The organism is Pseudogemmobacter sonorensis (assembly GCF_042762395.1).
Taxonomy (GTDB): Bacteria; Pseudomonadota; Alphaproteobacteria; order Rhodobacterales; family Rhodobacteraceae; genus Pseudogemmobacter; species Pseudogemmobacter sonorensis.
The window spans coordinates 1-48525 of record NZ_JBEFZE010000032.1 but is presented as its reverse complement, the minus strand read 5'-3'; the positions used below and the strand labels follow the sequence as shown (position 1 = coordinate 48525).

General features: G+C 63.3%; 68 protein-coding genes, 1 tRNA gene and 2 pseudogenes. 7 read left to right on the top strand and 64 right to left on the bottom strand.

Annotated features, from left to right (window positions below; genetic code table 11):
- The coding region (locus tag ABNX41_RS17885) for an IS3 family transposase (RefSeq protein ID WP_438670816.1) at nucleotides 1-108 on the top strand (108 nt) is incomplete at its 5' end.
- Nucleotides 109-244: 136 nt separating this feature from the next.
- Here ABNX41_RS17885 and ABNX41_RS17880 read toward each other — a convergent pair.
- The 5 genes and pseudogenes from ABNX41_RS17880 to ABNX41_RS17860 all read right to left on the bottom strand — a co-directional run.
- Nucleotides 245-403 (bottom strand): annotated as a pseudogene (locus ABNX41_RS17880) (Arm DNA-binding domain-containing protein); the annotation flags it as partial.
- Nucleotides 327-1727, bottom strand: coding sequence for a tyrosine-type recombinase/integrase (locus ABNX41_RS17875; RefSeq protein WP_438671063.1), 1401 nt, complete (start codon nucleotides 1725-1727; stop codon nucleotides 327-329). The pseudogene ABNX41_RS17880 and the gene ABNX41_RS17875, both read right to left, overlap by 77 nt.
- A gap of 733 nt (nucleotides 1728-2460) precedes the next feature.
- Nucleotides 2461-3147 (bottom strand): hypothetical protein, encoded by a 687-nt coding sequence (locus ABNX41_RS17870; RefSeq protein ID WP_438671062.1) that lies wholly within the window; start codon nucleotides 3145-3147, stop codon nucleotides 2461-2463.
- 195 nt (nucleotides 3148-3342) lie between these two features.
- Entirely contained in the window at nucleotides 3343-4086 is a 744-nt protein-coding gene (locus ABNX41_RS17865; protein ID WP_438671061.1) for a hypothetical protein, read from the bottom strand.
- A gap of 47 nt (nucleotides 4087-4133) precedes the next feature.
- Nucleotides 4134-4439, bottom strand: coding sequence for a hypothetical protein (locus tag ABNX41_RS17860; RefSeq protein WP_438671060.1), 306 nt, complete (start codon nucleotides 4437-4439; stop codon nucleotides 4134-4136).
- A gap of 178 nt (nucleotides 4440-4617) precedes the next feature.
- On the opposite strand from ABNX41_RS17860, the gene ABNX41_RS17855 reads away from it, so the two are divergent.
- The gene (locus ABNX41_RS17855; RefSeq protein WP_438671059.1) at nucleotides 4618-5706 is read left to right on the top strand and encodes an IS110 family RNA-guided transposase; all 1089 of its coding nucleotides are present in this window, start codon (nucleotides 4618-4620) and stop codon (nucleotides 5704-5706) included.
- An 88-nt stretch (nucleotides 5707-5794) separates the two neighbouring features.
- Nucleotides 5795-6115, top strand: coding sequence for a hypothetical protein (locus ABNX41_RS17850; protein ID WP_438671058.1), 321 nt, complete (start codon nucleotides 5795-5797; stop codon nucleotides 6113-6115).
- 313 nt (nucleotides 6116-6428) lie between these two features.
- On the opposite strand, the gene ABNX41_RS17845 is transcribed toward ABNX41_RS17850, so the two are convergent.
- The 10 genes and pseudogenes from ABNX41_RS17845 to ABNX41_RS17800 form a co-directional block, all read right to left on the bottom strand.
- A complete protein-coding gene (locus ABNX41_RS17845; RefSeq protein WP_438671057.1) occupies nucleotides 6429-7220 on the bottom strand; it encodes a DNA methyltransferase in 792 nt (263 codons plus the stop codon).
- A 144-nt stretch (nucleotides 7221-7364) separates the two neighbouring features.
- Nucleotides 7365-7808, bottom strand: a pseudogene (locus ABNX41_RS17840) (DNA methyltransferase); the annotation flags it as partial.
- A gap of 26 nt (nucleotides 7809-7834) precedes the next feature.
- Nucleotides 7835-8185, bottom strand: coding sequence for a hypothetical protein (locus ABNX41_RS17835; protein ID WP_438671056.1), 351 nt, complete (start codon nucleotides 8183-8185; stop codon nucleotides 7835-7837).
- A 306-nt stretch (nucleotides 8186-8491) separates the two neighbouring features.
- On the bottom strand, nucleotides 8492-8758 hold the full coding sequence (locus ABNX41_RS17830) for a BrnA antitoxin family protein (RefSeq protein ID WP_438671055.1): 267 nt from the start codon (nucleotides 8756-8758) through the stop codon (nucleotides 8492-8494).
- On the bottom strand, nucleotides 8742-9044 hold the full coding sequence (locus tag ABNX41_RS17825) for a BrnT family toxin (protein WP_438671054.1): 303 nt from the start codon (nucleotides 9042-9044) through the stop codon (nucleotides 8742-8744). Before ABNX41_RS17825 ends, ABNX41_RS17830 begins: the two co-directional genes overlap by 17 nt.
- Nucleotides 9041-9376, bottom strand: coding sequence for a tyrosine-type recombinase/integrase (locus tag ABNX41_RS17820; protein ID WP_438671053.1), 336 nt, complete (start codon nucleotides 9374-9376; stop codon nucleotides 9041-9043). Before ABNX41_RS17820 ends, ABNX41_RS17825 begins: the two co-directional genes overlap by 4 nt.
- 15 nt (nucleotides 9377-9391) lie before the next feature.
- Entirely contained in the window at nucleotides 9392-9742 is a 351-nt protein-coding gene (locus tag ABNX41_RS17815; protein WP_438671052.1) for a site-specific integrase, read from the bottom strand.
- A gap of 43 nt (nucleotides 9743-9785) precedes the next feature.
- Nucleotides 9786-10028, bottom strand: a complete 243-nt coding sequence (locus ABNX41_RS17810; RefSeq protein ID WP_438671051.1) for a glutaredoxin domain-containing protein — start codon at nucleotides 10026-10028, stop codon at nucleotides 9786-9788.
- Nucleotides 10028-10540, bottom strand: a complete 513-nt coding sequence (locus tag ABNX41_RS17805) for a phage protein Gp27 family protein (protein ID WP_438671050.1) — start codon at nucleotides 10538-10540, stop codon at nucleotides 10028-10030. Before ABNX41_RS17805 ends, ABNX41_RS17810 begins: the two co-directional genes overlap by 1 nt.
- Entirely contained in the window at nucleotides 10456-11619 is a 1164-nt protein-coding gene (locus tag ABNX41_RS17800) for a VpaChn25_0724 family phage protein (RefSeq protein ID WP_438671049.1), read from the bottom strand. Before ABNX41_RS17800 ends, ABNX41_RS17805 begins: the two co-directional genes overlap by 85 nt.
- 142 nt (nucleotides 11620-11761) lie before the next feature.
- Between ABNX41_RS17800 and ABNX41_RS17795 the strand changes: the two genes are divergently transcribed.
- Nucleotides 11762-11851 (top strand) — tRNA-Ser (locus ABNX41_RS17795).
- A gap of 308 nt (nucleotides 11852-12159) precedes the next feature.
- On the opposite strand, the gene ABNX41_RS17790 is transcribed toward ABNX41_RS17795, so the two are convergent.
- From ABNX41_RS17790 to ABNX41_RS17550, 49 genes are all read right to left on the bottom strand, one after another.
- A complete protein-coding gene (locus tag ABNX41_RS17790) occupies nucleotides 12160-13833 on the bottom strand; it encodes a hypothetical protein (protein ID WP_438671048.1) in 1674 nt (557 codons plus the stop codon).
- 9 nt (nucleotides 13834-13842) lie between these two features.
- Nucleotides 13843-17238, bottom strand: coding sequence for a TipJ family phage tail tip protein (gene gpJ, locus ABNX41_RS17785; RefSeq protein WP_438671047.1), 3396 nt, complete (start codon nucleotides 17236-17238; stop codon nucleotides 13843-13845).
- Nucleotides 17235-17639: a C40 family peptidase gene (locus ABNX41_RS17780; RefSeq protein ID WP_438671064.1), complete on the bottom strand. Its 405-nt coding sequence runs from the start codon at nucleotides 17637-17639 to the stop codon at nucleotides 17235-17237. The genes gpJ and ABNX41_RS17780 overlap by 4 nt, the downstream gene beginning before the upstream one ends.
- Complete coding sequence (locus ABNX41_RS17775) at nucleotides 17639-18166, bottom strand: hypothetical protein (RefSeq protein WP_438671046.1); 528 nt, start codon at nucleotides 18164-18166, stop codon at nucleotides 17639-17641. The genes ABNX41_RS17780 and ABNX41_RS17775 overlap by 1 nt, the downstream gene beginning before the upstream one ends.
- Nucleotides 18163-18588: a hypothetical protein gene (locus ABNX41_RS17770; protein ID WP_438671045.1), complete on the bottom strand. Its 426-nt coding sequence runs from the start codon at nucleotides 18586-18588 to the stop codon at nucleotides 18163-18165. The genes ABNX41_RS17775 and ABNX41_RS17770 overlap by 4 nt, the downstream gene beginning before the upstream one ends.
- A complete protein-coding gene (locus ABNX41_RS17765) occupies nucleotides 18585-22007 on the bottom strand; it encodes a phage tail tape measure C-terminal domain-containing protein (protein WP_438671044.1) in 3423 nt (1140 codons plus the stop codon). Before ABNX41_RS17765 ends, ABNX41_RS17770 begins: the two co-directional genes overlap by 4 nt.
- The gene (locus ABNX41_RS17760; RefSeq protein ID WP_438671043.1) at nucleotides 22004-22306 is read right to left on the bottom strand and encodes a hypothetical protein; all 303 of its coding nucleotides are present in this window, start codon (nucleotides 22304-22306) and stop codon (nucleotides 22004-22006) included. Before ABNX41_RS17760 ends, ABNX41_RS17765 begins: the two co-directional genes overlap by 4 nt.
- A gap of 62 nt (nucleotides 22307-22368) precedes the next feature.
- Nucleotides 22369-22707 (bottom strand): hypothetical protein, encoded by a 339-nt coding sequence (locus tag ABNX41_RS17755; RefSeq protein WP_438671042.1) that lies wholly within the window; start codon nucleotides 22705-22707, stop codon nucleotides 22369-22371.
- A 49-nt stretch (nucleotides 22708-22756) separates the two neighbouring features.
- Nucleotides 22757-23692, bottom strand: a complete 936-nt coding sequence (locus ABNX41_RS17750) for a hypothetical protein (RefSeq protein ID WP_438671041.1) — start codon at nucleotides 23690-23692, stop codon at nucleotides 22757-22759.
- 10 nt (nucleotides 23693-23702) lie between these two features.
- A complete protein-coding gene (locus ABNX41_RS17745) occupies nucleotides 23703-24149 on the bottom strand; it encodes a phage tail terminator protein (RefSeq protein ID WP_438671040.1) in 447 nt (148 codons plus the stop codon).
- On the bottom strand, nucleotides 24149-24676 hold the full coding sequence (locus ABNX41_RS17740; protein WP_438671039.1) for a phage virion morphogenesis protein: 528 nt from the start codon (nucleotides 24674-24676) through the stop codon (nucleotides 24149-24151). The genes ABNX41_RS17745 and ABNX41_RS17740 overlap by 1 nt, the downstream gene beginning before the upstream one ends.
- Nucleotides 24676-25101, bottom strand: a complete 426-nt coding sequence (locus ABNX41_RS17735) for a gp436 family protein (protein ID WP_438671038.1) — start codon at nucleotides 25099-25101, stop codon at nucleotides 24676-24678. The genes ABNX41_RS17740 and ABNX41_RS17735 overlap by 1 nt, the downstream gene beginning before the upstream one ends.
- A 25-nt stretch (nucleotides 25102-25126) precedes the next feature.
- On the bottom strand, nucleotides 25127-25864 hold the full coding sequence (locus ABNX41_RS17730) for a hypothetical protein (RefSeq protein WP_438671037.1): 738 nt from the start codon (nucleotides 25862-25864) through the stop codon (nucleotides 25127-25129).
- Nucleotides 25865-25941: 77 nt separating this feature from the next.
- Nucleotides 25942-26838 (bottom strand): Mu-like prophage major head subunit gpT family protein, encoded by an 897-nt coding sequence (locus ABNX41_RS17725; protein WP_438671036.1) that lies wholly within the window; start codon nucleotides 26836-26838, stop codon nucleotides 25942-25944.
- A gap of 11 nt (nucleotides 26839-26849) precedes the next feature.
- On the bottom strand, nucleotides 26850-27254 hold the full coding sequence (locus ABNX41_RS17720) for a hypothetical protein (RefSeq protein WP_438671035.1): 405 nt from the start codon (nucleotides 27252-27254) through the stop codon (nucleotides 26850-26852).
- Between the two features lies 1 nt (nucleotide 27255).
- A complete protein-coding gene (locus ABNX41_RS17715) occupies nucleotides 27256-28278 on the bottom strand; it encodes a phage protease (protein ID WP_438671034.1) in 1023 nt (340 codons plus the stop codon).
- A gap of 175 nt (nucleotides 28279-28453) precedes the next feature.
- Entirely contained in the window at nucleotides 28454-28630 is a 177-nt protein-coding gene (locus tag ABNX41_RS17710) for a hypothetical protein (RefSeq protein ID WP_438671033.1), read from the bottom strand.
- Nucleotides 28605-29927: a phage head morphogenesis protein gene (locus ABNX41_RS17705; protein WP_438671032.1), complete on the bottom strand. Its 1323-nt coding sequence runs from the start codon at nucleotides 29925-29927 to the stop codon at nucleotides 28605-28607. The genes ABNX41_RS17710 and ABNX41_RS17705 overlap by 26 nt, the downstream gene beginning before the upstream one ends.
- A 2-nt stretch (nucleotides 29928-29929) precedes the next feature.
- Nucleotides 29930-31507, bottom strand: a complete 1578-nt coding sequence (locus ABNX41_RS17700) for a DUF935 domain-containing protein (protein ID WP_438671031.1) — start codon at nucleotides 31505-31507, stop codon at nucleotides 29930-29932.
- Complete coding sequence (locus ABNX41_RS17695; protein ID WP_438671030.1) at nucleotides 31501-32958, bottom strand: phage terminase large subunit family protein; 1458 nt, start codon at nucleotides 32956-32958, stop codon at nucleotides 31501-31503. The genes ABNX41_RS17700 and ABNX41_RS17695 overlap by 7 nt, the downstream gene beginning before the upstream one ends.
- 12 nt (nucleotides 32959-32970) lie before the next feature.
- On the bottom strand, nucleotides 32971-33144 hold the full coding sequence (locus ABNX41_RS17690) for a hypothetical protein (protein ID WP_438671029.1): 174 nt from the start codon (nucleotides 33142-33144) through the stop codon (nucleotides 32971-32973).
- 7 nt (nucleotides 33145-33151) lie between these two features.
- Nucleotides 33152-33346 carry a hypothetical protein gene (locus ABNX41_RS17685; protein ID WP_438671028.1) on the bottom strand — a complete coding sequence of 65 codons (195 nt, stop codon included), beginning with the start codon at nucleotides 33344-33346 and terminating at the stop codon, nucleotides 33152-33154.
- The gene (locus tag ABNX41_RS17680; protein ID WP_438671027.1) at nucleotides 33333-33575 is read right to left on the bottom strand and encodes a glutaredoxin family protein; all 243 of its coding nucleotides are present in this window, start codon (nucleotides 33573-33575) and stop codon (nucleotides 33333-33335) included. The genes ABNX41_RS17685 and ABNX41_RS17680 overlap by 14 nt, the downstream gene beginning before the upstream one ends.
- On the bottom strand, nucleotides 33575-34114 hold the full coding sequence (locus ABNX41_RS17675) for a phage protein Gp27 family protein (protein WP_438671026.1): 540 nt from the start codon (nucleotides 34112-34114) through the stop codon (nucleotides 33575-33577). Before ABNX41_RS17675 ends, ABNX41_RS17680 begins: the two co-directional genes overlap by 1 nt.
- Before the next feature lie 4 nt (nucleotides 34115-34118).
- Entirely contained in the window at nucleotides 34119-34418 is a 300-nt protein-coding gene (locus ABNX41_RS17670; RefSeq protein ID WP_438671025.1) for a VpaChn25_0724 family phage protein, read from the bottom strand.
- Nucleotides 34415-34771, bottom strand: coding sequence for a DUF2730 family protein (locus ABNX41_RS17665; RefSeq protein WP_438671024.1), 357 nt, complete (start codon nucleotides 34769-34771; stop codon nucleotides 34415-34417). The genes ABNX41_RS17670 and ABNX41_RS17665 overlap by 4 nt, the downstream gene beginning before the upstream one ends.
- Complete coding sequence (locus tag ABNX41_RS17660; RefSeq protein WP_438671023.1) at nucleotides 34768-35175, bottom strand: hypothetical protein; 408 nt, start codon at nucleotides 35173-35175, stop codon at nucleotides 34768-34770. Before ABNX41_RS17660 ends, ABNX41_RS17665 begins: the two co-directional genes overlap by 4 nt.
- A gap of 2 nt (nucleotides 35176-35177) precedes the next feature.
- A complete protein-coding gene (locus ABNX41_RS17655; protein WP_438671022.1) occupies nucleotides 35178-35810 on the bottom strand; it encodes an NlpC/P60 family protein in 633 nt (210 codons plus the stop codon).
- 96 nt (nucleotides 35811-35906) lie between these two features.
- Nucleotides 35907-36305 (bottom strand): hypothetical protein, encoded by a 399-nt coding sequence (locus tag ABNX41_RS17650; RefSeq protein WP_438671021.1) that lies wholly within the window; start codon nucleotides 36303-36305, stop codon nucleotides 35907-35909.
- Nucleotides 36302-36907 carry an MT-A70 family methyltransferase gene (locus ABNX41_RS17645; protein WP_438671020.1) on the bottom strand — a complete coding sequence of 202 codons (606 nt, stop codon included), beginning with the start codon at nucleotides 36905-36907 and terminating at the stop codon, nucleotides 36302-36304. Before ABNX41_RS17645 ends, ABNX41_RS17650 begins: the two co-directional genes overlap by 4 nt.
- A gap of 32 nt (nucleotides 36908-36939) precedes the next feature.
- Nucleotides 36940-37191, bottom strand: coding sequence for a hypothetical protein (locus ABNX41_RS17640; protein WP_438671019.1), 252 nt, complete (start codon nucleotides 37189-37191; stop codon nucleotides 36940-36942).
- A complete protein-coding gene (locus ABNX41_RS17635) occupies nucleotides 37188-37658 on the bottom strand; it encodes a phage protein GemA/Gp16 family protein (protein WP_438671018.1) in 471 nt (156 codons plus the stop codon). The genes ABNX41_RS17640 and ABNX41_RS17635 overlap by 4 nt, the downstream gene beginning before the upstream one ends.
- Nucleotides 37645-38004, bottom strand: coding sequence for a hypothetical protein (locus ABNX41_RS17630; RefSeq protein WP_438671017.1), 360 nt, complete (start codon nucleotides 38002-38004; stop codon nucleotides 37645-37647). The genes ABNX41_RS17635 and ABNX41_RS17630 overlap by 14 nt, the downstream gene beginning before the upstream one ends.
- Before the next feature lie 2 nt (nucleotides 38005-38006).
- Entirely contained in the window at nucleotides 38007-38219 is a 213-nt protein-coding gene (locus ABNX41_RS17625; protein WP_438671016.1) for a hypothetical protein, read from the bottom strand.
- Between the two features lie 3 nt (nucleotides 38220-38222).
- The gene (locus tag ABNX41_RS17620) at nucleotides 38223-38474 is read right to left on the bottom strand and encodes a hypothetical protein (RefSeq protein ID WP_438671015.1); all 252 of its coding nucleotides are present in this window, start codon (nucleotides 38472-38474) and stop codon (nucleotides 38223-38225) included.
- A 187-nt stretch (nucleotides 38475-38661) separates the two neighbouring features.
- Nucleotides 38662-38862, bottom strand: a complete 201-nt coding sequence (locus ABNX41_RS17615) for a hypothetical protein (protein ID WP_438671014.1) — start codon at nucleotides 38860-38862, stop codon at nucleotides 38662-38664.
- The gene (locus ABNX41_RS17610; protein ID WP_438671013.1) at nucleotides 38862-39047 is read right to left on the bottom strand and encodes a hypothetical protein; all 186 of its coding nucleotides are present in this window, start codon (nucleotides 39045-39047) and stop codon (nucleotides 38862-38864) included. Before ABNX41_RS17610 ends, ABNX41_RS17615 begins: the two co-directional genes overlap by 1 nt.
- Complete coding sequence (locus tag ABNX41_RS17605) at nucleotides 39047-39670, bottom strand: DUF3164 family protein (protein ID WP_438671012.1); 624 nt, start codon at nucleotides 39668-39670, stop codon at nucleotides 39047-39049. The genes ABNX41_RS17610 and ABNX41_RS17605 overlap by 1 nt, the downstream gene beginning before the upstream one ends.
- Before the next feature lies 1 nt (nucleotide 39671).
- Nucleotides 39672-40172, bottom strand: a complete 501-nt coding sequence (locus tag ABNX41_RS17600) for a hypothetical protein (RefSeq protein ID WP_438671011.1) — start codon at nucleotides 40170-40172, stop codon at nucleotides 39672-39674.
- Nucleotides 40169-40546 (bottom strand): hypothetical protein, encoded by a 378-nt coding sequence (locus ABNX41_RS17595; protein ID WP_438671010.1) that lies wholly within the window; start codon nucleotides 40544-40546, stop codon nucleotides 40169-40171. Before ABNX41_RS17595 ends, ABNX41_RS17600 begins: the two co-directional genes overlap by 4 nt.
- Nucleotides 40543-41133 (bottom strand): helix-turn-helix domain-containing protein, encoded by a 591-nt coding sequence (locus ABNX41_RS17590; protein ID WP_438671009.1) that lies wholly within the window; start codon nucleotides 41131-41133, stop codon nucleotides 40543-40545. Before ABNX41_RS17590 ends, ABNX41_RS17595 begins: the two co-directional genes overlap by 4 nt.
- Nucleotides 41133-41873, bottom strand: coding sequence for an AAA family ATPase (locus tag ABNX41_RS17585; RefSeq protein WP_438671008.1), 741 nt, complete (start codon nucleotides 41871-41873; stop codon nucleotides 41133-41135). Before ABNX41_RS17585 ends, ABNX41_RS17590 begins: the two co-directional genes overlap by 1 nt.
- Before the next feature lie 68 nt (nucleotides 41874-41941).
- On the bottom strand, nucleotides 41942-44074 hold the full coding sequence (locus ABNX41_RS17580; RefSeq protein ID WP_438671007.1) for a transposase domain-containing protein: 2133 nt from the start codon (nucleotides 44072-44074) through the stop codon (nucleotides 41942-41944).
- Entirely contained in the window at nucleotides 44071-44910 is an 840-nt protein-coding gene (locus ABNX41_RS17575; protein WP_438671006.1) for a ParB/RepB/Spo0J family partition protein, read from the bottom strand. Before ABNX41_RS17575 ends, ABNX41_RS17580 begins: the two co-directional genes overlap by 4 nt.
- Nucleotides 44911-44918: 8 nt before the next feature.
- The gene (locus tag ABNX41_RS17570) at nucleotides 44919-45242 is read right to left on the bottom strand and encodes a hypothetical protein (RefSeq protein ID WP_438671005.1); all 324 of its coding nucleotides are present in this window, start codon (nucleotides 45240-45242) and stop codon (nucleotides 44919-44921) included.
- The gene (locus ABNX41_RS17565; protein WP_438671004.1) at nucleotides 45242-45514 is read right to left on the bottom strand and encodes a hypothetical protein; all 273 of its coding nucleotides are present in this window, start codon (nucleotides 45512-45514) and stop codon (nucleotides 45242-45244) included. Before ABNX41_RS17565 ends, ABNX41_RS17570 begins: the two co-directional genes overlap by 1 nt.
- A gap of 4 nt (nucleotides 45515-45518) precedes the next feature.
- Entirely contained in the window at nucleotides 45519-45695 is a 177-nt protein-coding gene (locus ABNX41_RS17560) for a hypothetical protein (protein WP_438671003.1), read from the bottom strand.
- A complete protein-coding gene (locus ABNX41_RS17555) occupies nucleotides 45692-46105 on the bottom strand; it encodes a hypothetical protein (protein ID WP_438671002.1) in 414 nt (137 codons plus the stop codon). The genes ABNX41_RS17560 and ABNX41_RS17555 overlap by 4 nt, the downstream gene beginning before the upstream one ends.
- Nucleotides 46102-46419: a hypothetical protein gene (locus ABNX41_RS17550; protein WP_438671001.1), complete on the bottom strand. Its 318-nt coding sequence runs from the start codon at nucleotides 46417-46419 to the stop codon at nucleotides 46102-46104. The genes ABNX41_RS17555 and ABNX41_RS17550 overlap by 4 nt, the downstream gene beginning before the upstream one ends.
- Before the next feature lie 14 nt (nucleotides 46420-46433).
- Between ABNX41_RS17550 and ABNX41_RS17545 the strand changes: the two genes are divergently transcribed.
- The 3 genes from ABNX41_RS17545 to ABNX41_RS17535 all read left to right on the top strand — a co-directional run bounded on the left by ABNX41_RS17545 (nucleotide 46434) and on the right by ABNX41_RS17535 (nucleotide 47992).
- Entirely contained in the window at nucleotides 46434-47177 is a 744-nt protein-coding gene (locus tag ABNX41_RS17545) for an XRE family transcriptional regulator (protein ID WP_438671000.1), read from the top strand.
- 8 nt (nucleotides 47178-47185) lie between these two features.
- Complete coding sequence (locus tag ABNX41_RS17540) at nucleotides 47186-47752, top strand: hypothetical protein (RefSeq protein WP_438670999.1); 567 nt, start codon at nucleotides 47186-47188, stop codon at nucleotides 47750-47752.
- A gap of 105 nt (nucleotides 47753-47857) precedes the next feature.
- A complete protein-coding gene (locus ABNX41_RS17535) occupies nucleotides 47858-47992 on the top strand; it encodes a hypothetical protein (RefSeq protein WP_438670998.1) in 135 nt (44 codons plus the stop codon).
- The last annotated feature ends 533 nt before the right edge of the window (nucleotides 47993-48525 follow it).

Sequence of the window (48525 nt, the reverse complement as noted above, 5' to 3'; positions counted from 1 at the left end):
GATTATATCGAGATGTGCTATAACCCGAAGCGCAAGCATGCGAGAAATGGGATGCTGTCACCCGCCGAGTTCGAACGGCAGCAGATGATGAGACGCGAAGGCGTCTAAGAAACTCGGTGCTATTCACGTCGAAGGTCAGGGAGGTTGCCGAGAGGGGCAGGGGAGGCGGAGCCTCCCCTGCGATCAGCGCCAGAGCATTCTTGCGGGCGGCGTCGAGGTCGAGGCGATCCACCGGGCCGAGCGTCAGTTTCCGGGTGCCGAGGCGCAGCACCCAAGCCTTCGCGCCGGTAGGACGAACCCGCAGGCCGAGGCCCGGCACCTTGCCGTCATGCAGGGTGTATTCCCGCTTGCCCGGTCGGGCGGCGCGGATCGTGTTCGGGGTGAAGAGCGTGACTGTGTTCATTTGCCAGCTTCCCTCCTGTTGCGCTCGAAATCGGCCTGCACCGCTTCCAGAACAGCTTACGGTCCAGCCCGTGCTTTTCGCAGAAGGCAGGGATCAACAGGCGGGAGCGTCTGTAATCCCGCAACAGGTGCGGCGGGATGGCGGACGGGCGGGATGGTGGCGTGGCGGGCTGCCGGTTACGCTTTGTTATGTCACTGGGGGCGGCGAGCGTCCTGTTCAGATGGGCACCGACACTGATCGCCGCGTCGCGCAGGGTCTCGTCCGCCAGATGGATATAGGCTTCGGTGGTCGCGAACTCGCTGTGCCCGAGCAGCCTGGCGACCGTGCGCGGGCTTTCCCCGGCGCTGATCGCGGTCGTGGCGAAGCTGTGGCGCAGATCATGCAGGCGCAGGGTGCCAAGGCGCGCGGCCTTCCGGGTCTCGTGCCAGAACCTGTCCAGCCGGATCGCGCGCAGGGGTCGTTCCTCTTCGGCAAAGACCAGATCGCTGATCCGGGGCAGGGCGGCCAACAGGTCCAGCACCGGCTTGCCGAGCCAAATTGCGCGCGGCCCGGCTTTGGCATCAGGCAGGGCTGCGCGATTGCCGTCGATCCAGTCCCACCGCAAGGCGAGTGCTTCCCCTCTGCGACAGCCGGTCATGGCAATGAACCGCACCAGCGCCACCAGCAGCGGCTCTCGCTCCTGTCGCACGCGCAGGGCTCTGCCGAGGCGGGCAAAGTCGCCGGGCTTCAATGCCCGGGCAACGATGGTGACACCATGCCGCCGCATCCCTGCACAGGGATTGCTGCCGGGCTTGCGCATACCGATCAGTTCGGCATGACGCATCATGCCCGAGAGCACGGCCAGCGACCTGTTGCGCCCGGCCAGCGCGCGGTTCATGCCATCGAACCAGCCCCGGACATCCTCCGCCTCGATTTCCGAGACCATCTTGCGCCCAAGCAGTGGCAGGATGTGATGGCTCGCATCGTAGCGATGGCTCTTGATGGTCGCGGGTTTCCACTGTCCGGCGCAGTCTGCCAGCCAGTTCTCGCAGAACTCGGCCAGCGGCGCGTCCTTTGGTGCGGTATCCGGGTCGGGTTCCCGCAAAGCACCGATCACCGCTTCGGCGGCCAGCCGAGCGGCTTCGCGGGTCAGCTGCCGCTCCGGGGCGAGAGTACGCTTGACGCTCCGCCCCTCGATCCGCGTCTGGACGATCCAGCTGCGCTTTCCGCCCCTTTCGCGCAGCCCGAGGCCGGACACTTCCGTGTCCCATGTGACGGTTTCCGCCGCCGTGTTGCCATAGGCGCACAGGCGCTGTTCAGGGTGTTTCGACCGGGATTGTGCCATCCGAATTCTCCATGCTTCCCGCCAGGACAAAATCCACGCAGTTTCCCGGGAAGCGCCGGGGACATGCGGGGAAGCAGTCGTCGATGGAGAACTACGTGCCGGGGACATGGGCCTCGGATCGGCCAAGCCCTTGCTGCGGCGGGTCTATTTCGAATCAGCCCACAAGGTGTGTCTGTGCCACGACATGGCTATTTCCGGCACACCCTAGCGCAGCAGTGCTGCAAAAGGTCAGGACGGAGGTCACGAGAAAGCCCTGTGAACAAGGCGCGTAGGCACATGAAAGCATCCCTAGAACATGCTGAGTATGGATGCCTCCACAGACGACTCTAACCTGCTGCCGCATCGGCTTGCAACGCAGAAGATCGGGCACACTGACGGTTGGCGAGCGTTGACTGACGTGAATGATGCCGCAGTCTTTGGACGCCCTTTGCCGGACAGGTCAGAAATCGCTTGCTTTACGAACGGCGCTGGAAGTGATCCAGAAGCACCATATTTGATTTGTAAACTATAGAGAAAATGGGGTCTTCAAACTCATGGCCAGTATACAAATTTCTTGAAATTTGGACCAGAAAAGTGGCCCAAATTTCCTATTTTGCAAACGACCTTACGACCGATTCCATATCGTCATGTGGAATTGCACGCAGTTCTCGGCCGCTGCCACGTTCCCAGACAGAAAAGCCACCCTTGCCATCCGGTGTTCCATCTGATTTCCATGACCCTTCGACTATAAATTTCACCTGGACTGTCGTTGACACATCTTTGTGCGGCTGAATAGAAAGCAATTTTCGTCTCGCATCTGCTTCAACCATGTGGTTGCCCTTGGTGTCGACACAGATAACTGTTTGTAACTGTTTGTAACTGTTTGACCCACCCAAACAAGGAAGTCAGGGAAGAACCAAACAGTTTGCCCTAGGGTGACCAATGGTATCTTATATCCGGTTTGTGATCTGTTCCGTGCCCAAGTATGGCCGACCTCATCCAGAGATCTGGCAAACCGTTGTTCAAATTGATTAAGTCCATCGTAGCCTTCATGGATGGAGTTCTTAAAATTCTCCATGGTGCCACGGCGAACAAGTATACTGCCGACCTCGTACGGCTTGGGCTTAAGCTGCTTGATGATCGCATGCTGAAGGTATCTATCGACGGCCTCGGCGGCGTTATCCGCTAAGCTAGCATATGCGCTGCTGCCCACACCCACCTTGGCATCAAACTTCTCCGTGTCAGTATTCATCACCATCAATGCGTGGCGATAACGACGAGCAACCTCCCGTCGAAATATCCAGCGTGCATTAACACGATTTGATTGCTCAAATTCAACCCATTCCGAATCTAACGATCCGCTTGTGCCAATAGCTTGCTGCACCGTGCGACGGCGGCCAACGCCACGTGTGTTCACACTATCGTGTGAGTAATCATGCACTTTCGCTAGAACTTTTTCTACCGGTTCGATTGTTGGCTTGTTGTCTATTGCAGTTCTTGGTATTGAGCGCGCCTCTTTAGGGACCAGGTTTTCCGGCTTCTCAGTGCCTGGGGAGACGTCAAGATGCGTACTTCCGGGGCCTCTCCGCCCAAGCCTTTACGCACATCTTCTACGACCTGAGCGAATGCGTCGTTTCTATCCACTCGTACGTAAAAAATGCGCAGTGTTCAGCCGATCCGATTCATAGTGCGCGGCACCTGGCTGTCTCAAAAAGCGGCCTACAATCTGGGTTATTTGTACTGAAGATTCCATCGTATTATCGATGTACGCAAAGTAGACGCTGGGATCGTCCCAACCCTCCTGAAGGGTTTGATTGAAGATAATGTGGCGATAATCACCTGCGACGAAATCGTTGTAATCATTCTCGCCACTGTTAAACAGTACAAAGTCCGAGGGTAGAGGAAAGTCACGATGAGTTTTGAGGTCGGCATATACAGCGATCTCCGCTGCGGGTATATCACGTTGTTCAGTGAGATAACGCCAAATTAATATCGGCGGGGCTTGTCGCTGTTTGAATGCTTGTTTCGGGTCGTCTGTTTGCCCAGTGTCGTCAGCGAGGATGTTAGTGTTGCAGACATAAATCGCTTTAATTGGAAATGAAAGATTCTCAGAATTTGCCGCAGTCTCTGCTTCGCGCATATCGCTGATCATTTGAGAAACGGTTTCCTGCATTGGGGCATTTAAGCCGTCAAGTGAGATCATACCCTTTACCAGGCCGGATGCGACAACGGTTGAAGACTTCACAGATGTGACCAATTCCTCATCTGTGTAATCGCCTTGCGTTCGCAGGGGCTGTATGACCTCCGCATCGAATTGAGCGGGAAAGCGCAGAGTAGCGCTCGCGAGAAGGAATACGGAGGGTTGCTGCTCGAGAAGCAATGTTGTCTGCTGATCGCTCAGATTCCGAGCTTCATCGTAAACGACAATTATGGCCGACGTTTGCCGTCAGCGGTCTCGCGTATCTTAAGCGCTTCCCAACGAGTTGACTCAATCTGATCCGTATCGATGGCAAATATTTTAAGGTTGCTCTTTTCGCGGTCCCTTTGATTGAAGGTGCCCACAGTTGCAAAGTATAGCAAATCTTCTTTTGCGTTGGCGACATCTTCGGGATCATATTCGCTGAGTAACCGCACCGAGATATCTGAAAGGAGGTGATTGTACTTTCCTCCAATAGCGAGATTCGCATAGCTTTGCTGGACAACGACCTTGCCCTTGGAGAGCCAAAGGATCACCGGAGGAATCTCAGATAATGCAACTATTTCACTGACTGCCTGTGCGAGAATGGCGGTCTTCCCGGAGCCAGTGATGGAAGAAAGCGCCGCCCGTAATTGGCTTGGCGTCCCATCTGCGGGCGCGGAGCCTGTGCCAGCCGTTACACTGCCGACCCCGAAACCACGCAGGAGGCGACTGATGGAATTCTTTTGTGGACTGGACGTTGCGATCGAGGAGACGGCGGTGTGCGTTGTCGACGATCGCGGCGAGGTGCATCTGACGGTGAAGGTTGCGACCGAACCGGACGCGCTATTTGCGGCGCTGAAACCGTTTGTGGCGCGGCTCAGGCGCGTCGGTCATGAAGCGGGATCGCTGTCACCCTGGCTGCATCCGGAGTTGCTGAAGCTCGGCCTGCCCGTGATCTGCCTGGAGACGCAGCATGTGCGTGCGGCGATGTCGGCGCAACGCAACAAGACCGACGAAAAGGATGCGCTCGGCATCGCCCACATCATGCGCACCGGCTGGTTCCGGGCCGCGCATGTGAAGACGGAAAGTTGCTACCGGATGCGGCTTCTTCTGACGCACCGGCGCAACCTGAAGCGCAAGTTCCTCGACCTGGAGAATGCGATCCGTCATTCGCTGAAGAGTTTCGGCATCAAACTCGGCGGCACCTCGCGCGGCAAGTTCGATCAGGCTGTGCGCGAGGCGGCGGCGGACGATCCGCTCACCGCCGAGCTGATGGACGCCATGCTGATGGCGCGCGCCGCGCTGTGGAAGGAGTATTGCCGGCTGCACGATCTGGTCGTGAAGATGGTGGCGCAGAGCGAGCTTTGCCGGCGCTTCCTGGCGATCCCCGGTGTCGGGCCGGTGACGGCGCTCTCCTTCATGACCGCGATCGACGATCCGTCGCGCTTCCGCCGCTCGCGCGACGTCGCGGCCTACTTCGGGCTGACCTCGCGACGATGGCAGTCGGGCACATCCATTGACGTGAAGGGGCGCATCTCGAAAGCAGGCGATGCCGATGTCAGGCGCGCGCTCTATGAGGCGGCGTCCGGGCTGATGACCCGCTTCAAGGGCAAGGACAAGGTGAAAACCTGGGGCCAGCAGATCGCCAAACGCTCCTGCCACCGCAAGGCAGTGGTCGCGGTGGCGCGCAAGCTGGCGGTGATCATGCACGCCATGTGGAGCGATGGAACCTTCTATGTCGGAGATTCGACGGAGGCTGAAACCGACGCGGCCCGGCGCGCGCAGATCAAGGCGCGCAAGCACCTGGGAGCCCACGCATGACCGATCATCGGTAATTGAAACACGGCGCGGCCGCACGGTGACGGACGCCATTTGAACACACGAGTTCCGCTCCGGCGGATGAGGACCGATGCAGACCATCAACGACGGAACGCACGCTATCTTGCCTGCGGCCACGCCGATCGAAAGACGGCCGGACCGCGCCCGAGTGCCTGTGACGATGCTCCGTCAGTCCGATGGAAAAGTGCGCCGCGACGGTTCGGGCGCTGCCAAAGTGCAGCCGAAAAACCCCGTCGCAGAGCGCGGACGAGTGCAAGGCGCATCGGAACTCGAAAACTGGAGGCAGCAGCGTGATACCGAGAACAAAAGCGTATATCTTCGCAGCCAGAAGGAGAAACGACGATGGCGAAAAGATCAGCGAAAGAGGTGTCAATTACGAGGGCAAGATTAAAGGGTACATCGCGACGCTTGGAACCACGGCCGTATCCGATGGGGTCAGCAGCGTATGCTATGTAGCGATCAGCCATCTGCGATGCAGCATCTTGCTGGAATTGGAAAAGATCAATCCCCATACTTATCCCTCTTCGGTAAAAGACTCGGTGCGTACGTCCAAGCCGAGGTCTGATAGTATCCGATCTGGTATCTGATACCAGATAACATCGTCGGTGACGATCAAATTCCGTTTGCTGTACACGTGATATACACCTGACAAACCGGCTGAGGCTGCTTCTTCTGTAATTGTTTCGTACACTTCTTCGGTGAGGTCAGTATTTGACCCGGAACCGGACCGGACGAAGATAGACACCTTCGTTGCTGGCATTTTTCGCAACGAAGTAAGAATACGGATCTCGCTCATCGCCGACGGTAATGAGCACTGTTGACCGACGGCTGCCTGAGCCGGAGTGAGACGCCATGACCGTGTCGATCATTTCGTCACGTTCCATCAATAGAAGTGTTTTTGCGTCGACTTTCTTCTCTAGTGTCTTAAAGGTAAAGCCGGCGCCGAGCGGTTTTTCCTTCCTTTTCGCCCAACTTCCTTCTACGATACGGCGGAGTCGATCAACTGTAAGTGTTTTTGCATATGAGTCGCCATTTTCTGGACGACCTTGTTCAATCAAAATAAATCTCCTGTTCGCCGCTTGCTCATAATTTAACTTAAGGATTGCATGGCCGGTGGTGCCGGAGCCCGCAAACAGATCAAGAATCGTACCACCAGTTGGGCGCCATATCTGAATAAGTTTCATAATTAGTTTCAAAGGATTAACAGTTTCAAAGCCGTGTCCGGTGCCAACAACTGAGCTCAGCTCGTTTACGCCAGTTTGACTGTGGCCGGATTCTTCATGATCCCATGAAACATCGCCGAGAACCTCGGGCGTTTCGATCTCCTCGTCCGCCCAATAGGTCATGGGGACACGACCTTTTTTTACGTCCTCGAGATAACGCTTTTGTTGTGGTCGTCCTGTTCCCTTTGTCCCAAAGAATACTTTTGGCCACGAACCAGATTTTAGTTTCTCTGTTGCGCGTGACTTCGCTGCATCGAGAGGTGTCTTAAGCATGAGCGCTTTGACCGCTCGTACATCTGCGACATCTATTCCGACAACATCAGCGCGAATTTTCGCATCATCAATTAAGCGTAGCTCGTACGCTACGCCCCAGCCCTCAACGAACCGTTTAGTATCTCCTTGGGGAAAGACCCAGCATCACCCGGATGGCGGGTAGTGGATCTTTCCAGTAAAAGGAGATTGGATGCCATAGACCATCCCCTGATGCGTAAGCGCTTTTGGTCCAGAGAAATCGCCCGCTTTCCAAACTTTGTTGTCGCCGTCACGATTCAGGTAGCGTGCATTCATAGATTCTGTGCGCGTCTCAAGCCCCGTCTTCGCAATTCGCTCATCTTTTGCATAGACTAGTACATATTTGGTTGCGGTTGAGACGTGCCTATTATCTGATCGAGGGGAATATGATTTTTTCCAGTTGATGATGGCAAGCCTATTCTCCTCCCCGAAAAGTTTGTCAAGCATCTGCCCGAGGTGAAAAATCTCGCGGCTGTCGATGCAAATAGCGAGTACACCTGATGATTTCAGCATTGCCCGCATCATCTGGAGGCGGGGATACATAAACTTCATCCATTTTGTGTGCTTCGCTGGATCATCGCTGCCGACAAAATCACCTAAATCTGGGTCATTAGGTCAGTGTCCCATTTGTCATTATATCGAAAGTCCCCGCCTGTATTGTAAGGCGGATCAGTTAAGATCATATCGATTTGACCGCGCTCGCGGTATAGAGACGCGAGTGCTTGAAAATTGTCCCCCTCGATTATAAGGTTTCGTGAGCGGCTAACCTCATCACCTGCGCTGAGAGATTTGATGGTGCGCTGGTTGCGCGGGCGTACTCGACGGCCGATTTGACGTGCGAGAACCTTACCCGGAAAAGAAAGGTTCACTCCAGCCCCGGTCTTTTCACGGATTAATTCTATGAGCTGCTCGACAGGCAGCGTCTCCAAGTCAACGACGTGATCCATTAATTATCCTTGGAATGGGAACTGATCCGGCTCCCGCTGATCTCGGATCATGTCGAGTGTGCGCGTGCTTCAGATTGGTAGTAGGGATGAACGCTCTGGGCAAGAGCGTGGCTGTGATTCTTGGGTGGGGTTTAGATGCGTCAAGTATGGCGCTAGCTTGAGGAATGCTTGGGCATTGCATGCCTGTTCCAGCTACAGGGGCGTTGCCTTCCACGCCGTAATGAATTTCTCCCTGACGAATAGGAGGTGCTCAATGTGCTCGTCGCCGCTGTGTCAGGATACTTATGATGGTTGTCCGTCCGGCCTTCACCCTTTCCCGACGCTCTCGGACAGCCATGCCTTGATGAGCGACTGATAGGGCATATCGCGCTTGTTGGCGGCAACCTTGATCCGGTCGAGCAGGGCGACCGGCAGGCGCAGCGAGATCGAGGTCGAGGTGGGCTTGAGATTGGGCATGGTCACCCGCTTGGCCTCGCTCCAGTCCAGATGCTCCGCCGAGTCATGGCTTTCCCAAAAGGCACGTTCTTCCGCCTCGGTCTCGAAAACGGGGATCGGCTCATGTTTCCTTGCCATAGGCGTCTCGCTCCTTTCGGCTCATGTCGCGGGCGGAGATCACCCGCAAGAGGCTATTCCCGTCGCGCAGGGTGAAGGTGATGTGCAGCCTTCGCCCGTCATCGGTATGTCCAAGGGCGTGGAACCGTGCCTCGCCCTCGCTGTGCTTTCTGTCGGCCAGCACCAGAAGCGGATCGTTGAAGAAGACCTGTTCCGCTTCCGACTGGCTGACCTCGTGCTTGTCGGCGTTCTTCCGGGCGTTGCCTTCATCCCAGTCGAAGCCCTTGATCCGGGTCCAGTCGATCATGACTGTATATTGGAGGAATATACGATTTTGTCCAGCCCTTCCGCTTTGCCCGCGATCATGCTGGCGACGTTGATCGCGACCCGTTCCGCCGCTGCCGCAAGATATTTGCCGTCGAGATGCGCATAGCGTTCGGTGCTGGCTGGGTTGGCATGGCCGAGCAGCTTCCCGGCCATTGTCAGGCTCTGGCCCTGCATGATGGCGTGGCTGGCATAGGTATGCCGCAGATCATGCAGCCGGATGTCTGAGGGCAGGCCCGCCCGCCAACGGAGGATGGCCCATTGGTGGTGGATGCTGCGGGTCGGCTCTTCCGGCTCTCTGGATGAAGGGAACAAGAAGGGCGATGCGGCCTACTTCTTGCGCTTGGCGAGCAGCCGGATAGCGGGCGAGGACAGCAGCACCTCGCGAGGGCCGGTCTTGGTCGAGGTGAGCTTGAGCCGATCCGGCAGAACCTCGGACCAGCGCAAGCGCAGGATCTCCCCCGAGCGGCAGCCGGTCAGCAGGATCAGGCGGATGGCGTCGGCGGCTTCACGATGCGAGGCGGGGCAGGACTTGAGGGCTTTGCCAAGAGCGGTGATCTGGGCGCTGGACAGCAACCGCCCGCGCGCCTTGCGCCGGTTCTTGCGGATCGGGGCGCAGGGATTGGGGGCCTCCTTCGGGATCAGCTTCGCCTCGCGGGCGAAGTTCAGGATCGTGACCATAAGGCCAAGTGCCTGATTTGCGCCGCCGGGCCGGGTGCGGGAATCACCGTCTTGCACGAGCCGCCCCCAACCGATCGAGAAGATCAGGCCGGAACCCCGTCCATTCATCGGTCTGGGTGCTGACCAGCGGCAACGTCCTGTGCCCGGCGGCGATAAGCTGGGCCGAAGCCGCGATGTCGGTATCCACGTTGACATAGTCGAAGTCGAGCCCCAGCTCCTTCGCCTTGCGGATGGTCAGGGCGCATGCCTGGCAGCCCGGTCGGCCGTAAATGGTCAGATCCGCCATCACGCAAACCCCATGATTTCACGCGCCTTCTGGCGGAAGTCATCCGTGACCTCTCCGGCCTCGACGGCGGCATCGAGCTTGGCCGACTGGGCCTTGCGGTCCTTTTCCTGCATCGCCTGGGCGATGCCCGACGACGACATGACATCCTTCATCATCCGGGCGAGGAAATGCAGGTTCTGCGGGCTGATCTCGGCGCCTTGCTTTGAAACCTCGGCCTGCATGACCTTGAACGCGAGAGTGGTCAGCATCTGGAACAGCACGTTCTGCCGCTGGGCCTGATCCTCCATCCCCATGTCGCCCAGCCAATCCCTGGCCCAGTCCGATGCTTGCTCCTGCAAGCGCACGAACTCCTGGTATTCCGATCCCCAGGCATGGATGGCCGACTTGCGGATGCGCAGATCGAGCCCGGCCTCCTCCAGGCGGAAGTTCAGCGCCTCGGCCACATCCTCATACTGGCTGAAGCCGCGCGTGCGCAGCTCCTCCTGAAGCCATGCCCGGATCTCGGCCGGCAAGAGATCGATCTTGCGGGGCGGCGGCATGTCAGACCTTCGGCCCCGGGGCGCTGGATCTCCGGATGGGTGGCGCGGCCAAGCGCGATATCCACCCCGCGCGCGGTCACGGTTGCCGCCCGGAACTCCTCGCAGCCGACAAGCTGGACCAAGCCCATCTCCGCCAGCCAGGCCAACTCGGTCTTGGTCTGGTCGCGCGAGGTGTCGATGCCGATCTCGTTGGAGTTTAGCATGTCCGTCAGGATCGATTCATTCGAGGTATAGCTGGGGCTTTCGCCGAGAAAGCGCAGAATGGCGAGGCGGCGATGCCGACGCAGGGTCACCGGCTTGCGGGTGCGGGCCGGCGCCAGCTCGACCACCTTCGTCTCGACAAGCGGTGTCTCGGGCCGCCTGGCCTCGCGCAGCTCCGCCGCCCACTGGTCGATGCTGATCGGGCGATGCAGGTCGAGCAGCTTCTTCTCGGCCGCCCGGCGCTGCCGCTTGAGGCGCGCGGCGGTCTTGGCGCCGACCAGGTCGAAGAACCCGACCTTCTCGCGGCACTCCGCAGGGCCGAGGAACTCGCCCGAGAGCGAATAAATGAACAGCCCGGCGTGCAGATCCTCGGGGTCGAACCGTGCCACCACCTTCTGGCCGACATATTCGTTCATCCAGTCGGCCCAGTAACTGTTCTCGAACAGCTTGAAGGCGCCGTGATGCTTCTGGAGCTTACGCACCTCCTGACCCATCAGCCAGAGCCGGTGCTGTTCCGCTGTCGCCTTGACGATGCGGGACTTCGCATAGCTTTCGGCAAAGGTGTCATCGAAGCTGCGGCCCCTGGCATTGTCGGTCAGACGCCCAGGGCGGGCATTATGGGCGGCAATCACCTCTTCGGTGACCTCCAGCAAATCGGCCAGAGGCACGGCGCGGCTGCCGTAATCCTCGGGCTTGGCATCGGGTCGGTTGCCGACATAAGCACCGGCAAAGGCGGGATGACGCGCCAGATCGTCGGCCAGATCGCGGAACGACCGCTCAATCGGCTTTGCCTGACCGTGGCCCGGCGTGGCCCAATGGACCTTGATGCCCATCTGCGGCAGAACGCCCATCCGGCGTCTTCCGCCTTCACCCGGCCTCTTCCGGGTTCCTGCACTTATTGGTGTCCCTCAACAATGGCAATCCCGGACCTTGTCACCTCTCCGTCCGAAAAGCCCCTTGTTTATCTTATCTTGCCTCAATATACGGGGCGGTGGAGACGTGGCCGAGTGGTCGAAGGCACACCCCTGCTAAGGGTGCAGGCCCGAAAGGGTCTCGAGGGTTCGAATCCCTTCGTCTCCGCCATATTTCATGTCATATTGATACTTAAGTCATTGATTTAAAAGGATTTTTTCCTTCTCGTTCCGTCAGGGCGGCTTATTTTGCTGCACAATAGTCTGCACATGTTGCGCCACTGACTGCTTGCCCGAGTCACCTGTCAGCGGTAACGTCCCGCCATGAGCATCACCCGCCGTGGCACTACCCTGTACCTTCGCAAACGCGTCCCCCGCCGCTGTAGCGTGACACGGAAAATTGCAGGGCGTGACAGCAAAGTTTGCAGCAGTGCGGTTTTGAGATCGGCGGGCGTTTAAGGCGCATTGAAGGCCGCGTTACTACCGTGAGACGAAGGCGGCGCTGAAGGTCACAGTGTTGTCCATGACCAGTTGGCCGACCTCCAGCTCGAAGCTCACGGTGTCACCTTCAGCTAGGTAGAAGCGGACCGCCACGGGCTCAAAATTATCGCGATCATAGACCGTCGCGCCGGAAAGCCTCAGGTGGCGCCAGCGCCGTAGGGTGTCCGATCCATTGCGCCTCAGGACCATGATGGCGTCCGATCCTACTGGCGCGCGGCCCCGAGCGAAGATGTCATAAAAACCTGACACCGGCGCAGTGAACGTTCCTGCCCCATTGTAGCAGGTGCTGGTCTGGTGATCGAGGGGAACAGGCAGCGGGCCCGCATCGTAGATCACCGTGCTACCGAAGCCTCTGGCCCAGAAGGCCGGGGCGATATTCAGCCCATCGAAAGACGTGATATGCGGGATCACGGCGCTGGATGTGACCGGGCGCCCGCGCGCATCGACCAGGCCCGCGCCGGGCGAGGTGCGGTCGAGGAAGCGACCGACACGATACCCCCGCCCCGCGCCGAAAGAGAAAAGCACGTCCGGGCCGGGCCAATAATCACTGGCCAACTCGAAGAAGCCCAGGTCGAGATATCCATCATCAATGGTGTTGATGATGCCGGTGGTGGCGGTGACCCCCGCCGTATGGCCGGAATCGAGCCGATAAAGCGTCATCGCGCCAATATTGGCATAGCCCGACGTGAGCTTGATGACGGACGCATAGTTGGCCGCGAGCGCGACTTTCTCCAGATGCATCACCCCGATATCGACGCCCCAGGAATTGTCGATATGCAACAGGCAGTTCGTCGCCGCGACCGTCTCGATGTTGAGCTTGTCGATCCGCAGCCCCCGGCAATAATTGATCCATACCGGCCGATCGATGCCCTGCTGCAGTTTCACCGGCCCGCCGCCAGCATCCCCCGTCCCGGTCTGCCAACTGTCATCGCCCGTCACCCACGGCGCAACGAGGTAGATCGAGCGGATGAGGTTTGGGGTATTCCCTTCGTTTCGAGGATGCAGCACGACCGCCCGGCGGCTGAAACGGTGCGCGCGCAGACCCTGAATATCGTTGTCGAAGAAATAGTCGCTGTCAGGCCCCTCCCAGTCCTGGCTGAACGAGGTCTGGGCGTTGCGGCTGTCGATGAATCCGAGTTGCGAAAAGCTCAGATCCTTGAACAGCACCCCGATGGCCCTGGTGGCCGAGGCGGGCTGAAAGCTCGAATACTCCACCTGCACATCCGTCATGCGGATCCCCCGGCCATGCAGGATCAGGCCCGGGGTATTGTCGGCCGCCACGACGATCCGCGTGCCGCGCGCCCATTCGACGTGGGCGGCCTCGGGCAACCCCGCATCCCCCGCATTGCCCCGGCCAGAACTGGTGCGCACGGTGACACTCGAGCCGACCCGGATTGTCCCCGAGGCGGAGAGGATTTTGCGGTTGTTGATGGCAAAGGAGAGGGCCCCATTGAGCGCCGCAGCATTGTCCACGGCGCTATCCGGCAACACGCCCATGGTGCGCGCCTCTAGACGGCTGAGCAGCGGCGACGCAAAGACCTGCCGCGTCAGCGCATCGAACGACTGCTGCGCCGTTCCGTCGGGCGTGTTGACCAGCACGCCATCGGCCAGAGCGGTGGAGGTCAGATTATCGGTGGTGACGCCATTGGGCATTTCAATCTCCTACACGATGGTGACGACGAACGGGCCGGAAACAGGCCCTGGAAGGCCGTCCGCAGTCTGCGGCTCCAGCCAGATGTAATGAATGCCTTGCGCGAGGCAGGCGGCGGTCTCGGCGTAGATCACCACCGATTCCAGCACGGCATCGCTGTCCGCGCTGGCCGTGACGGCCAGACCGCCGCTGCCGCTCCCGGCCTGCAGCCGGTTGAGCAGCAGCCCGGCCGTGCTGGCGGTGGCGCCGGGCACGGTGGCGCCGCCGGTCAGGGCGGGGGTGATCGTGCCTGCCGTCATGGCCACCACTTCGATGCCGATACGATAATACCGCGCGGCGATCAGCGGCGCGGCCTGCGACAGCGCCCCCGCCGCCCCGGGCGCATGCACGGCCTGGCCCTCCGCGATCGTCCAGCCCGGGCCCGCCGTCCACGGCCCCGGGTCATTCAGACCGCCGCCGCCGATCAGATTGGACCGCGAGGTGTCGCCGAGCGCGGCCGAATAGGTCTGGGCCGGTGCGACATCCAGAGGCGGCCCCGCCGCATCCGCCTCGCGGTCCAGCGTGGCGGTGGTGGCGCGGTAGACCTGGACGCGGGCGAGCTTGTCGTCGGGCCCGGTGCCGAACTGGATCAGGACGCCGCCATAAAGCGTGGTCAGGCTGATCGCCTCGGCGTCGAGGCTGTCGGGCAGATCGAGGACGCCGCCGTTGATCGTGATCGAGAGGGTCGCCGTATATGGCCCGGGCACCGCATGGATCGAGATCGCGCGGGCCCGGAACTCGACCTGATCACCGCCGTCGAATCCGGAGATCGGAATGCCGCCGCTGGCGGCAGGTATATCGAGCCTGGTCCATTCGGGCTGGCCAACCAGCCGGTGGTAAAGCTCGAATCGCGCGATCGACACCGGCCCGGGTCCCGGCTGCATGAGGACCGTCAACGTCCCGCTCGCGGCTCCGGCCACGCCGGGGGCGGTGGTCGCGACCGAAGTGATGACCGGCGCGGGGGGCTCAAGCAGGTTGTCATCGATCTCGGCCCCGACACGGCCCGACCACGCCGGGATCTCTGCCGCATCAACCAGCGCGTCGATTTGCGGGGCAGCATCGACTGCCCGCAACAGGCTCGACAGGCCTTCGCCCGCCTCGACCCCGGTCACGAGAAGCCGATAGCTCTCCTCGCCCGCCGGGCCGAAATGGATGATTTCGCCCGGCGTCGGCATATCCTCATCTGATCCGGCAAGGGTGAGGAGCGAGGTCTCGCCGTCACCGCCCGCGCGGAGCACCGTCCGGACAACCGAGCGGCCGAAATCATCATCCGCATCATAGGCGCGGTATCGAATCGCATAAGTCTGGCCATCGTCAAAGACCACCGTGTCGTCGAGCTCGACGAGCCGCCCGGTGATCGTCCGAACCCGCGCCGCTGTCAGGACCCGGTCCAGCACCGGGGTGCTCAGCGCGATGTGATCGCCGCGTGTGGCCACGCGCAAGGGCGCGGCCTGCGTGACTTCGTAGGTGTCGGGACGCAGCATGATCTCATACCAGCGGCGCAGACCCTCGCGCCAGACCTCTGCCGGATCGGTCTTGCCCGACATCGGCAATTCCTCCGTCAGCTCCACATCACCGGTAAAGCCGGGGCGTTTCACGAAGCGCTCGGCTGGCTTATAATCGTTCGTCGCATCCAAAAACGGGATCCGGAAGGCATCGGGATAGCGGATATAGGTGCGGCGCGAGCGGTGGACGGAACTGTTGCGCGGGCTCAGGTGGTCGATGATCGGCAAATCTGGCCGGTCCACGACAACGCTCCAGCGCAACCCATCATGTCGCGGTGCCGCGCGACCGGCGCTGGCGATCCCGGCCAACACGTCCCGCTGAAGGCTACCGCTGTCTACGAGTTCACGGTCATATTTCAGGTCCTTGAGGCGGCAGAAATCATGCCAGTCCTGAAGCGCCTCAAGATCGATTCCGCCGTCCGATGTGGGCCGGGAGCTGGCGGGGCCCTGCAATGCGAGGCGGAAGAGGCTTGCGGGGTTCGAGGTCACGCGCGCAACCCATGTGGCGGAAGTGTGATCCCAGTCGAGGCATCGCCGCCGCACCAGGGCGTTGAAATTGTCGAGCGCCCCCGAAAGCTGATAGGTGGCCTTCACGCGCAGCGCGACCAGGGCGAGGGGCTTTGAGAAGGCCAGCGGATATTCCGGGCGAAGCGTTTGCAGCGCGACCCAGCTTGCGCGGCGCTGGCGCTTGGTATCGGTCGTTTCGTCGGTAAGCATGGTCAGGCGGACCTGCCACCGGCCCCGGCCCGGGAACGTCCATGTATGCTGGCGGTAGAAGCTTTCGAGCTTCTTCGCCGTGATATCGAGGTCCGCCACCGGCAACCAGTCTTCAGCCTGGACGTGGCGATGCTCGATCCGGATCTTCACGGTCTCGGCCCGGCTGCGGCCCTCATCGTCAAAGCGCACCATGCCACCCGGAAAGGCGATGATGACAGACGCGCCTTCGGCGTCCGCGCCCGTGGTCCTGACGACCGGGGTATCAATACCGGAGCCGCCATCAATCACCTCGCCCAGCTCGTCTCGCGGCAAGGGGCGCACCAGATCGACGCCGATGGCTTCCTCTGCAATCTGGCGCGGGAAGAGGCTCACCGGCAAATCGCCCGGCTCGCCATTGCGGATCTCGATGTCGATATCGCTGAACTCCGAGATCGAGGTCTCGCCGATGCGAAGATCATCGATCTCCAGTGGACCGTAGCCGAGGCAAAAGAGCGCCCGGATGTACTGAAAATCCCCAACGATCTCGGTGTGAGGCAAGGCCGCGAAGGGGGGCGCCACCCGCAATTGCCCCATGATATCGGGCACGGCGCCATTCGGGTCGATCACATTTTTCCAGCCGGATATGCTGTATCGGTTTTCGGCGGTGCGGCTCTCGGGCTTGACCGGGGGAACCAGCGCGTTGATCAGCAGGGTGCCTATCACCGACACACCCATGCCGACGATTGCTGTGCCGATCGCGACCCGTGTGGCGACCGAGACTCCGGGCAGCAGCATGGTGCCGAACTTTGCACCCCAAATCTGACCGGCCGCGAAGGCCGCGATGGTAACGACGATCGACAGGATCGAGCGCAGCGCGTTCTTGCCAGCCAGCGCCCGGATCACCACCCGGACCCCCGGCCTGGGGCGGACCCGATCCCAGTTTTCCGGCGGCACTATCCACTGGCCCTGATCCGTCACCAGCGCGACCCGGCATTGCCGGATTTCGTCGGCGCGCGCTCCGGGAATTGCGGCCGTAACGATCTCACGGAGGGTCATACCCCCGGGCAGATCCAGCGCCAGCCGATCAGTGCCGGGATCGATGTGGCGCGCGGCGATCACATGAACAGGTGCCGGAATCGAACTTTCAACAAGGTTTTCATGGGTCATTTAGCGGGCCCTTCAATATGCCTGTAATGGCCGGTCAGACGGCCGCCCCAGACACCGCCACGCCAGGATTCGATCTTGGCGCAATCCTCGTCCTGCATATGCAGCATGAGACCCGGGCGAATGACGATGCCGAGATGGGTGGAGAGCCGTCCGCGCCGAAAGACCGCGATGTCGAAGGGAGCGGGGGCATCCACCGCCTGCCAGAAGGGCGAGAGTCGCGCACCCTCGATCAGGGCGGCGATTTCGGCGTGTTCCTCGACAGATCCATAGCCGAGATATGGCGGCAGCGTGATCCCGAGCTCACCAGCATAGACCAGCCGCACAAGACCATAGCAGTCGCAACCATCGCGTGTCCGACCGAGGTCGGCATAGGGGATCCCGACATAGCGATCCGACCACATCACAGATGCAACCCCGGAAAGCGGTTCCGGGTCATGCGCCCGGCAGGGTAGTATTCGAGCTCGATCTCCTCGCGCGAAAACGCGATGGCGATCTCGCCCGCGTCCATATCGGCCGAGACGAGCTGAAGACCCGCATATTCCTGCTCGATCAGATTCGGCGTATCGGCCAGCACCACGGCCATGTGAATAGTGGCTGGCGTGGTGAAGCTGCGCAAAAGCCGGGCTAGCTCGCGGTCGAGGTTTTCCAAAACGACCTTGGCGGCGGCGGGTGTATCCTCCAGATCCGAGGGCAGAACTGCCGAAGCGATGATCCACAGAAATGGCTCTAGGCCAGGATCAGCGCCACGCCAACTGGACCTCGTGCCATAGATCAGGTCCGGATCCGAAGAAATGCGTTCGGTATTGTCCGTCGAGAGCCGAATCGGTGCTGCCATATCCTCGTGTTCGATATGGAACAGCACCACATAGATTTCCGGGCCGGTTTCGGCGTCCTGCGCCAGCCGAGCGTTGAGGGAAAGGCGTCTCATGGCATCACCACGACGTCGAAGGTTATTCTGAACTTCACCTGTTCGATGATCGTATCGACCGGGACCTGTTCGCCGAAACCACACAGCCAGCGCGCGGCGAGCAGGATCGGCACCCCCTCGCTGGTCAGGAGCGGGCGCCCGTCCGAGGCCAGCAGCGGCCAACCATCTGTCGTGGGATCCGGCATCCAGAACAGCAGCGAGCCCTGTTTGCAGGCCTCGTCATAGAAGCGGTCGAAAACCGCCTTTTCATTTCGGGAGAGGACAATGGAGAGGCTGACGAATTTCGCCGGATTGGAAAACCGCCTGCGCCATCCCGGCGGACCGGCGTCCGTCTGGCGGCGCTGTCGAGACTCCTGTCTCTGCACCTGCCATGCGTCGCGCTCGAAACGGGTCAGCGCTTCTGGCCAGACCGGATGGCTCATCTCTTGATTCCCGCCTGCCGGACATTGAAATCGCGATCCAGGGTCTGGCGCGCGGCGCCGCCCCGGGTGCGCAGCCCCGATGCTACAGCTTCTGATAGAACGAACTGCTGCTGGCGCCCGCCCTGCGGCGAAGACGCCTCACGCTCCTCGACCTCGAGCGGCACCCGAGTATTGGTAATGATCTGCACCGGTGGCGCGGAAACCTGCACCGGCTGGGCGGATTTGGAGGCCAGCGCCGACAGCGAGGAGATCAGCGCGCCCGCGTTTTCCAGCGCCCGCGAGGTCATGATCTCTTCCCCGCGCTTCGTCATGGTCAGCCGCTCGTCTGGGCGCATGGTGTCGCCATAGCCCGCGATCGCATAGGAGCGCATCACACCGGGCGAGCCTGTGTGATTGGTAGAGAGAGACGAGCCGATGGCGGGCGCGAGGCCTGGAGCGATGGAGCCGATGATCGCGTTCAGCCCAGTGGTGAGGCCGGGCATGATCATCTGCTGGTAAGACAGCCGTGCGAAAGCATCGGCGACGAAATCCACAAGATCGCCGATCGAGGCCTTGCCCGAGGTGGCAAATTTGGCGAATGCGTCTTCGCCACCTTGCGCGAACCGGGTGATGACGTCTTCGGCGAAATCTGCCCAACTGGTCATATCCTCGGCCAACTGAAGGGTGGCGCGCTCGACGCCCGCGACCCAATCGTCGCGCCGCCGGAGATCGGCCTCATAGGCCGCCGCAACGCGCTCCTGGAAGATCGCCTCGACATCGGCGGCATATTCCGCGTAGCCTTCTTTACCCGTCTTCAGGGCGGCCAGAGCCTTGTCGCGCCAAGCCTCCGCCGCTGCGATATCGGCCTCGTAGGAGGGTTTCAGCCGGGCGATTTCATCCTTGATCGACGAGATCGCCGACAGGCCGCTGGAGCCGCCGCCACCACCACCGCCGCGGCGGGCAGCGCCCTCCCGGCGCCGGGCATCCGCGCGCGCCTCGGCCAGCGCCGCATCCTGCGCATCGCCGCCGGCGCTCCACCAGCTTTCGACCCCGGCGACGGCGCGGCCGAACATCCCGCCGCCAAGCGCGGCCGACCGCTGATCGAATTGCGCCTGCCTGCGGACCTCGGCGCCGCGGGCGGCGGCGTCTGCGATGGTCGCACCCCCCTGGAGTGCCTGCAGTTCGGCGGATTTGGCGGCGCGGTCAATCAGACCTCCGCCGATGCTTGTGATCGCCGCGATGATGCCCTCGATCTCGCCGCGCACCCCGGCCATCGTGTCGGCCCAGCGGGCGGTTGCATCGGTGACACTGTTGTGGCGGTCGAAAATCTCCAGGAGCCGGTCGCGGTGGAGGCCATAAATCTCGGCGCGGGCCAACTCGATCTCATAATTTTCGCGAGCGATTCGGTCGCGCTCGACCTCGGCCTGGACACTCTCGTCGCCGTGTCGGGCGATGACTTGAGCGAGGGCGAGTTCGTTCGAGGCGATCCGGAGCCGCTCCTCGCCTTCGGCGTTCAGGGCCTTCGCGCGCTCTACACCCTGATCCCAGATCCCGGCGGCATTTTCGCTGATATTGCTCCAGATCTGCGCGGCCTGGGCGGATAGATTGAGCTGCGCCTCAACCTCGGCCGTCTTGATCGCGAGTTTGCCCATGGAGGCAAGCATAGATGTGAATTTTTCGTCCAGATCGGTCAGCGGGCCTTCGACGGCAAAATCCATGATCAGCCGGTCGATCTCGTCGATCACGGCCTTGACCTGACCGGCTTTCGCCAGCGCGTCGATCTCGCCGCGGCGCGACTCGAAATCCTCATAGGATGGGCCGCGACCAAGGGTCATCGCGTCATATCGCTGCCCACTGAAATACGCTGCGCTGAAATCTTCGGCTCCGTAAACCTCGGACTGAACCCTCAACGCGGTCACGCGCTCCAGGAACGACGGCGCGAAGCTATCCGCCATCAGACCGTCAAGCGTCTCGCGCAGGGCCTTCAGTTCGCTTGCGCGTTCCAATTGCAGCATCTCTTGTGCAAGAGAGCGAACCGCGCTCGACATGTTCCCGAACGTCGCGGTGTGATCCTGATCACGCAGGATCTTGAGGTTTTCGGAGACGCCGCCCAGGGAGGTATCAAGCCGCTTGAGGCGATCATCCAGCCCGTCAGCCGCGTCGCCCGCATCCAAGAGGAACTTCACCAGAGGGACGCCCAGCGCGACGACCAGGCCCGCAACGGCCCCCACGGCGCCGAAGCCGCCGAGCAGCTGGGGCAGCTGCTGCGCCAGGGCAAGCGATGCCGCCTGTCCGGCCTGCACCTGCACCACGAAGTCGGTGATCTGGTAGGACGCGTTCTGGATGCCCGCACCCATGGCGAAACCGCCCGCGCCAACCTGCCGCTGACGGGCCTCCAGCAGGCCCATGGTGCGGGTCGCCTCCTCCTGGGTGATGAGGCCGGCGCGAACCGCCCGCGTGACTCGCTCCTGTGCCTGTTCGAATTCGAGTTGCGCCCGCGCCGCCGGATCGAGGGCCAGCATCAGCTGACGTACTGCGCGTTCCTCCTCCTCCAGTGCGCGCTCCAGCGCGGCGGCACTGGCGGCAGCCGGGCTTTGCGCCCGCACTACGGCCTCGTAGCGGTTCTCCAGCTCGGCCATCGTGCGGGCAGCCTGGGTATTGGTCGCCTGCCCCTGCTGGACGGCGCGATTGACCACCGCCTGCGCCGCCGCCAGCTCGCGTTCGGCCCGGATCACCGGATTGATACTGGCCTCAAGCGCTCGGAAGGATTGCGCCGCCTCTCGCGCCAGATCGGCCTCGAATTCGCGGAAAATCCGCGCCGACTCGTCGGACCGGGCCCGGTCTGCGAAACCGGCCTCGAACACCCCGGCGCTGGCACGGGCGGAACCGGCATCCGGGTTGCGGCGCTGGCTGGCGATGAAGGCGTCATATCGCTGGGTCAACTGCTCCAGCATGCGCGCGGCCTCGGCCTGCTCGGTCACGCCGGATGCGACGGCGAAGGCGATGCGGAGTTGCGCCGCCTCGAATTCCTCCATCGCCCGCATCGCCGGATCGAGGCTCGCCGCCAGATCACGCATCGACTGCTCGTCGCGATCGAGCGCGGCCGAAAAAACCTGCGCCGAATCCTCGGCAGATCTGGAGATCTGATCGAGCGCCGTCTCGACCAGACCGCCCGACGATGCGGTCTGGCGGAAGGATCTGTCGAGCGCCTCATTCTCCTGAACAAGCGCCCGGTTGGCGCGCGCCGTCTGAAGCGCGGCCTCCTGGCGCATCGCGACGCTCGGATCGACCGCTGTCGGCGCATTTGGGCGGTTGACCGGCGCGCCCATCTCGCGGCGGAATTCGCGCCAGGCATCGGTGGCGCGGCGGCCTTCCATAACGACACTTTCAGCGTCGGCCGTGACGACCAGGGATGCGCGCATTTCCGAGCCGTTGCTCACCGGGACCTCCTCATCGTCTTCAGGGCCTCACGCTCCATTATGGCCAGCCCGTCGAAGATGTGGGTCGAGGGCTGGATGCCGAGCCACCTGGCGGCGACATCGACGGCGGTCAAATCGAGGGCGACGGGCCGCGCGCCGCCGAGCCCGTAAGGGGCGATGCGCCACTGTCCGGCGCTGGCGAGCGCGAGGCGGATCGTGTCGCGCTCGCTCACCGGCAGGATGACGGTCTGCTCGTCAGCGCCGAGCATGGCCCGCGCGATCCTGACGGCCTGGTCCCGGTCAACGTCGGCTTCGGCCATCACATCCGCGACGAGCTCATCCGATACCGCCACGCCGCCCCAGAGGGCCTGCGCGGCGCGGGTCAGTTTTTTTCGCGGCCCCCGACGATGCCCTCGCAGAGGGCATTGTAAGCCGCGAGACGGATGGCGCGGATTTTCAGCAGTCGGTCACGGTTCTCCTCGGTGAAGGGCAGCTCACCACCGCCCTTCACCCTGATCTCGCGCCATCCGACCAGACACCGCGCGGTGCGGTCCCGCATCTCGCCAATGATATCAGCGAGGTTCTCCCCCTCCGCGCGCTCGAACAGATCCTTCTCATCCTCCGGCTGACGGAAGATGCCGATGAACTGCTGCTTCTCACCGCCAGGGTGATCGACCTTCACGGGCCATTCAAAGGTATAGTCGGGGTCGAAATCGAACATGGTATGATCCTCAGGTCAGTGATTTGGGCAGGAAAGCGCGGCCGGAAAATTACGGCTCGGGCTGAATGAAGCGCATCCCGATCTCGTCGTTTCCGGCCAGAGGCTCGAAAACGAGGTCGAGGTTGATACCGAGATCGCCCTCGATATCCTGCTCGCCCGCCCATTTGATCTGCACCTTCGGCCCGGTGATCGCGAGGGACGCGGCCGCGCTGCCAAGCGTCCAGGTCACCGCCTCGGTGACGCCGGTGCGGATCTGGGTCAGCAGATCCTTGGCAGCGAGCGTCGGCCATTTCACCGTCATGCGCCCCGTCATCCGACGCGGCCCCAGCGTGGTGCCCTCGCAGTTCATGTATTTGTCCACCACGGGCGAGCGGCCATCGGTGAAGTTGAAGCTGCGGCAGCACAGTTTGGTGCCGCCAAGGGTGAAGGCGAACATGTTTTCCGGGATGCAGTCCAGTGCGCGCGGCCAGCCCGAGAAGTCATGCGTCTCCTTCACATAGGCCGAGGGCGGCTGGTAGCGGCCCAGGCGGTTGAAGCGAAAGAACGGCTTCCGCCCGACCTCTGCCGTGAAGGCGAGCGAGCCGCGCAGGCCCCCGATCACCTGTTGCAGCGCACCGTTCTTCATCATCAGGGTGCAGGCGGGAATGGTGTCGCCCGGGTCCATCGGCGTGAAGACGATGTCACCGTCATCGTCGGTCATGTCCCAGCCCGAGCTGCGGATCAGATGGGCATAATGCGGCGGCGTCTCCGGTGCGGCCGCGAATGCGGCCTCGACCTCGTATTCCGCGCCCGCGCGGACGTTGGAGAGGTCTTCACCCTGCGCGCCCTCAATGCCGGTCACGAAATCCCGCTGCTGATATTCGGCATCGAGAAACCGCATGGTGACATTGCGCGCAAGGATCGCATCCGCCGCCGTGGTGGCGATCGGCGTGTCGGGGTCGAGCTGGATCTTCTCGCGGATAAGGCGCTGCGCCCACGTAGCCATGGTTCTCTCCTCAGGTGATCTGGATGCGCCGGTCAAAGCGCAGGGTGTAATTGTCTTGCCAGAACAGACCGCCCCGGGCGTCTATCCCGGACTGCTGCTGACCGGAGGCAAAGCGAAACGCCTGGCCGCCGGCTTCGGGAACGAAGCGGCACAGGCTGAGCAGGACGGCCTCTCGGATCGGCTTCAGGCTCTTGCCGGCCTGCGCCCCGGTGCGGTCTGCGATATCGCGGATGGCCATGATGATGCCGACGCGGGCAGTGATCGCCTGCTCGATCATGTCGGTCCCGAAATAGCGCACATCGCCCGCCTGTTCGGCGAGCAAGACCACCCAGGCAGACGGCCAGCGCAGGGTCTGTTGATGCGCAGTGCCGAGATCGCGAGCGAGGCCGACATGATCAAAGGCGGAAACCGTGGTTTCCAGCCTGTCGCGGATCGCACCAGGATCAAGGGTCAACATCAGCCGCCCCTTTGCCCGTGCTGCGCCCGCCCGCCGAGCAGATCATCAAAGAAAACCACTGCGACATCCTGAATGGTGGCCTTCTCGGCCTCGGAGATCCCGAGATAAGGCCGGGCGGGGATCGTCACCGATCCGACAACCACGCTTTCACCATTGGCGAGCGTGAAGCTCAGCCCTTTCGCGGTTTTTGCCGTGATCGTCGCGCCGGTCTGGTGGACGCCGGCATAGATCAGGTTCGATCCGACCACGACTTCGCGCGGGGCCGCCTCGCTGGTGATCGAGCGCATAAGGAGGCCCGAGTCGTGCAGGGTCTTGCCGCCATCTTCCTTCGCCCGCAGGCTGACCGGCCACGGAACGCCATCGGGCGCGACATTGGTCGAGCTGATCCGGTCGATGGCGCCATTGATCAGAACCGAGCCGATCATATCCATGAGGTCGGTGAGATCCTCAGCCCCGTCCGCGATCGACGCAAAGCCTTCGGCGATGCCGAGATCCTGAAAATCGACTCTGAACTGAACGCCGGTCATCAGTAGCCCCTGAGCCTGTCACGGGTCATCTGACGCTCGGGGCCATCCGTCATGGCAACGCCGGGGGTGCTTTCCACCCGCTGGCCGGTGCCGTCATCGCCAAGCGACGCCTCGCCGTTCTGGACCTGCCGCAAATACGCGATGATCGAACCGCGAACCTTGTCGCGGCTAGTCATATCGTGACCAAGATTGAGGTAGAGCCGGTGCATCGCGAGATCGCGGGCATGCACCGACAGGATGCGCGGCAATTCCGCCAGCCCCGAGACCAGCCCGCCGACATAGCTGTCGATCTCGGCCGAAGCATCCGCCAGCGCCTCTTCCAGCCGCGTATCGGAGGGCTCGTCCTCACCTTCGAAATCGGTGAGGAGCTGAAGATCCGAAATCGGGATCACGGCTTTGAGCTGGGCGAGGGTGGCGTAGATCACGGCAGTGGTCCCGGATTGAGGGAGGTCAGGTTTTCGGGCGGATCACGGTGAAGCGGGGATCGCCCTCCAGCAGGGCGATATCGGTATCCGTCAGCTTGTCTTCGGGGACCGGCGTCTCGCCCTTGGGCCAGCGCCGATCGAGGCGGCGGCGACCGCCCTCGACATGGCAGATCACGCGCAGCGCTCCGGGCAGATCAGCGGGGCCACCAGCGGCGCTGGCACCTGCTGCCGGGGAGAGGACGTTTCCCGCAGCGTCCACCTGGGCCAGGCGTTCCAGCCCCTCATAGGTGTGATACTCGTCGCCCGCCTCATGGGTGGCGGGGAGGATTTCGGCCTCCCCGCCTTGCGTCGGCGCTGACCCATCAGGGCCTCCCGGCGCGCGCAACGGGGCCTCGGCGGTATCGCCCGCGTCATTGGCCCCCTCGGTATTCAGTGCGGTGGAAGCCGCATCGCCCCCACCGCCCGCTGCACCGCCGACCAGGTCGGCTTCGACCGACGGCGCGTCCGGGGTGTCGGCCGGTTGCCCGGCGCCGACGCCCCCCTCGGTATTGGCGACGGGGAGGGACGCGGCCTCCCCGTCCTGCGCCGCCGTATGACCTTCGGCGGACGCATCCGGGGTGTCGGCCGATTTCCCGGCGCCGTTCTCCCCCTGGATAATATCTTGTTGCAGACCCTCGGGCACCGGCCCCGTGCCAGTCACATCCGGGGTCGCGGTCACATCCGAGGTCGCGGTGGTTTTCTTCGTGGTCGCCTTGCGGGCCATGGTCATTCTCCTGTCGGCTTATCGTCGGGGGCGGGCTGGCCCACCCCCTCGGGAAACCGACCGCCCCGGGGGGCAGGTCAGAGGGTCAGGCGGGTCTCGACATGCAGCTCGGCCGAGTTCTGCCAGACGTTCGTCGCGCCGGCGGCGTTGCGCTCCGCGAGCAGGATCTCGCGGGCGGCGCCCTCGTTGGCCGAGGAAACCACCAGCAGCTTCGGCTTCAGCGCGAGCTTGCGCCCGCGATGGCCGCGCATCGACATCATCGCCTGGCGGGCGAGGGCGTAGTTCGCGGGCGTCAGTGGCTGGCGGGATGCGTAGACCAGTTGCCAGGCCCCGAAGCCCGCGGCAGCCCGACGCTTGGCACCCCAGACGTATTCGTCGTGATTGAAGACGTTCTCGTCCGTCAGGTTGGTCTTCGGCACGATCTTCGCGGGTTCGCGGTCCTGGAAGATGATCGGTTTCACCGGGCGGCTGTCGTCGACCAGATACCAGGCCGCGCCCGCTCCGCCCTGAAAGTTCGAGACGGACGATTCCTGGCCATTCTCCCCGACGACCGGATGATCGGTGTCGAAGAACAGCTGGCCGTCATAGTGCTCGGAGGTGAAGCCCTTCTCCAGCTGCTCCCAGACCAGCTCATCGGGAAGTTCGGCCGCCGTCTGGCCCATGTCGGCGAGGAACGTGCCGTGGATGCCGATCAGATCGTCGGCGATATCGTCGACCGAGACCGCCAGCGTCTTCTCGAACTTGCGGTTGGTGATGACGAAGCCGTCGGCCTCCAGACGCTCGACGAAGCGCTCGCCGACCCATTCGCGCATCGGACCCAGCTCGTGCAACTTCGGGTAGGCCTGATGGCGCGTGGTGGACTTCACCGTCATGGCGACCCTCTGGAAGGTCGGCGCGACGCCGGTGAACGAGGTGTTGAAGGCGGCGGTGAAGGCCACGTTGATCGCGGCAAGGGCGGCCCTGGTCAGGTCCATGTCGGTGCTCCTCAGAGGATTTCGACCACGACGCCCTCTGGGAGGACATCGAGGCATTTCCCGGCCACGATCGTGCCGGTGGCGGACGAGCCGACCGTGTTGTCGTCGACCACATAGACGCTGGCGCCGATGTGGGCGCGGGTGACGGCGTTCGTCGTGTCGTTCGAGAACAGGAACGCCCGGCCGCGCTCGATCTCGACGAAACCGTCGCCGGCGGCGCCATCGCCGTTGTCCGCCGCCGCCAGCGCCACGCCTCGCACGCGGGTCGCGGCCGGAATGGCGCGGATGGCGAAGCCGGCGGCATTGAGCGCCACCAGCGAGCCGGCGAAGATCCGGGTGGCGGCGGCGACCGGGTCGCGGAAGCGCTGGCCTTCGCCGACCCGAGTGCGCGGGGTGTTTTTCGTGAGCGCGGTCATGTCAGGCCCCTTTCACGGCGGCGTTGCGGGCGGCGAGGAAATCGGCCTCCGACTGCCCCATCATCGAGCCCACCTGACGCTCGACCTCGTCGAGAGCGCCCGTCTTCGCGGGCGGCTCGCGACCGGCGAGGCGGCGGTGCCCGGTCAGATCGACCCGCACCGGCGCCGACTTCCGCCAGTTTTCGAAGAGCGTCATGTCCTTCGACGCGAGGTTACGCACCCATTCCTCGTCGGCCGGTACGAGCTTGCCTTCGTCGCGCGCGAGCTGGAGTGCCGCCTCGACCTTGCCGTCGCCCAGCTCTCTCTGAAGCGAGGCGAACTGGGTCTGGAGCTCGTTGAATGAGGCGATCGGCACGAACTGGGCCGGATCGGGCTGGACCGACTTTTCGACCAGGCGCGAGCAGATCTGACGGGCCGCGTCATCTCCGCTGACCTGAGCTGCGGTCATGATCGAGGCAAGCTGGGTTTCGGCGGCCAGCAAGGTGACGACGCGCGCGACGATTTCGGCGGGCTGATCGGCAGGCAAGCCGAGCTTGCCCCCGATCTCTTTGGCGAGATCCATCTGGGGTTCCTTTGACGCAAGTTGACGGATTTGCGGGAGGGCGGGGTTGTTGACGAGGCCCGCGCCCTCGATCAGCGCGACCCGACCATCGAGCCAGTTTTTGAAGACCGGCGAAATGAAACGGTAGGACCGACCGGCCAGAGCGGCGCGGCCCTCCGCGGTCCATTCGACCGATGCCATGATGCGATCACCCTCGACCTCAAGCGCCGTGATCCAGCCTGCGGCGCGGCTGTCAGCGCTGCCGTGACCAGCAAAGCTCCGGTGATCGAAGTCGATGGGTAGGACCTTGCCGCCAGCAGCGTGCTGAAAGCTGGCCGCGATCACCGCAGCCGGATCGTCCAGCAGGAAGGGGCGGCGCGCATCTGCGGTGCGGAACTGGCCCACCGGGATCAGCTCGATCCGGTCGGGTGCGGACGCAGGCAGCGCGGTCAGGGCGCATATGTTTCGGGTCAGCGGGGTCATGCCCCGGCTATCGCAGATCTGATCCGATCAAGGCCGGGGGATGTGGTTTCGGGGGGGGCGCCGGTCCAGGCAAGACCCGCGCCGGAGGATCCGGGCGAGATACCGTTCAAAAACCCCGGAGCGCCTTCAAAAATGCCCTAGCCCGGTTATTTGGGTGATCGGGGCGTGAGGCGGTTCATCCCGCCTGTGCGGCCGTTTTTGGCGAGAGGGTCAGCAGCATGGTGATGTGATTTTCTGTATACTCGAGCATCGCGTCACGGTGGTCGCTCGGTTTCTCGGCGCGCAGCTCCGCAAGCCGGGCGCGCCAGGCGCCCAGGTCGAAGAGGTCAGGGTCGGCGCGCAGGACGGACATTGATCATCCTCGAGAGTAGCTCAGCGTCGGCATCCATGATCTGCCGGACGCGTGCTGACATATGGAAATGATAGGTCAGAATGCCTTCGTTCTCAAGCCAGAGCATCCTGGCGTGGTAAAAGAGCTCCGGCGCTGCGGGCTTCCCGTTGAGTTCAGGCCAGAGCCCAGCCTCGCCGAAGGCGGCACTGTATTCTCCAAGGAAGTATCTGACAGGCTCCTCCGACACCCGTGCAGCCCGCCAGATCGAGCCGCCCGGCGTGATCGCGGTGATCGACTGGCCAGCGGTATTGAAGAGCGTGTTCAGGTCATCAGTCGAAAAAGCATCTTCTGACATATGACTGTGGAGAAGATGCGGTGCGGTCGGGATCGTCATGCCGTCCAGGTCCACCGCGCCGGGCTTGTCAGGTAGCGCGGTGCGCTGCGATACTGGATTTCCGTCTGCATCGGTGATGACGAGCGTTTCCCGGCCATCACCCACCCGCTTTAGGCGCAGGCCCTCAATAACCGCCTTGTGCGCGTTCTTCACTTCGGGCGAAAGGTCTGGTGTCATCGCGGGCCATGCCTCTCCCAGGTCCAGCCAGGCCGCACCGGGATTGGCGTCGAACCCGGGATTGATGCCTTTCGGCACCTGGAAAACCTCGCCCGTGCGCTTGTTGGTCCAGGCCTCCTCCTCCAGATCCATCGGCTCTGAGACCGTCAATCCCTCCCGCAATATCTGCCCTTCAGTGAGCTGGCGCACGGTGCAGCCGCAGAAATAACCGTTCGGCGGATAGATGCGCCGCCAGATCGGATCATCGACATGCCAGATTTTGCCATGGAATCGCGCATGATCATGCCGCTTCGTCGGGCGGTCGATCTGGATGTATTGAAGGTAGGGAAAGGCCCGCTTCGTGCGCTGGATCCGCGACCAGTGGCCGGCGGCATGGGCTGTTCTCATATTCGTGTCGAAGATCACCCGAAGGCGGCGCATTGAGCCGAGCTGAACTTCGGTCAGCTCGCCCGTAACCGGATCTGGTTGCAGGGATTTGCCCCACCAGCCCAGATCCTTCAGCCGGGGCGCCAGATCGGCCTGGAACTGCGCCAGCGTCCGCCCCTCGGCCTGCGCCCGGTCGAACTCCTCCCGGATCGCCCGGCTGACATCGTCGCGCATCGCCTTCGCGACGACCCAATTCCGCGCGTGCTCTTCTCGGAACGTGTCCAGATGATGGAAGCGCTGGATTTGCGGCGCGAAACCCTTGGACCGGAAGTATTCGATCGCCTCGCGATGCGGCAGCGGCTTCAACTCGATCCCCGCCATGATCAGTCCTTGACCAGCGCGCCAACCTCGCCCGCAACCCGCGCGGCGAAGGTCGAGCGGGTCAGAAGATCCTGCACCGGCCCGGGCGCTTCGTCTTGGAAAGCTGCAAGGATATCGTGGATCTGATCCATATCCTCCGCCGCCGCCAGCGCCTCGATCAACTCGCCTATCTCCCCATCCATGACCTGCTGCACCTCGCCCGAGGCCAGCATCGCGTCGATCATCGCGTCGATGCTGTCGCGGGGCGGCGGAGCGGCAAGCCGGGAGGCCGCTTGGCGGACGGCGGTCAATGGTATGGTCGGATCCTGCGGCTCGGACACCGGGGATTCGGCCGGCGCCGGGGGTGTAAGGATCTCTTCGCCCTTCTCCGGCTCCCGGAGCGCGAAGACCTCACGGATCTGCTTGACGCTGATCTTCAGGCCGGCCTTCGGCCCCTTTTCCATCAACTCCATCAACAGCTTCGGGTCCACCGTTTCAGGCGGAGGAAAGCTGATCGTGGGCAGAGGCACGTTGTCGGGGAAATGCAGGCGCTTCAGGGCGCCGGCTACATCGCGCTGAAGGGTAGCCGCCAGTTGCTCGGCGTCGGCATCGCGAATGTCATCGCGCACCTGCTCATGGATCTTGCCGACCGCATGGCCGCCGGCGATGGCATCGGTGGTGGCGACCTGACCGAGAACACCCTTCGAGAGCTGCTCGTCCCACCAGCGCGCATTGCCCTCGTAGAGCTTCTCCGCCCCGTTGATGGCGGCCGCGATCACCTCCAGATCCATGTCCTTGGGAATGATGGCCGCCATATCGACGCCGATCTGGCGAGCGGCGCGCAACAGCGTGCGGCGATCATCGGCCGAAGCACTGGGGCCGTATTTCCCGAGGCGAAGCGGATGGCCATATGCTTCGAGGAAGATCGACCAGTCTTTGACCGTGTAATTCTTGAACAGATAGGCCCAGCCGGCGAGCCGGGCGAGGCCGCCCCGGATTGGCAGACCGGATTTGGCCTTGGCGAAATGGATGACGTAGGTATCTGGCCGCAGCGGCTGCGGGCCGGCGTCGTCGCGCAGGAACAGGTAACTGCCGTTGGTCTGGTCGAACTGGAACCAGCGCGGATCGACCCATTCCATGCCGCCGATCTTCAGATTCTTGCCTTCGCGCTCCCAGAGCATCTCGCAAACCGAGAACGACTTCCCGAGCGCATCCATCATGTCGATCAGGCTGGTCCGCACCGCGGCCGAGATCAGCGCCTGACGGGTCATGTCCGCCAGCTCGGAGGCGGCAGAGGTGGTGTCGCCCGGATCGACCTGGACTTCGAGCGAGCGGATGGCGCGCTTCCTGACGCCCAGCACCGCAGCGTAATGAAGGTCTTTCTCCTCCATTTGCTCGGCGAATTCGAGATAGCGGGTGGCATCGTTGACCTCGGCCTCGCGCAGGATGGCCGCGAGGCGGGGCGGCGTGAGCCCATCGGCCGGATGCCCCGACTGGATTGACCTGACCCCGCCCATGGTGGGCACCGCCTCGCGCTCCAGCAACTGCGAGGTCGTGACACGCCGCAGCGGGCGGCCGAACTGATCGACAAGCATCACCATGCCCCCCTTTTGTTGCCGCGGCCGCTGCCTTCGGCGTCGTCGTCATCGTCGTTGTCAGGATCCGCAAACCGGGACCGGGTGCCGGGCACTCCCTGGTAGCCGAAGCTCTCCGGCCCGAGGTCGGCGGCAGAGACCGCCAGCGCCCAGAAGCGGTCGGCGTGGCCATCGCCATCGCCATCCGCGACCAGGCGGCGATTGCCGGTCAAGCCGACCTGCGACTTGATCGAGTGCAGGTCGGCGCGCAGCACGGGATCGCCCGCAGGGATCCGGGTTTTGCGGTCCTGCATCGACTCTTTGAGGCTGGTGGCCATGTCCAGCTTGGCCGCCCCAGTGAACAGCACACCCTCAACACGCTCGGACCCGTGGCGGGCCTTGGCATCCTCGACCGGCTTTTCGCCCATGCCGGTCTGGTCCATCGCCACCCGCACCACGCGGTAGCTCCGCATCACGTCATCGAGCAGCCGATCCTGCTCGGCGAAACTGATCCGCTTCTTCGCGATGATCTCGCGCACCATCAGCACTTCGCCGACCAGTTCCAGCACCACGATCACGAAGAGGTCGTTGCGCGCGGCGATATCGACGCCGACGAAGCACAGCCCGCCCATGTAAAGGCCCGGCAAGCCCGCGCTGTTCGACTCGCAAGCCGAGATTAGATCGTAATCCAGCCAGGCCGATGCCTCGTCCAGCCAGGCTAGCTCGAATTCCTGCGCCCAGGCGTCCTGATCCGCCATCCCGGCGCGGATCTCTTCGATATTGACGTCGAGGCCCTGCCTGACCGCCTCATAGATATCGACGACATGGCGCGACCAGATCCTTCCCTCCTTCTCGGCGGTCATCAGCTCGTAGAACTTGTTCCCCTTGCCGTTCGGGGTGCTGATGACGCGCAGCTTGTGTCCACCCCGGGACACGACCGGAAAGGCCGAACCCCAGATCCTGCGGCTGTCGCGGTGGAAAGCGAATTCGTCCAGGAGCAGGTTGCCGCCAAAACCCCGCGCCGCATCCGGGCTGGCGGACAGTGCGACGACGCGCGATCCGCCGGGGAAGTGGACTTCCTGTGTTTTGTAGCGCGCCTCGGGATAGTGGATCAGCTGGCCTGTGGTCAGATCCACATCGGTATAGGCCGGGACGTGAAGCTCGCCCTCGGTGAACTCCGGTTTCGGGCGGTTTGAAAGGCCCTTCAACACCGCGTAATAGGCCCGCGTCATCGGCTTCAGCGCATCTTCCAACGCCTCTTTCGCGGTGTTCTCCGAGCGCGAGAGGATCGTCCAGCGCACCTTGCGCCGGTCGATCTCGGCCCGGATGCAGTCGTCAACGATCTCGCCGCAGGAACCGAAGGTCTTGCCGCCGCGCCGTGTGAACATCCCGATCTTGAAGCGTGACTGATCCGCGATCCATGCCTTCTGGTAAGGCAGGAAATTGATGATCGGGCTTTCGGGGACGACGGGGGACATTCCTGCCTGCCGTCAGAGCGCCGTCAGGGCGTCACGCGCCTCGGCGAGCGCGGCCTCGGGATCGTCGATGCCGAAGTCATCGCGCATGCAGGATTCGATCCCGGCCCATGCCCCGGTGGTGGTCAGATCAAAGGCCTCCAGGAAGGCGAGCAGCGCCATGACCTGCTTTTGGGTGAGCGTTTGCATAGGCACCTCAAACGGTTTCGCGAAAAGAAAGGAGATAGGGCTTGCCACCCCAGAAGCTGATGCGGGCGACCCGGCCAAGATGCCGGACGATCCGATGCCGCCCGACCGCCCAGGCGGCGGCAAGCTGCCACCACCGCGCCCGCTCGTAGTGCATCTGCGCCAGCAGGATCAGGCTGGCCCTGGAGAGATCACCGTCTTGCACGAACCACCCCCAACAGATCGAGAAGATCAGGCCGGAACCCCGTCCATTCATCGGTCCGGGTGCGGACCAGCGGCAACGTCCGGTGACCGGCGGCGATAAGCTGGGCCGAAGCCGCGATGTCGGCATCCACATTGACATAGTCGAAGTCGAGCCCCAGCTCCTTCGCCTTGCGGACGGTAAGGGCGCATGCCTGGCAGCCCGGTCGGCCGAAGATGGTCAGATCCGCCATTACGCAAACCCCATAATTTCGCGCGCCTTCTGGCGGAAGTCATCCGTGACCTCTCCATCCGCGACCGCCGCATCGAGCCGCGCGGCCTGGGCCTTGCGGTCCGCAGCGGCAATCTGTTCGCGGATGCCCGCCGAAGCCATCAGGTCCTTCAGCATCCTGCCGACAAAATGCAGGTCCTTCGGATCGATCTCGTCTCCACCCTTCAGCATCTGCGCCTCCATCGCCTTGAAGGCGAGCGAGGTCACCATCTGGAACAGGATGTTGTGGCGCCTGGCCTCCTCCTCCAGACCGTTCTCCTGCATCCAGCCTTGCGCCCAGGCCGAGGCGCTCTCCTGCACCCGGACAAACTCGCGATACTCCTGGCCGAACCGGTGCACGGTGGCTGGATGGAATTCGACCACCTTTCCGGCCTCGGCCAGGCGGGCATTCAGTTCCTCGGTGATCTCGACATAGCCCGAGAACCCGCGCTCGCGCAGGGCCTCCTGAAGCCACTCCCGGATCTCGGGGGGCAGGCTGTCCACCTTGCGGGGCGGCGGCATGACATCACCCCCGGGGCTGAGGGCGCTGGATCTCGGGGTGGGTGGTCACACCCCGGGCAATCTCGGCCCCGCTGACCGTTGCGGTCGCGACGACAAAATCACCATGGTCGATCGCGGTGACGAACCCGTTTTCCTTCAACCAGGCCAACTCGGTCACGACCTGGCTGCGCGTGGACTGCACGCCGACCCCGCGCAGCACGTCCGAGAGGATCGAGACATTCGAAGTGTATTCGCTGCAAGCCTCGAGATGGCGCAGGATGGCGAGGCGGCGGTGGCGACGGATGTGCTCGGCGTAATTGGTCATTTGGCGCTGCGCTCCAGAAGATACTGCTCAAGACGCGTCAGGACGATGTCCTGCCGCTCGCCGTGCTTGGCCGAGGCGGCGGACATGGCGCGGATCTCGCGCAATTCGCCTTCCAGCGCGGACAGGCCGAGGCGGAGGCCGTGCATGTCATCCTTGGTCGCCGTGCCACGCAGCGCCTGTTCGACGCTGGCAAGGCGCTGGTCGATCCGGTCCATGCGCTCGCTGCCCGCCCGAAAGCGGCTCTCGACGTTCTGATCCCTGGTCCGCCACCAGGTGTAGAGGATGTTGACGATATTGAGCGTCGCCAGTGTCAGCGCGAGGATCGGGCCGAGGTCGAAGACAGGCGGTGTCATCGATCAAGACCCGCCTCGACCACCGAGATTCCCGCCCAATCCTTGCCCCCCGCCAGATCGATCCCGACAAGCGGAAACGCGCCATGCAGCTTGGATTCAGCCAGGCGCTTCAGGTCCTCGCCCTCAAGCTGGAAGAACTCGACAGCGTCCTTCGCCCCCACACCGGCGACGTGCAAGATCGCGGCCTCGATGGCATCCTCGCGCCTCAGTCCTCGCGAAAGCGCCGCCGCAATTCCGGTCATGAGTGCCGACTGAAGCGCCTCACGATGGCGCGCCTCGATCTCGATGCCCCACCGCGCCTTGAGCGTCCGGAACAGCCCGGCCAGCAGGATCGCCACCATGACGCCCGCGATATCCAGCAGATTGGGGAGCAGTGCGCCGAAGACCGTCTGGAAGATGCTCATGGTCAGGCCTCGTTCTTGCTGATGGCCGCGTTCGCGGAGAGGGTGGGCAGGGAGATGGGCCGGGCGGCGAAGCTCTTCGGCCAGCGCGCGCCCAGCAGGCGCTTGCGCTCCATGCGGGCGATCGTGACCGCATTGCTCTGGTTGCCGCCGAGGACATGGTAGCAGGCGGCATCGGCGCCGACCGCGAAGCCGACGTGGCCGCCGCTGCCGCGTTCGAAGACCAGGACGGCACCATAGGTCACGGCCGTGCGCTCCCCCAGTTCCAGCCAGTTCCGCGCCCAGTAGGGGTTCTGGCCGAGAGCGCCGGGGAAGGGTTCGGTCGGCAGCGCCAGCCGGATGCAGGTCTCGACGAAATCCCCACACCACGGCAGCTTGGCAGGGTCGCCCAGCGTCCGGCCATCGGATTTCAACCAGGACCGCAGCCAGCCGTTGTCACGGACCTCATGGCGGCCGAGGACACGGCGCGCTTCGGTCATCCACGGCAGATCGCCGCTCGGGACAGCGGCAGCGGGCTTCCCTGCCGCAGCAATCCACGCCTCGGCCGCAGTCTGGGTTTGGGGGCCAAAGAGCCCGTCGATGGCGCCCGGCGAATAGCCGAGATCGCGCAGGCCGGTCTGGATGGTGCGATTGGACATGTGGGATCACCCGCGTAACGGGCGACACGCCCGGTCAGATCTGGGATGCCACACACCACATAGACTTAGGCCGGGGGATGCAGTTTCGGGGGAGGGTCAGCCGAAGAGGGAAAGCTGCTGCGGTTCGATGCCCGCATCGCGGCGCATCTCTGCCCGGAGCTTGCGCACCCACATGGAGGTGACACCGTGTTCCCGCGCCAGATCATTGGCCGAGCGCAGCGGTTCGGTCAATCCGGCTTCGAGGATCGCGGCCCGCAGCAAGCTGGCGCGTCGCTGGACCTCGGTACCGCGAGCGGAGGGGATGTCGATCTTGGTACCCGCAAACCGCTCGCCGAGCCAGCGCACGATCTCCTCACCGACCTCGACCGCCAGCGCCGACCCGGCGGCATTCTCGGGGCGCGGGATGTCCCGGCGCTGGCCGCCAGCATTGGCGATCACCCGCAGCCGCGCCGCCAAGCCGAGATCACGCTCCAGTTCGTCGATCCAGGCGGTCACGTCGCGCCCTCGAACTTTTCGGCCTCGTTGCCCCAGACATCGTGGCCTTCCCAGGCCTCCCGCGCGAAAAGCTCGCAGAAATACGACTGCGGCAGCAGCCGGTCGATCATCTCGCGCATCTGCACCGGCTTGCGGCTGTGCTCGCGCCGGATCGCTTCGATCGAATCCGGGACATCCTCGGGCGCGAGAAGCACGTTGCGCTCCGACCTGGACGCGATGGAGGGCCGACCGATCCGGCCCACGAGGAAGGGTTCTGTGGCGGATCGCAAAACATAGCCGGTGCCCATCGCCACGTTCCAGTTGACGGTGCGCTTCGTCCAGGAGCCGCCGGTGACATAGTCAAAGCCCCAGGCTGCCATCACTTCCAGCGCTTGCGGCACATGCGGCCAGGTGGACCACAGGAACAGATAGCAATCCTTGCCCGCCAGTTCGGAGACCGGCAGGGCCTTGATCTGCTCGAGCGGCATGGTGGGATAATGCGCCTCCGGGCTTTTGGCGTGACCCTTTTCCGATCGCATCGAATAGGCCCAGGGCGGATCGGCGAGGAGGGCGCCGTATTTCAGCGGAGTGAGGCTACCAAAGGGCCAGTCAGTCAGCGACATGGCGCCCCCCCCCGAAAGAACCGGGCGCACCATCATTCCTCCGCCTCCCTGAACGCCTGGCGCGGAAAGCGCGGATCCGACGAGACCGGCCGAACCGTGGTGACTCGGTAATCGTCGATGCAATAGCGGAACCCACCCCGCACCAGGCCGCAGGCCCCCATATCCACGGCCTGGCCGACAGCGGCCTCGACCGCCGCTCGGTGCTGCTGCACGTCGATACCGACCACCCTTTCGAGGTAGCGCAGCATGGCGTGATCGCTGACATGCGGGCGGCGGCGGGTCATTTCAGCCTCACGCCCGCACGGCGGCACATGGCCTTGAGCGCCTGCACCACATCGTCGATCTGCCCGTGGTCGCGCATCACGTCGATGTCGATCGGCACGGATTTCCAGGTGTTCTCGAAGCGGGCGCGGATGAAGGCGTTCAGCCCGGCACGGCCGGGCTTGTCGATCGCACCGGCTTCGCCGAGGAGCTTCCACATCACATGGATTAAACGCAGATCGGCGCGCGGCGCGAGCGGCTTCGCCCGGCCTTGAGCGGGTTTCTGGCCACGCTTGAAGTAGCTGTTTCCAAAGGGTTCAAAGCCCCGTTTCTTCAACGCCTCGACCACCTTGCGCAGATCCGATTCGGACATATCCGACATGCTGGCCTTGCCGGTGGCGACCACCTGAAGGCCGCGCCGGGCGTCCTCGTCCAGCCCGAGCTGGCGGCAGGCGGTGTGGATCATCTTGCGAAGATTAGCGGCGGTCATTGGAACCCTCGTAATAGCTGGGGCGGGCAGCAAGCTCTGCCGCGATGAAGTCTTCGGCAAAGAGCGGAAACTTCTTCTCGATCCGGCGGCGCAGGTTGCGCTGGCGCACCCGGGCGCGAGCCTCCTGGCTCCAGCGCCGGATGGGGCGCTGCTCGATGCAGTCAAATCCGATGGTCCAGCCTGTTCCAGGCCGATAGTCGGGCTGCGCCATCATCGCCTCGATCTCGGGGGGATATGGTGGGCAGGTGCGTTCACAAAGCACGGCCATAATGGTGCGCGGCATCCCATCGGGAGGCGATGTGCAGGGGTTGCCCCAGAACAGCCGACAGCGCCATTTCATGGACATGGTCAGCCCAGAAAATCGAATTCGATGCGACCAACGATCACGCCGGTATCGCTATCCTGAATGTCTCCACCGGCAGAAGAGTCCTCGGCGCGCTCGACGTTCTCGGCAAGGTCCCGCAAGTATTCCGCGACGATGGCTTTCGCTTCGCTTTCAGAGCTGCCGAAGCTGAGGCCTTCCCCTTCAATCCGTATCCGCACGTTCACATACATGGTCATACCTCACGATCTCCTTTCCGCCCCGAACAGCGCGGCGGCGGTGGCGGCGGTGGCGGCGCGGGTGACATCCATCAGATTGACCACGGCGGCGGGGGCATCCACATGCGTGAAGGCGATGTGCAGTTCATCCTCCGTCAAGGTGATGATCACCGGCAGACCGCCCACCGTGCCTTCGGCGCCGCCGACGCGCTGGCCGAGGGGGTGACGTTCAACGAGGCGCAGCGGCGCAGTAATGCGAAGCGGGGCGGCGGTCATTGCGCCCTCCCGAATATGCGCTGCACCTCCAGAAGCACTGCGTTCCGATGTGCTGGGCAGTCAGGACGAAACCAGCGCCCTTCATGGTGAAAATAGGTCATCACCGGCCACGGCGGCCCACAGGGGCAGATGCACCCCTGCGCCTTGGCCTCTGCCGTGCCCGGCGCAATGGTGTCGAGCGACAGGATCACAGCAACACCTCCAGTTCGCGGGCGATGTCATCGATCTCGAAGACGCGCCGACTGTCGTCATAGGGCCGGGCGATCACCCAGACGCCGAGATCGCTGGCGGCGGGTCCGGTGGATGATTCCACCGACATCTCCGGGCCGCGATCCAGCACCTTGGCCTCGCGCTCTAATCGCGGATAGCGGGGGACACGGCGCGCCATCACACCGCCTCCGCCTTCGATTGGTCGGCGATGGCGATCAACAATTTGGATCGTGCAGAATAGAGCGCGAACACCGCATCGCCTTCGCGCGTTCCGTAGCCGTGATCGCCCGGAGCGCCGAAGGCGCGCCAGACCTTTTCCACCGCGTCCAGAAGCTCATGAAGTTCAGATTGGACAGGATCCATCACGCCCTCGCCAGATTGATCGGGATCATCTGCCAGGGCCCATCGGGCGTATCGCGGCGCGAGATCTGGATATAGGATTTCGAGCCGATCCGCCGTTCGCTCTTCACGATCAGATCCATGGCCTTCACCCACAGAGGGTGATCGTTTTCAAGGCGACGCAGCGAGTAGAGCCGTTCGCGGTTCACGGTGCCCTGCTGGTCGACCCCAAACGCCAGGGTGATCATGGCCGCGATTTCGGTCGGAAGATCGGGGTAGAGGGCGAGGTATTCGCCAAGCGTGTCGCGGGCGAAATCCAGCTCCGGCCCGTAGATCACGTTGGGGGAGGTCCGCACATCCACACGAGTGCAGCCGTCGAAGCTGACCAGGCTGATGTTCCCCTTCGGCCCCCCGCGCTTCACACCGTGTTTCTCGGCGATCAGCGCGAGGCAGGCCCCGACATCGTCGTAGGTATGGCCTTTGAAGCGCGCGACCCGATCGGCCAGCTCCTCGGCGTGGGCGCGAATGCTCAGCACCGTATCGGTGATCAGCTTGTCGACATCCGACACGCGGTCAATCGGCACCGCGTGCCCCCTATGGTTGAGCATGTGGGTGGCGTCGGGGCCACCAACGACGATACTGGGCATTTCAGGCTTCCTTCTGGTTGGGGGAGTGTTCCGTGCCGCCGGGCACCGCGCCCAGGCGAAGGAGTTCGAGCGCGGCGAGGCGCGCATCGGCATCGGAGAGGTTGCGGTCGGCCAGAACCCCGGCGGCTGCGGCGATCTTCGTGCTGTCGGACATGGTCTGGGGCGGCGCGAGCGCGGTGCGCATGGCTGCGAGCTGGTTACGCAGCCGCCCGGCATAGGTCTGATCCATCGCCGCGCGGATCACCACCGCATCCAGCGCATGGTCGATCGCCTTGACCGACCGGCCGCCGAACAGCCGTCCGAGATCGGCGAGCGGCCCGCCCGCGAACTGCTGGACCGCCCAGATCGCCTCGTTGCGGAGGCGCGTGACCTCCGGGGTGGCCGCATGGCCGGTCAGTTCCCGGACGCTGATCCCGTTGAGATCGGCGTAGATCTGCAAGAGGCGGTCCAGCGGCACAGCCCCGGCCGGATCGGTGAAAACCGGGTTGAAGGGCATCTTCACGGGGCTTCCTCCTTCTTCGACCGCGGGCAGGAGCGGCAGGCCCGATACATGCGGACCCGCTCGCTGTTTTCGTTGGAGAAAGACCGGGAGCGCAGGATCCAGTCCCGGCAAGCCGCGGTGGAAATCTCGCCGAGGGCCGGGCAGATCGTGGTGCTGTCCATGAACACGCCGCGCACCACCTCCTCGACCGCCTCCATGTCGCCCGGGTATTTCGCCCGAAGCACATAGGAGACGAGCGAGGCCGAGCGGTTCAGGCGCTTCGCAACCCGGCTCTGGCTGGTGCGGGCGCATTCCTGCGCCAGCACCGCGACCCAGTCGGGGAGGGATTCGCCCCATGAGGCGCGGGCGATATCAAGAGGGGTGGAAGCACTCACAGCCCTGCCTCCGCCGGATAGATAGCGCCGGTGTTCGGGTCATAGACCTGACGGACCCTCTGCACCTGCGGGGCCTTCGGACCCGAGGGCCGGATCAGGCGGTAGCGCGCGATGCGGCCCCGGGCAGGATCGGCCTTCGTCAGCACCCGAAGATAGCCCGCGGCCAGCAGCCGCTTGCAGTAATCCTTCGCCGTCGACTCGGGGATCTCGATCGAGGCGTTCTGCATCAGGTCGCGGAAGTCGAAGTCCTTGAGACCGCACATCGCAAGCCAGAGCTGGCCCACGACCTCGCCCAGCGTGACCCTGCTGCCATCGGCCCGGACGCGCGGGGCGTGATGGCCGACGTCCCTGATCAGCTTCCAGGCGCCGGGGCGGCCGGGCGGCGGTTCGAGGTATTCCAGATGGCCCGCCTCGGTCAGCGCCTTCAAATAGCGCATTACGGTCGAGCGGTTGAACCGGGTCTGTTTCGCGATCGCCGTGACCGTGATCTGATCCGGCACCTTTTTCAGGGCCAGCCACATCGCCTGACGGCCATCGATGCCCTGATCTGCGGAGCGCCGCCCCGTGGGTTTCGCGGGAGCGCTCATCAGAAAATCCTCCGTGGTGCGGGCGCCTGACCTGCCATCCAGCGGATTTCGGCGATGTCGCCCGGCCCGATCTCGGTCCTGCCCTCGGTCCGGGCATAGTCCTTGACCTGGTTCAGGTTCGAAACGATACGCCGCGCCACCGCCTGCGAGACGATCAGAGCGTGCTCCAGCACCTCGGTTGCGATCGTCAGATCGGGGCATTTCAGCCCGGCGAGGATACCGACCTCGCGCAGGTCCGCAGGCTGCGCCGGCACCCAGTCCAGCATCCGGTTGTGGACCCTCTCCCATCGCGTCAGGAGCTGAGGCAAGGGCTCTTCGCCGATCAGGATGACAGAGGCGCCATGCGAGCTTTCATAGATGTCATGCACCAGCTTCATCATGCCGTCGGTGCAGAGGATGTGCGCCTCGTCCAGCAGGAGCGGCCGACCGGACTTCAACAGTTCCTCGCCGATCTTCTCGACACTTTCCGCGACGTTGCGCCCAGCCGGAATGCGGAGGTTCGCGCAGATCTTCTCGACCAGGGTCTTCCGGGTCCAGACCGACTTCACCTCGATCCAGCAGGCCCGCGTCGCCTGGGTGTTATAGATCGCGGCCTGCGTCTTGCCGTAGCCGGAAAAGCCGTGGAAACAGGCCATCCCCGGCATGCCCTCATCGCGGTCAGTCACCTTGCGGATAAGGGCGCCCAACAACATCACGTTGCGCAAGGGCGCGACGTTCTTCACCAGGTTGATTTTTTCCATTCCGTCCAACATAGTGTCTCCTCTGCTCGTCAATCCGCCGTGGGGCCCCACCGCCCCCGGCGGTATTTTCATCCGATGGCCTGGGCGCCGTAGCGGTCGTAGATTTCCCGCTGGGCCAGATAGGTCGGGTGCGTGTGCAGGCGGCCCCAGAACTCGGCGTCAGGGGCCGGGATGTCCTCTCCGGCCTTGAGGCGGGTCTCGATGTCGAGGAGCCGCCAGAACCGGGCAACTTCCGGATCCTGCCGCTTCGGCTCCTGCCGGGCCGCCGCGAAATCCACCTGCAGCACGGTCAGTTCGTCGTCGCGCGACGTGTCCGGGGTCGGCAGCGCCGGACGGATCAGGCCGCCACGCATCTTCTGGCTTTCCAGCTGGCTGAGCCGGTCAAGCTGCACCACTACCGCCTCGGGCAACGAGGCCTCGGGCTTCGGCAGGGCATCGAGCTGGGCCGCGATATCCTTGCCCTTGACGGGCAGCAGCTCGGCCAGCCGCTTGCGCGCCTCCTTCAGGCGGCGGCTGTTTTCGCGCGCGAGCGCCTTGGCCGATGCGATGTCGCGGAAACCGGTCTTCTGGCGGCACTCCGCGAAGCCGAGGTAGGCGCCATCCATCCCGTAAAGGTAGGCACCCTCATGCAGATCCTCGGGGTTGAACCGCGCGGTGACCGTCTGGCCCGCGATTTCGCTCATCCAATCGGACCAGTAATGGTTCTTGTAGAGCGTGATCTGGCCGTTGGTCTTCTGCAGCTTGCGCACATACATCGCCATCAGGCAGAGCCGGGTCTGCTCTTCCGTGGCCTTACGGATCGGAGTGCGCTGATAGCTCTCGGCGAAGGCCTCATCGAAGCTGCGCCCACGCGCCGTGTGGGAATTGCGGCCCTCGCGGGCGTTGTGCTCGGCAATCCGCTCCTCGACGACTTCGAGGAAATAGCCAAGGTCGATCGCCCTGGACATGTAGTTTTCGGGCTTCGCCTCCGGGCGATTGCCGACATAGGCACCGGCAAACCGGATATCCTTTGCCAGATCCTCGGCGAGATCCCCGAAGCTGCGCTCGATCGGCTTGGCCTGCCCGTGCCCGGGCGTGGCAAAGGTCATTCCAACCCCAAGCATGCCGAGGATTCCGATCGGATCTTCCTCGGAAACCTTGAAGCGGAAGCGATGTTTCGCGCCGCCGGTCATATCCTTGTTGGCGAATTCCATCCCGTTGTCGAAAAGGCAGTGGCCGGGTATGCCGTAATCGCGCAGCACCTTCATGAAGGTCTGCATGGTCGCGATCTTGTTCGGGTTGAGATCGATCGACCAGGCGAGGATCTTGCCGGAATACACGTCCTGGAACGCGATCAACTGCACCCGAACGGGCGTCCTGATCCCGGGCCACCAGACGAACACATCGACCTTGTGGCAGTCGGCGGTGACCATCTCCATGGCCGTCATCGTGCTGCGGTCGCGGATCTGGGGCGGGAACATCGACCGAAGCCCGGCAATGCCCTTTCGCGCGAAGATATCATCGGTGCGCCGGACATTGGCCTGATACCAGCGCAAGGCGGTGCGGTATTCCAGAAACTCCCTGCCCAGAGACCGGCAGATCCTGACGGCATCACGCCACGCGGGCCGGAAGTCAGGACCCTCAAGGCGCATGTAGAGCCCCTTCAGGATGTCGCAGAACTCCGCAGCGACAGCGGCTTTCGTCGGCTTGACGGTCGTGGCCCCACGCCGATCAGCGAGATAGGGCAGCCTGTCGTCGCGACGGACGCCCTCGACCCGCTCGAACCAACTCCAGATCGCCCGATCGCTGATCTTGTGCTGACGCGCGACCATGCTGACGGCCAGGTATTTACCCACGGCGGGCGTAAGCGCCTCGACCTCCTGCACGATCCGCAGGCAGGCCTTCGCCTTGGTCTTCACATGCTCGGGTCGGGCGTCGAACCACGCCCAGGCCTCGTCCCGGTCGGGCCGGGATTTCGGCTCCTCGGGCGCATTCGCCTCGACGATCAGCTTCCGCTGCGCCGACGACGGGAACAGCCGCCAGTGATACTCCCAGCCACCGCCGCGCCCCTCGCGCTTGCGCGCACGGGTGGGATGCCCGCGCCAGCCATCGCGCTTGGCCTCCGCTTCGACGCCCTGTTGACTGTTCGGCAGATCCGGCAGGGCAGCTTCCGCGATTTCGCGGGCGGTCCACCACTCCTTGACGGGCAAGTGTCGGGTCATGCGCTACCGCCTTCCCGATCCAGCACTTCGGCGATAAAGCGGCGGCGGGCCGCTGCGCCCGCGCGCTTCCAGGCCGCCGCGATCGCGCGAAACTCGGCCTCGCTCTGCTTCATCGGATCGACGGTCGGCGCACGGCCCTCCTCGGTCTCAAGCTGCCTGCGCGCGGCCGAGGCTGATTTCGCATTGCCCCCCGCGAGCTTCAGCACCACCATCGCGCGGTCGTGATCTTCGGGGATCCGCGCGATCTCGGTCAGATCCTTCAGCGTGACCGGCGCCGGGGCGGCGCGCAGGTTGCGAACCTCGTCGCGGGTCAGCGCGGATCCGGCGGCAACGATCCGCTCGATCTGGCGCTTCGACAGGCCGAACTTTTCGGCGGTCGAGCTAGCGAACGACACGATGTCGCTCGCTAGCTTTCCGGTGTGCCGATTGCCGTGAAATGCGTCAGCCCGGGTCTCCGGGTGCAGCTTCTCGTAAAGCCGCTTCCGCTCGGCCAGGAACACGGCTGTATCGAGCGCGTTCATCTCGGCCCCGGCCAGGTTGTCGTCCACCTCCATCAGACGGGACCAGTCGTCGGTCACGTCCGTCCAGATCTTGACCTCGACATACTCCCAGCCCAGGCGGCGCGCTGCCTCCAACCGGTGGGCACCCGCGATCAGGACCAGCTTGCCGTCCTTCTTCTTGCGGACATGGATCGCATCCTTCATCACGCCGGTCTGGCGGATCGAGGCGATCAGGCTCTCGACGCCCGCCTCGGAGACGGGGCGCAGCCGGTCGCCGATGATGACCTCGGCGACCAGGGCACGGGTCTGCTGCTGCATGAGGCGCGGTGCGGTCATGCCTGCGCTCACCCGTTGCTGCGCCGTGCAGGCCGTGCAAAGGCCATGACCGCAGGACCACCGTCCAGATGGCGGCAGCGGTGGCAAAGACGATTGCCGATGCCCTCGCTAGCGAAAGTCTCACCGCAGCACATGCAGGCCCGCGGCCCGCGCTTGAGGCGCCGATCAAGCTCGGCGTTCAGCCGGTCGCAGCGCGCCTGCGCTGACGCAAGATCGTGGTAGACACCGGAGGCCTGCTTGCGCGAAGGGTTCAGCACCACGTAGCCTTTTCCGGTAACACGAAAGACCACATAATCGGCGCCGGGGGCGGGCATGTTGTGATGATCCGCCATCACACGAGCCCCAGCACGTATCCGACCATCAGGCCGAGCCACAAAAGGGCGAACAGCGCCCCGACGCCGATCAGGTCACCGAGAAGGCTGTCCTCGATCCGGGCGGCGCAGGCGACGGCGCGGCGCCAGAAAGGCACATTCAGGGCCGGGACCCGAACCGAATCGACGTCGAAAGCCCCCGCATCACGCGCAGCCTTCAACCGGGCTTCAACGCCCATTTCCGGGCAGATGATCAGCGCCACTCCGCGGCGCAGGCGATAGAACGGGCTCACGGCCTCACTCCTCGGGCTGAAAGGGGAAGAACAGGACAACCGAGACGCCCTCGGCGTCCGAGATGAACTCAGCCCCCCCCCGGGACGCCTCCACGGCGGCGATGGCGGCGCGCAGCGCGTCATTCCAGGCGCGCAGTTCGGGCAGGGACAGGGTGGAAAAGTCGGGGAGCGGCTGCATCATGCGACCTCACCGATATGATGCGCGGAAGGGTCGATAATGAGCCGGGCGCCAGAAGTGGTGCCGTCGAACTCGTGGATCATTCCCGCGCTGAAATCGCCTCCGAACTTCCTGCCTGCCATGATCTGACGGGCAATCGACCACGCGAGGCGGAAGCTCGTCCGGTCGGTGAACCAGATCGTTGTGCTGTGCTCGTCGATGACGTCGAAGCTGAACTCGCCGTGGGATACACGATCGTCGATCTCCGCATTCGTCACGGTGCAGGGCTGGACGTACGCAAGGAGGCCGCCCTCAGGAGCGCCTGGAACGCGCGACCGGCCGAAGAAGACCTGGCCGCGAGGAAAGTTGATGAAAGGGTCTTCGCCGATGATTTGACCGACCCAGAAGGGATCATGGTTAGGACCGAACATCATGCAGCTCCCGACTTGAGGGCGCTGACGTGCGATTTGAGCCGGGCAAGATAAGCCGCTTCAACCACCTCAGCGCCGGCCGCCTCGATCATCCGGGCCAGCAATGCCTTGCCCTTTGGCCCCTTGGACTGGCCAAAGGTGGCATTACGGGCGGCCGAGGGCACAACACCATTTTGCGCACACCAGGACTCGAAGCTCAGACCGCGAGCCTTGAACGCGCCGACGATGGCGTCATGCAAAATCGCCCCCGGCTGATAGGGAAGGGCTTGCGCCGACATTGAAACCTCGCAAAGTGTCCGTTCGTAGACCTTACGCAAGATTAGTTATCCAAATGGAACCAGTCAACCGGGAAATTGTCCGAATGGACACTATTGGCGCGCGCCTACGCGCCGAGCGGAAGCGACTGGGTCTAAGCCAAGAGGCTTTTGCCGCACTAGCTGATGCGAGCAAACCTTCACAGGTGCGCTACGAGAACGGCGAGCGTTATCCAGATGGACAATTTCTATCCCGCATCGCCGAACACGGAGCAGATGTTCTCTACATCCTTACGGGCGAGCACAGCGCTGCCAGTCTGCCTCGGTCAGTGCTGCAGAACATACAGCAATCCCTGTCCGGGCCTGCAGACTTCGTGCCTGTGCCGGTCTATGCTGCGGAGCTTGCTGCGGGCTCTGGTGTGGTCAATCTCGGCGGAGAGGAGATCACTGAACATCTCGCATTCCGGCAGGACTGGCTGAAACGCATAGGGGTCATCCCATCAAAAGCGGTTCTGGCCAGAATCGCCGACGGGGAGCTGGGGCGAAGCATGATTCCGACCATCCATCCCCGGGATCTAGTCCTCATCAATACAGCAACGCGCGAGATACCGCGCCATCATGGCACCAAGGCCAAGGCGCCGATCTACGCCTTCACGACCGACCACGGCACGCGTGTCAAAAGGGTATCCGTCCTCGACGACACAGTCATCCTGACATCGGACAATCCAGAATTCAGCCCCGAGCTAGTCCCGGCCGATCAATGGGATGGTGCGAACGTCATCGGCGAGGTTATGTGGTGGGGCCACACCAACAGGGAGTGATCTGATTCATGCGAGCGATACACGCTGCCTTCCTTCTGCTCGGGCTTGCCGCCTGCGTAGAGCAACCGCAGTCCTGGACCCGCGAAGATCAGGCCAGATACACGACGCGGCAGTTTCGCGGGCATAGCAGTGCGCAGATCATAGCAGCAGCAGAGAAGGTTCTGCGGCTCGCCGATCCCAAGGATGTGAAGTTCGAATACGAAAGCGACGGCTTCCTCGCGCGCCGATCGGTTCTGGCTTATTATGTAATCGCTGCGGCGACGGGCAATTACATATTTGATTTTTCAGTAAAAGGCTCGACAGCAGAACTGAAAATATACTCTAATATCAGTGGGGTGGGACCATACACAACCATTGACACCGGCGGCAACACCGTTCCGGGCATTGCCACGACTCCCGGACAGCAAAGCCTTTCGCAAAGCGCGGCCGAATATGATCTGTTCTTCTCCCGGCTGTCCTATCTTCTCGGGGAGAGTGAAACATGGGTCGGCTGCAATGATGTGAAAACAGCGTATGGTCTGCCTCGCGGGCGGTTTGAGGCCATGTGCCTGAATGCTGACGACAACACTCCGTGAGCCCCTATGCCCCGCACCCGCGAAAAACCCCCGGTCGAACGCGCAGCAAGGGCACTCTGCCGGTTCCATGGGCTGCCCGAAGATGCGCGGCGCAACGGCGCGCCGATGTGGCACAGCTTCGCGACCGAGGCCATTGTTGCGCTGGAGGCTGCCCTGCCGCGCGAAGACCTGCTGCGCCTGGTGCCCGAATATCCACACTTCCCCGACCTGCACGATCCGAAAAGAAAAGCGGACGGCTGATCCGTAAAATCAGTTGTATGTTCGGCCACAGCTCCCCGACTTGCCCGTCCCGACCATCCATATGATTTCACATGATAATTTCAAACATACAACTGGCCGGGCGAACTTACGGCCTAATTTGTATGTTCCGATGGTCAGCCCGCTCTCTGCACTCCTCCGCCGAACCGCCTAAAGCCCTTGTTTCTCATGCGGTTACGGCCGTCACGCAGGCGCCTGATCGCTGCCTCGCCCACGGTCTTCAACAGCCCTTGAATGGCGGTTTTCGGGGTTTCCTGAATGACACGCTGTTCATGGGCCTCAAGGCCATCCATCCTCTCGGAAATCCCTGTTTTCATTGGCCCATCGCGGTTCTTCGCAGATCACCGCAGGTCTTCGCACTCCCTGCAGTATCTCGTGTCACTCAACAGGAAGCCCGACTCGCCGGTGACACACGAGATGCAGAGGCCCGCTTTGAGGCCGCTAAGGAACTGGCGGCTGTGCGAGGGCACCGATACCTCCCTGCCGCCCGCGTGGCGCAACTGCCGCGTGAGGAA

Coding starts and splice junctions, on each gene's coding strand:
- ABNX41_RS17875 (WP_438671063.1), bottom strand. CDS start 1,727: ATGGCACAATCCCGGTCGAAACACCCTGAACAGCGCCTGTGCGCCTAT.
- ABNX41_RS17855 (WP_438671059.1), top strand. CDS start 4,618: ATGGAATTCTTTTGTGGACTGGACGTTGCGATCGAGGAGACGGCGGTG.
- ABNX41_RS17850 (WP_438671058.1), top strand. CDS start 5,795: ATGCAGACCATCAACGACGGAACGCACGCTATCTTGCCTGCGGCCACG.
- ABNX41_RS17845 (WP_438671057.1), bottom strand. CDS start 7,220: ATGCTTAAGACACCTCTCGATGCAGCGAAGTCACGCGCAACAGAGAAA.
- ABNX41_RS17835 (WP_438671056.1), bottom strand. CDS start 8,185: ATGGATCACGTCGTTGACTTGGAGACGCTGCCTGTCGAGCAGCTCATA.
- ABNX41_RS17830 (WP_438671055.1), bottom strand. CDS start 8,758: ATGGCAAGGAAACATGAGCCGATCCCCGTTTTCGAGACCGAGGCGGAA.
- ABNX41_RS17825 (WP_438671054.1), bottom strand. CDS start 9,044: ATGATCGACTGGACCCGGATCAAGGGCTTCGACTGGGATGAAGGCAAC.
- ABNX41_RS17815 (WP_438671052.1), bottom strand. CDS start 9,742: ATGGTCACGATCCTGAACTTCGCCCGCGAGGCGAAGCTGATCCCGAAG.
- ABNX41_RS17810 (WP_438671051.1), bottom strand. CDS start 10,028: ATGGCGGATCTGACCATTTACGGCCGACCGGGCTGCCAGGCATGCGCC.
- ABNX41_RS17800 (WP_438671049.1), bottom strand. CDS start 11,619: ATGGGCGTTCTGCCGCAGATGGGCATCAAGGTCCATTGGGCCACGCCG.
- ABNX41_RS17790 (WP_438671048.1), bottom strand. CDS start 13,833: ATGCCCAATGGCGTCACCACCGATAATCTGACCTCCACCGCTCTGGCC.
- gpJ (WP_438671047.1), bottom strand. CDS start 17,238: ATGACCCATGAAAACCTTGTTGAAAGTTCGATTCCGGCACCTGTTCAT.
- ABNX41_RS17780 (WP_438671064.1), bottom strand. CDS start 17,639: ATGTGGTCGGATCGCTATGTCGGGATCCCCTATGCCGACCTCGGTCGG.
- ABNX41_RS17775 (WP_438671046.1), bottom strand. CDS start 18,166: ATGAGACGCCTTTCCCTCAACGCTCGGCTGGCGCAGGACGCCGAAACC.
- ABNX41_RS17770 (WP_438671045.1), bottom strand. CDS start 18,588: ATGAGCCATCCGGTCTGGCCAGAAGCGCTGACCCGTTTCGAGCGCGAC.
- ABNX41_RS17760 (WP_438671043.1), bottom strand. CDS start 22,306: ATGGCCGAAGCCGACGTTGACCGGGACCAGGCCGTCAGGATCGCGCGG.
- ABNX41_RS17755 (WP_438671042.1), bottom strand. CDS start 22,707: ATGTTCGATTTCGACCCCGACTATACCTTTGAATGGCCCGTGAAGGTC.
- ABNX41_RS17750 (WP_438671041.1), bottom strand. CDS start 23,692: ATGGCTACGTGGGCGCAGCGCCTTATCCGCGAGAAGATCCAGCTCGAC.
- ABNX41_RS17745 (WP_438671040.1), bottom strand. CDS start 24,149: ATGTTGACCCTTGATCCTGGTGCGATCCGCGACAGGCTGGAAACCACG.
- ABNX41_RS17740 (WP_438671039.1), bottom strand. CDS start 24,676: ATGACCGGCGTTCAGTTCAGAGTCGATTTTCAGGATCTCGGCATCGCC.
- ABNX41_RS17730 (WP_438671037.1), bottom strand. CDS start 25,864: ATGGCCCGCAAGGCGACCACGAAGAAAACCACCGCGACCTCGGATGTG.
- ABNX41_RS17725 (WP_438671036.1), bottom strand. CDS start 26,838: ATGGACCTGACCAGGGCCGCCCTTGCCGCGATCAACGTGGCCTTCACC.
- ABNX41_RS17720 (WP_438671035.1), bottom strand. CDS start 27,254: ATGACCGCGCTCACGAAAAACACCCCGCGCACTCGGGTCGGCGAAGGC.
- ABNX41_RS17715 (WP_438671034.1), bottom strand. CDS start 28,278: ATGACCCCGCTGACCCGAAACATATGCGCCCTGACCGCGCTGCCTGCG.
- ABNX41_RS17710 (WP_438671033.1), bottom strand. CDS start 28,630: ATGTCCGTCCTGCGCGCCGACCCTGACCTCTTCGACCTGGGCGCCTGG.
- ABNX41_RS17705 (WP_438671032.1), bottom strand. CDS start 29,927: ATGGCGGGGATCGAGTTGAAGCCGCTGCCGCATCGCGAGGCGATCGAA.
- ABNX41_RS17700 (WP_438671031.1), bottom strand. CDS start 31,507: ATGGTGATGCTTGTCGATCAGTTCGGCCGCCCGCTGCGGCGTGTCACG.
- ABNX41_RS17695 (WP_438671030.1), bottom strand. CDS start 32,958: ATGTCCCCCGTCGTCCCCGAAAGCCCGATCATCAATTTCCTGCCTTAC.
- ABNX41_RS17690 (WP_438671029.1), bottom strand. CDS start 33,144: ATGCAAACGCTCACCCAAAAGCAGGTCATGGCGCTGCTCGCCTTCCTG.
- ABNX41_RS17680 (WP_438671027.1), bottom strand. CDS start 33,575: ATGGCGGATCTGACCATCTTCGGCCGACCGGGCTGCCAGGCATGCGCC.
- ABNX41_RS17675 (WP_438671026.1), bottom strand. CDS start 34,114: ATGCCGCCGCCCCGCAAGGTGGACAGCCTGCCCCCCGAGATCCGGGAG.
- ABNX41_RS17670 (WP_438671025.1), bottom strand. CDS start 34,418: ATGACCAATTACGCCGAGCACATCCGTCGCCACCGCCGCCTCGCCATC.
- ABNX41_RS17665 (WP_438671024.1), bottom strand. CDS start 34,771: ATGACACCGCCTGTCTTCGACCTCGGCCCGATCCTCGCGCTGACACTG.
- ABNX41_RS17660 (WP_438671023.1), bottom strand. CDS start 35,175: ATGAGCATCTTCCAGACGGTCTTCGGCGCACTGCTCCCCAATCTGCTG.
- ABNX41_RS17655 (WP_438671022.1), bottom strand. CDS start 35,810: ATGTCCAATCGCACCATCCAGACCGGCCTGCGCGATCTCGGCTATTCG.
- ABNX41_RS17645 (WP_438671020.1), bottom strand. CDS start 36,907: ATGTCGCTGACTGACTGGCCCTTTGGTAGCCTCACTCCGCTGAAATAC.
- ABNX41_RS17640 (WP_438671019.1), bottom strand. CDS start 37,191: ATGACCCGCCGCCGCCCGCATGTCAGCGATCACGCCATGCTGCGCTAC.
- ABNX41_RS17635 (WP_438671018.1), bottom strand. CDS start 37,658: ATGACCGCCGCTAATCTTCGCAAGATGATCCACACCGCCTGCCGCCAG.
- ABNX41_RS17630 (WP_438671017.1), bottom strand. CDS start 38,004: ATGTCCATGAAATGGCGCTGTCGGCTGTTCTGGGGCAACCCCTGCACA.
- ABNX41_RS17625 (WP_438671016.1), bottom strand. CDS start 38,219: ATGACCATGTATGTGAACGTGCGGATACGGATTGAAGGGGAAGGCCTC.
- ABNX41_RS17620 (WP_438671015.1), bottom strand. CDS start 38,474: ATGACCGCCGCCCCGCTTCGCATTACTGCGCCGCTGCGCCTCGTTGAA.
- ABNX41_RS17615 (WP_438671014.1), bottom strand. CDS start 38,862: ATGGCGCGCCGTGTCCCCCGCTATCCGCGATTAGAGCGCGAGGCCAAG.
- ABNX41_RS17610 (WP_438671013.1), bottom strand. CDS start 39,047: ATGGATCCTGTCCAATCTGAACTTCATGAGCTTCTGGACGCGGTGGAA.
- ABNX41_RS17605 (WP_438671012.1), bottom strand. CDS start 39,670: ATGCCCAGTATCGTCGTTGGTGGCCCCGACGCCACCCACATGCTCAAC.
- ABNX41_RS17590 (WP_438671009.1), bottom strand. CDS start 41,133: ATGAGCGCTCCCGCGAAACCCACGGGGCGGCGCTCCGCAGATCAGGGC.
- ABNX41_RS17585 (WP_438671008.1), bottom strand. CDS start 41,873: ATGGAAAAAATCAACCTGGTGAAGAACGTCGCGCCCTTGCGCAACGTG.
- ABNX41_RS17580 (WP_438671007.1), bottom strand. CDS start 44,074: ATGACCCGACACTTGCCCGTCAAGGAGTGGTGGACCGCCCGCGAAATC.
- ABNX41_RS17575 (WP_438671006.1), bottom strand. CDS start 44,910: ATGACCGCACCGCGCCTCATGCAGCAGCAGACCCGTGCCCTGGTCGCC.
- ABNX41_RS17570 (WP_438671005.1), bottom strand. CDS start 45,242: ATGGCGGATCATCACAACATGCCCGCCCCCGGCGCCGATTATGTGGTC.
- ABNX41_RS17560 (WP_438671003.1), bottom strand. CDS start 45,695: ATGATGCAGCCGCTCCCCGACTTTTCCACCCTGTCCCTGCCCGAACTG.
- ABNX41_RS17555 (WP_438671002.1), bottom strand. CDS start 46,105: ATGATGTTCGGTCCTAACCATGATCCCTTCTGGGTCGGTCAAATCATC.
- ABNX41_RS17545 (WP_438671000.1), top strand. CDS start 46,434: ATGGAACCAGTCAACCGGGAAATTGTCCGAATGGACACTATTGGCGCG.
- ABNX41_RS17540 (WP_438670999.1), top strand. CDS start 47,186: ATGCGAGCGATACACGCTGCCTTCCTTCTGCTCGGGCTTGCCGCCTGC.
- ABNX41_RS17535 (WP_438670998.1), top strand. CDS start 47,858: ATGTGGCACAGCTTCGCGACCGAGGCCATTGTTGCGCTGGAGGCTGCC.